Annotated in this window: 43 protein-coding genes, 2 tRNA genes and 2 pseudogenes (1 of these 47 only partly in view); 20 read left to right on the top strand and 27 right to left on the bottom strand. The window is 49.5% G+C overall.

Annotated features, from left to right (window positions below):
• Positions 1-329: 329 nt before the first annotated feature.
• The 3 genes from F1593_RS04100 (at position 330) to F1593_RS04090 (ending at position 3,025) form a co-directional block, all read left to right on the top strand.
• The gene (locus F1593_RS04100; protein ID WP_149400277.1) at positions 330-665 is read left to right on the top strand and encodes a hypothetical protein; all 336 of its coding nucleotides are present in this window, start codon (positions 330-332) and stop codon (positions 663-665) included.
• 604 nt (positions 666-1,269) lie between these two features.
• Positions 1,270-1,749, top strand: coding sequence for a hypothetical protein (locus tag F1593_RS04095; RefSeq protein ID WP_149400276.1), 480 nt, complete (start codon positions 1,270-1,272; stop codon positions 1,747-1,749).
• Positions 1,750-2,149: 400 nt separating this feature from the next.
• Complete coding sequence (locus F1593_RS04090) at positions 2,150-3,025, top strand: hypothetical protein (protein WP_149400275.1); 876 nt, start codon at positions 2,150-2,152, stop codon at positions 3,023-3,025.
• A 157-nt stretch (positions 3,026-3,182) separates the two neighbouring features.
• Here F1593_RS04090 and F1593_RS04085 read toward each other — a convergent pair whose 3' ends face one another.
• Positions 3,183-3,581 carry a hypothetical protein gene (locus tag F1593_RS04085; RefSeq protein WP_149400274.1) on the bottom strand — a complete coding sequence of 133 codons (399 nt, stop codon included), beginning with the start codon at positions 3,579-3,581 and terminating at the stop codon, positions 3,183-3,185.
• Between the two features lie 752 nt (positions 3,582-4,333).
• Here F1593_RS04085 and F1593_RS04080 point away from each other — a divergent pair.
• Positions 4,334-4,804, top strand: a complete 471-nt coding sequence (locus F1593_RS04080; protein WP_172631844.1) for an Hsp20/alpha crystallin family protein — start codon at positions 4,334-4,336, stop codon at positions 4,802-4,804.
• Positions 4,805-4,831: 27 nt separating this feature from the next.
• The gene (gene lon, locus F1593_RS04075) at positions 4,832-7,768 is read left to right on the top strand and encodes an endopeptidase La (protein ID WP_235932483.1); all 2,937 of its coding nucleotides are present in this window, start codon (positions 4,832-4,834) and stop codon (positions 7,766-7,768) included.
• 197 nt (positions 7,769-7,965) lie between these two features.
• Here lon and radC read toward each other — a convergent pair whose 3' ends face one another.
• Positions 7,966-8,625, bottom strand: coding sequence for a RadC family protein (gene radC / locus F1593_RS04070; protein WP_371873790.1), 660 nt, complete (start codon positions 8,623-8,625; stop codon positions 7,966-7,968).
• Positions 8,626-9,032: 407 nt separating this feature from the next.
• On the opposite strand from radC, the gene F1593_RS04065 reads away from it, so the two are divergent.
• The 5 genes and pseudogenes from F1593_RS04065 to F1593_RS29570 all read left to right on the top strand — a co-directional run.
• Positions 9,033-9,989 carry an acetamidase/formamidase family protein gene (locus tag F1593_RS04065; protein WP_149400272.1) on the top strand — a complete coding sequence of 319 codons (957 nt, stop codon included), beginning with the start codon at positions 9,033-9,035 and terminating at the stop codon, positions 9,987-9,989.
• 477 nt (positions 9,990-10,466) lie between these two features.
• On the top strand, positions 10,467-11,900 hold the full coding sequence (locus F1593_RS04060) for an APC family permease (protein WP_149400271.1): 1,434 nt from the start codon (positions 10,467-10,469) through the stop codon (positions 11,898-11,900).
• Positions 11,901-12,357: 457 nt separating this feature from the next.
• On the top strand, positions 12,358-12,669 hold the full coding sequence (locus tag F1593_RS04055) for a hypothetical protein (protein ID WP_149400270.1): 312 nt from the start codon (positions 12,358-12,360) through the stop codon (positions 12,667-12,669).
• 75 nt (positions 12,670-12,744) lie between these two features.
• Positions 12,745-13,731: pseudogene (locus tag F1593_RS29705) on the top strand (chorismate-binding protein); the annotation flags it as partial.
• 16 nt (positions 13,732-13,747) lie between these two features.
• A pseudogene (locus F1593_RS29570) lies at positions 13,748-13,843 on the top strand (1,4-dihydroxy-2-naphthoyl-CoA synthase); the annotation flags it as partial.
• Between the two features lie 141 nt (positions 13,844-13,984).
• On the opposite strand, the gene F1593_RS04040 reads toward F1593_RS29570, so the two are convergent.
• The 7 genes from F1593_RS04040 to F1593_RS04010 form a co-directional block, all read right to left on the bottom strand.
• A complete protein-coding gene (locus tag F1593_RS04040; RefSeq protein WP_149400268.1) occupies positions 13,985-15,175 on the bottom strand; it encodes a hypothetical protein in 1,191 nt (396 codons plus the stop codon).
• A 182-nt stretch (positions 15,176-15,357) separates the two neighbouring features.
• The gene (gene cysS, locus F1593_RS04035; protein WP_149400267.1) at positions 15,358-16,542 is read right to left on the bottom strand and encodes a cysteine--tRNA ligase; all 1,185 of its coding nucleotides are present in this window, start codon (positions 16,540-16,542) and stop codon (positions 15,358-15,360) included.
• Positions 16,539-17,318 (bottom strand): TatD family hydrolase, encoded by a 780-nt coding sequence (locus F1593_RS04030; RefSeq protein ID WP_149400266.1) that lies wholly within the window; start codon positions 17,316-17,318, stop codon positions 16,539-16,541. The genes cysS and F1593_RS04030 overlap by 4 nt, the downstream gene beginning before the upstream one ends.
• 310 nt (positions 17,319-17,628) lie before the next feature.
• Positions 17,629-19,392, bottom strand: coding sequence for a 1,4-dihydroxy-2-naphthoate octaprenyltransferase (menA, locus tag F1593_RS04025; protein WP_149400265.1), 1,764 nt, complete (start codon positions 19,390-19,392; stop codon positions 17,629-17,631).
• Positions 19,393-19,662: 270 nt separating this feature from the next.
• Entirely contained in the window at positions 19,663-20,316 is a 654-nt protein-coding gene (locus F1593_RS04020) for a translin family protein (protein WP_149400264.1), read from the bottom strand.
• Between the two features lie 462 nt (positions 20,317-20,778).
• On the bottom strand, positions 20,779-21,267 hold the full coding sequence (locus F1593_RS04015) for a hypothetical protein (protein ID WP_149400263.1): 489 nt from the start codon (positions 21,265-21,267) through the stop codon (positions 20,779-20,781).
• A gap of 239 nt (positions 21,268-21,506) precedes the next feature.
• Entirely contained in the window at positions 21,507-21,863 is a 357-nt protein-coding gene (locus F1593_RS04010) for a translation initiation factor Sui1 (RefSeq protein ID WP_149400262.1), read from the bottom strand.
• A gap of 315 nt (positions 21,864-22,178) precedes the next feature.
• Here F1593_RS04010 and F1593_RS04005 point away from each other — a divergent pair, with 315 nt between their 5' ends.
• The 3 genes from F1593_RS04005 to hemH all read left to right on the top strand — a co-directional run bounded on the left by F1593_RS04005 (position 22,179) and on the right by hemH (position 25,833).
• Complete coding sequence (locus F1593_RS04005; protein ID WP_172631843.1) at positions 22,179-23,468, top strand: serine/threonine protein kinase; 1,290 nt, start codon at positions 22,179-22,181, stop codon at positions 23,466-23,468.
• Positions 23,469-23,802: 334 nt separating this feature from the next.
• On the top strand, positions 23,803-24,879 hold the full coding sequence (hemE, locus tag F1593_RS04000) for a uroporphyrinogen decarboxylase (RefSeq protein ID WP_149400260.1): 1,077 nt from the start codon (positions 23,803-23,805) through the stop codon (positions 24,877-24,879).
• A gap of 12 nt (positions 24,880-24,891) precedes the next feature.
• A complete protein-coding gene (gene hemH, locus F1593_RS03995; RefSeq protein WP_149400259.1) occupies positions 24,892-25,833 on the top strand; it encodes a ferrochelatase in 942 nt (313 codons plus the stop codon).
• A gap of 531 nt (positions 25,834-26,364) precedes the next feature.
• Here hemH and F1593_RS03990 read toward each other — a convergent pair.
• A complete protein-coding gene (locus F1593_RS03990; protein WP_149400258.1) occupies positions 26,365-27,576 on the bottom strand; it encodes a LolA family protein in 1,212 nt (403 codons plus the stop codon).
• A 1,023-nt stretch (positions 27,577-28,599) separates the two neighbouring features.
• On the opposite strand from F1593_RS03990, the gene F1593_RS03985 reads away from it, so the two are divergent.
• A complete protein-coding gene (locus F1593_RS03985) occupies positions 28,600-28,926 on the top strand; it encodes a hypothetical protein (protein ID WP_149400257.1) in 327 nt (108 codons plus the stop codon).
• Between the two features lie 80 nt (positions 28,927-29,006).
• On the opposite strand, the gene F1593_RS03980 is transcribed toward F1593_RS03985, so the two are convergent.
• The 5 genes from F1593_RS03980 to sdhC form a co-directional block, all read right to left on the bottom strand.
• Positions 29,007-30,740 carry a tetratricopeptide repeat protein gene (locus tag F1593_RS03980; RefSeq protein WP_149400256.1) on the bottom strand — a complete coding sequence of 578 codons (1,734 nt, stop codon included), beginning with the start codon at positions 30,738-30,740 and terminating at the stop codon, positions 29,007-29,009.
• A gap of 460 nt (positions 30,741-31,200) precedes the next feature.
• Positions 31,201-31,908, bottom strand: coding sequence for a succinate dehydrogenase iron-sulfur subunit (locus F1593_RS03975; protein WP_149400255.1), 708 nt, complete (start codon positions 31,906-31,908; stop codon positions 31,201-31,203).
• 11 nt (positions 31,909-31,919) lie between these two features.
• Positions 31,920-33,656: a succinate dehydrogenase flavoprotein subunit gene (sdhA, locus tag F1593_RS03970; protein WP_149400254.1), complete on the bottom strand. Its 1,737-nt coding sequence runs from the start codon at positions 33,654-33,656 to the stop codon at positions 31,920-31,922.
• Positions 33,657-33,679: 23 nt separating this feature from the next.
• A complete protein-coding gene (locus tag F1593_RS03965) occupies positions 33,680-34,099 on the bottom strand; it encodes a succinate dehydrogenase hydrophobic membrane anchor subunit (protein WP_149400253.1) in 420 nt (139 codons plus the stop codon).
• A 96-nt stretch (positions 34,100-34,195) separates the two neighbouring features.
• On the bottom strand, positions 34,196-34,582 hold the full coding sequence (sdhC, locus tag F1593_RS03960; RefSeq protein WP_149400252.1) for a succinate dehydrogenase, cytochrome b556 subunit: 387 nt from the start codon (positions 34,580-34,582) through the stop codon (positions 34,196-34,198).
• A gap of 570 nt (positions 34,583-35,152) precedes the next feature.
• On the opposite strand from sdhC, the gene F1593_RS03955 reads away from it, so the two are divergent.
• Positions 35,153-35,593: a FixH family protein gene (locus F1593_RS03955; protein WP_149400251.1), complete on the top strand. Its 441-nt coding sequence runs from the start codon at positions 35,153-35,155 to the stop codon at positions 35,591-35,593.
• A 64-nt stretch (positions 35,594-35,657) separates the two neighbouring features.
• Here the strand turns inward: F1593_RS03955 and F1593_RS03950 are convergent, their stop codons facing one another.
• The 3 genes from F1593_RS03950 to F1593_RS03940 form a co-directional block, all read right to left on the bottom strand.
• Positions 35,658-37,370 (bottom strand): molybdopterin-dependent oxidoreductase, encoded by a 1,713-nt coding sequence (locus F1593_RS03950; protein ID WP_149400250.1) that lies wholly within the window; start codon positions 37,368-37,370, stop codon positions 35,658-35,660.
• A gap of 285 nt (positions 37,371-37,655) precedes the next feature.
• Positions 37,656-39,503 carry an ABC transporter ATP-binding protein gene (locus F1593_RS03945; RefSeq protein WP_149400249.1) on the bottom strand — a complete coding sequence of 616 codons (1,848 nt, stop codon included), beginning with the start codon at positions 39,501-39,503 and terminating at the stop codon, positions 37,656-37,658.
• 23 nt (positions 39,504-39,526) lie between these two features.
• A complete protein-coding gene (locus tag F1593_RS03940; RefSeq protein WP_235932481.1) occupies positions 39,527-41,326 on the bottom strand; it encodes an ABC transporter ATP-binding protein in 1,800 nt (599 codons plus the stop codon).
• A 729-nt stretch (positions 41,327-42,055) separates the two neighbouring features.
• On the opposite strand from F1593_RS03940, the gene F1593_RS03935 reads away from it, so the two are divergent.
• The gene (locus F1593_RS03935) at positions 42,056-43,474 is read left to right on the top strand and encodes a DUF512 domain-containing protein (RefSeq protein WP_149400248.1); all 1,419 of its coding nucleotides are present in this window, start codon (positions 42,056-42,058) and stop codon (positions 43,472-43,474) included.
• Positions 43,475-43,641: 167 nt separating this feature from the next.
• On the opposite strand, the gene F1593_RS03930 is transcribed toward F1593_RS03935, so the two are convergent.
• A complete protein-coding gene (locus tag F1593_RS03930) occupies positions 43,642-44,259 on the bottom strand; it encodes a biotin transporter BioY (RefSeq protein ID WP_149400247.1) in 618 nt (205 codons plus the stop codon).
• 121 nt (positions 44,260-44,380) lie between these two features.
• Positions 44,381-45,049: an SOS response-associated peptidase gene (locus tag F1593_RS03925; RefSeq protein WP_149400246.1), complete on the bottom strand. Its 669-nt coding sequence runs from the start codon at positions 45,047-45,049 to the stop codon at positions 44,381-44,383.
• A gap of 397 nt (positions 45,050-45,446) precedes the next feature.
• Here F1593_RS03925 and F1593_RS03920 point away from each other — a divergent pair, with 397 nt between their 5' ends.
• A complete protein-coding gene (locus tag F1593_RS03920) occupies positions 45,447-46,508 on the top strand; it encodes a PLP-dependent cysteine synthase family protein (protein ID WP_149400245.1) in 1,062 nt (353 codons plus the stop codon).
• 95 nt (positions 46,509-46,603) lie between these two features.
• Here F1593_RS03920 and F1593_RS03915 read toward each other — a convergent pair.
• Positions 46,604-46,675, bottom strand: a tRNA-Thr gene (locus F1593_RS03915).
• 210 nt (positions 46,676-46,885) lie between these two features.
• Between F1593_RS03915 and F1593_RS03910 the strand changes: the two genes are divergently transcribed.
• Positions 46,886-49,258, top strand: a complete 2,373-nt coding sequence (locus F1593_RS03910) for a polysaccharide lyase (protein ID WP_149400244.1) — start codon at positions 46,886-46,888, stop codon at positions 49,256-49,258.
• A 270-nt stretch (positions 49,259-49,528) separates the two neighbouring features.
• Here F1593_RS03910 and F1593_RS03905 read toward each other — a convergent pair whose 3' ends face one another.
• Positions 49,529-50,629 carry a WD40 repeat domain-containing protein gene (locus tag F1593_RS03905; RefSeq protein ID WP_172631842.1) on the bottom strand — a complete coding sequence of 367 codons (1,101 nt, stop codon included), beginning with the start codon at positions 50,627-50,629 and terminating at the stop codon, positions 49,529-49,531.
• A gap of 375 nt (positions 50,630-51,004) precedes the next feature.
• Positions 51,005-51,076 (bottom strand) — tRNA-Thr (locus F1593_RS03900).
• Positions 51,077-51,314: 238 nt separating this feature from the next.
• On the opposite strand from F1593_RS03900, the gene F1593_RS03895 reads away from it, so the two are divergent.
• Complete coding sequence (locus tag F1593_RS03895; RefSeq protein ID WP_149400242.1) at positions 51,315-51,713, top strand: response regulator; 399 nt, start codon at positions 51,315-51,317, stop codon at positions 51,711-51,713.
• A 113-nt stretch (positions 51,714-51,826) separates the two neighbouring features.
• On the opposite strand, the gene F1593_RS03890 is transcribed toward F1593_RS03895, so the two are convergent.
• The 4 genes from F1593_RS03890 to F1593_RS03875 all read right to left on the bottom strand — a co-directional run bounded on the left by F1593_RS03890 (position 51,827) and on the right by F1593_RS03875 (position 57,016).
• On the bottom strand, positions 51,827-52,684 hold the full coding sequence (locus F1593_RS03890; protein ID WP_149400241.1) for a DUF2785 domain-containing protein: 858 nt from the start codon (positions 52,682-52,684) through the stop codon (positions 51,827-51,829).
• A gap of 140 nt (positions 52,685-52,824) precedes the next feature.
• A complete protein-coding gene (locus F1593_RS03885; RefSeq protein WP_149400240.1) occupies positions 52,825-54,249 on the bottom strand; it encodes an amidase in 1,425 nt (474 codons plus the stop codon).
• 311 nt (positions 54,250-54,560) lie between these two features.
• The gene (locus F1593_RS03880; RefSeq protein WP_149400239.1) at positions 54,561-56,075 is read right to left on the bottom strand and encodes a sensor histidine kinase; all 1,515 of its coding nucleotides are present in this window, start codon (positions 56,073-56,075) and stop codon (positions 54,561-54,563) included.
• 167 nt (positions 56,076-56,242) lie between these two features.
• A complete protein-coding gene (locus F1593_RS03875; RefSeq protein ID WP_172631841.1) occupies positions 56,243-57,016 on the bottom strand; it encodes a pentapeptide repeat-containing protein in 774 nt (257 codons plus the stop codon).
• Between the two features lie 456 nt (positions 57,017-57,472).
• On the opposite strand from F1593_RS03875, the gene F1593_RS03870 reads away from it, so the two are divergent.
• Positions 57,473-57,671, top strand: the 5' end (the start) of a protein-coding gene (locus F1593_RS03870) for a serine/threonine protein kinase (RefSeq protein WP_149400237.1). Its footprint extends 1,118 nt past the window's final position; the window shows 199 of its 1,317 coding nt (coding positions 1-199); it begins with the start codon at positions 57,473-57,475; its stop codon lies off the right edge, out of view.

The following is a 57,671-nucleotide window of genomic DNA, read 5'->3' as shown; positions in this document are numbered from 1 at the left end:
GAGAGTTTCCATTGCCTGACTGTCTCCTTTCTCTGTTGAATAGGTGATGTATGCATTGTATGACTGAAGGGAAGCTGCTTTTTCCCTCTCATTTTCCCCTTCCTGTTCTTTCTGGTTGTACTGACATGCTACCAGTTGTTTTTTCGCTCACTTCATTATCCACAAATAGAGTATACAAAGCTGCTGTTTACATGGAATCTTCTGGTTTTGGATCGAGAAGTCGCTAGCTGGCGTATAAAACACAAGAGGACAATTTTTAGCACGCTATCATTCGTTTCATTCAGTCCTCTCCACAAATCTATTGTATACAATAAGAAAGAGGTTCCATTATGGCAGAGCCAGATCCTAACCTGGTGGAAGAGACTGAGATATTAGATCGTGCCGTCTCGCGCAAGTGGAATAAATATACCTGGAGCGGTTTACTGATTATTGGTATTGGCTGCATTCTGATAGTGATTGGCCGAATGCTGGATGAAGGAGCGTATTCAACGGAAGGCTTATTGATTGGTTTTGGAGCGATTGTCGTTTTGATCGGCCTGATTCGCGTCTGCATTGGCCTGATTAATCCTATGTTGCCCAGTGACTTACGGCGCGCCCGCTATGAGAGGCGCAAGCAGAATACCGAAGAACTCATTTTAAACACCTTACAGGATGAAGAATCTTAGTTGCAGCCAGATTGTGCTACCATCTCTCCTGTATTGACAATGTGATCATAAATATGCAACAGTTTATCAATGTTATAGGGTCCCTATGGGCGAGAAGTGCGAAGATACTTCTCGCCCGGCGAACGAGCGTCTACGCTGTTGCATAAACGTCGCTACAAGCGGTAATATGCCAGTAATTGTAAAATAATTACCAGCATATAGTGTGGGGAATGCAGGGAGATGCTGCCGAGGGTTTATGAAGTAGTCTACTTCCTCGCGCTTCTCAATACCTGTTCCCTTGTTACCATTCAGGCAGTGAATCTTGTTGATGGTTGTAGTGTAGCAGAGATATATTAAACTTGTGTTATTCAAAAGTTAAACATTCTTATTTATCGTCTGTGCGGGTGCGCAAAAGTCCTACCGTTAGCAGCATCTTCTCAAACCATTTGGGTTATTTACATTGCTGGAACACTGTGCTACACTTCCGTTGAGGTTTCGACGTCTGAGAGGATTGGCGCTATTTAGAAGCACTATGCTGTATTACAGACTTCTAGTGTATGCTGTCTTGTAGCTCTGATGTTCTTGTTCAGATCACTGTCCACGGTGTTTTACAAGGAGGTGCTCTATGGCTAGCTGGGAAGATGAATTGTTTACACTATTGAACGAGCTAGGCGTAAAGCAGGAAGGGCCACAAGCTCACCTACAACAGTCGTGTAAACCTATGCGTAGCGATGCCAGTCATCAGCAGTTTAGCGATTCACTCTTGTGGGATGATGATGACGAGGGCCCCTGGGTTGAGGATGTAGAGACAATGCGGCTGCACGATACCGAAGGAGATGATGGTCTCTGGGTCGAAGATCTAGAAATGATGCATCATGAAGTTGATACGATTGTGAGTCAGGTTGTGCTTTTGATGCAACGCGGTGATCTGGATGCCGCTGTGAAAGAAGATGTGATGGTTGTACTGCGTGCCTTGCGTCAGCGTCTTCCTACCCCCCAGCAACCCGATACGAATGATGAGGCCTATCTCGAATCCGCTTCAGCGATTCTGCACTTCTGTCGCCTGGTTTTGCAATTAAGCGATTTTACCACTGAAGATTTCTAGTTCATTACGCCTTATTTTAATAAAAAACTGAGGCTTTGTGCTTTCTGCTTATTTCCTATGCTTTTTTGGCTTTTATTATCTCGGATGATTGCTTATAACACTCGTTTTTGCACTTCTATTCGTTGCCCCTTTTTTATGTTTTTTCTCTCCCGTTGATTACCAGCGCTGTTAATGAAATACCTTTTTTTGTGCTTGACATACTTCAATACAAACTGACATACTTATGCGTAAGCTTTGCCACGGTAGTTGTGTATTGCCTGTCAGGTGGAGTGATGAGAATGCTGAGTGCTGAAGGTTATTTTTGAGTATGCGCTTTTCTGTTCTTGCTGTCGCTACATCGAGAATGGGTATTGAATCGTGTACCTCTACATAGTAGCTTTGCTCTGCATAAGGAGGTTCTATGAGTTCTAGCCAGAAAAAAATAACCACTGAAACCGGACGTTGGGTCCGTGTTAGTGTGTTATCTGCAAGTACCATCTTGCCAGTCATAAATGCTATTCGGGAACGCATGCAAGCTCAGCAGCAGGCTGAAGTAGCGCCCGTTTCGGCACGTAGCCAGGAATATAAAGAAAAGGTTGCTGCCTTCGCCACCGATGTACAGGCGGATTGGCAGGAGCGTGTCCAGTCTGTCGGCACGACTCTTTCTGATGTGTTGACTGAGCTACGGGCTCGTTCTAATAATCAGGATTTGATCAGCCGGACCAGTGAGTTACGCGACGATTTGAAAGATCGTAGTAGTAAGCTTTCACAGGCGTTTGCTGAGCGTGGTAGTGCCGTTACCAATCAATGGGCGAAGAAGGGCCGCAAAGCACAGCAGAGTATTGCAGAACAGGATCGTCGCTTCTGGATTGCTCTGGGCTTCGGTTTTGGTTTGACCGCTGCTGGCATCGTCACGTTTGTGTTAATCCGGCGTCGCCTGCAACATCCAGCCGAAACGGAAGAGCAAGCGATTGAATTGCCTCTGGATGCTGCCTACACAGAGCCTGTTGCCTCTCAGCCGAGGGGAGAGATTTATAGCCTCCGCTCCTCTCAGGAACGTGAAGAAGCGTATGAGGATGCGCAATCCGTGCCTGAAGAGATAGATGCGTTTGAGCCGAGTGCTTCTTCTGTACCTGCGGATACCAGCTTTGTGGGTGTCGCCTACACAAAGCAATATTATCCTGTTTCGACACCATTGGATCAACTGGCCGACGCCAGTGAGCAGCCCATCGATGTCATCTACTTTGCTTCTGAACAGGAGGCGCAGGCTCAGGGTTTTACCCCGGCCAGAGTATAAATAGCTGCATAATGTAGCAAACGAGCACAAAAATATGGAGTGTTAGCAAGCCAGCTCCATATTTTTTTATGCCTTGTTCCTATGAAGAATGTGTCGGCCTCTCATTCCCGGAGAGATCCTGCTACATCCTATGTGTCTCTGCTAGCTGTTGCTTTGTTTATTTCTTCAGGTCGTCGTTAAAGGTACCACGCTGTACAAGAAAACGGAGAAATTGTAAATGGCGTTCAGTGTTAGTGGCTGGATCAAGATTGAGTTGGGCTAATGGTCGCAGGTGGGATGGTTGCTTTTGAATTGCTCTGGTTGGCTGGTTGGCATGTGGGATTGAGCCATCAGAAATAATATGGTCCATTTGTTGTTCAAGCGCGATAGCAGAAATAGTGCCAGATTGTGGAATCACAGGCTCCACGCTATGAGCGCCCAGGCGCCAATTTGCTTCTGGCGAAATGTTTCGGCTTGCGCTGCTGGTGAGTAGCGGAGTATTTACCCTGGCACTTTGCCTCCAGGGCCACCATGCGAACAGCTTGTTCAGCCAATGTGCGAGCGTTTGCGTGAGCATAGTATTTTTTGCCCTCATTATTGTCGAGATAACTGACAGTATATGACAAAAGTTCTTATGTCGCGCTACAAGGAAAATACTCGATGGTACACAGAGGAATATAGAAACATAGTAGCATATCAATGTGGACTCGTCAAACGCACTTGCAATTTTATATAGGGCATGCCATAATCAAGGGTGTTAGGCCTTATAGACGGGCCTTTTGATGTGTTCTCTGGCAAAGGTTCCATTATCGACTATTATGGAACAATTTGAAACATTACACGCTGAAATCCTTTTCTGAAATAGTAGAGAAAGACAGGTGTCGGTCATGCAGGAAGACGTTCTTGGTACCCGACGAACTGCCGTCACGGAAACGTATGTCACTTGCGCGAGATGCAGCAAAGCAACACGTCTTCGTTACGCGCGCGTCATTCAAAGTGATGTACTTTCAGATAGCAATTCCGAGTATGAATATCTCTGCCCAGAATGCCAGGAAGCCCTTGCCGCAGGAGAAAAAGATCTCACGCTCGGGTAAAACATTCTATTCTTTTCTAGCGCGTCGTTGATGGCAAAAGGTAGTAGACTTACATTATCCAGTCAGTGGAAGCTCTATTCCTTTTGCCATTTTCTATAGAATGCACGTTCTCTCCTTTCGTTCGCTGTGCTTGTCGTGATATTGTATACAAGCAAGTTCTTTGTTGCCAGACAAAGGTGAGGAGAGACTGTGCGCCATCCTTTTTTGTGTATGATAGGGGTAATGAGCTATGCGCATGCGCTATCGATATGTAACTTATCGCTATCGCGAGAATTCGCAGAAGCAACTGGAACAGCATTATCGTCAGTTTTTCAATGACGCACTTCGCCAGGGCCAGCAATCGATCTTATATCAATCGACCATCTGGCGTCCTCTGGCTGACATTCTGGAATCCCCAGAAGTCATCCGAGTGAAGATTGAGCTTGCTGGAATGAATGAAGAAGATATAGATGTTACCCTTTACGAAGACGCATTGGTAGTAAGTGGCGAGCGCCGCGACGATTATGAGCACCAACAAGGGTTGAGTTATCAAGAGGCGCAAATTCGCTATGGCCCTTTTCGGGTTGAGGTCTTTATCCTGACGCCCGTGGCCCGTGATGCTGTTACTGCCCGCTACGAACAGGGCATACTCTCTGTTGATCTCCCTAAATTGCCTGTGAGCAATGTGGAACAAGTGCATATACAGGGAGTTGCCAAACCAGAGTAAGAAAATTCGCAACGTAGAGAAGATTTTATGGAGAAAATTACAAATCATCAAAAGGCAGAGCCGCAAGAGGACGTGATACAAAAGGAACGCGTTGAAGCTACGAATGAATTCCAACAGGAGATTTTGCCAGTTGTCGTTGAGTCTGAACTCGCCGATGCTGCGCAGCCTGCTGATGAGACACATTCCGCTACCGATGTTGATCCTGTATCGACACCCTCTTCTGAGGATACATCATCCCCGGATACGGAATCTGCACCTCAGGAACCACAGGATGAGCCTGCAAGTTCCTTTGCTGTATCAAGCAGCACCAGTGATGAATCAGATTCTGATGCGTCAGGCACAGCTCCCGTAACTGTAACTGAGGACGCTAAAGAATCATCTGAATCATCTGATACTCAGCCACGGGCTGAGGATGAGGAGCCTTTAAATATTCCTGAGGTCCTGCCCATTTTGCCGTTAAAGGATACCGTCATTTATCCTTTCTCTGTACAACCCTTCTCGGTTGGACAAGAGCGCTATATTCGTTTGATTGATGATGTTATGCGTGGCAATCGCCTGGTGGTGCTGGTCGCCCAGAAGTCGCCAGATATTGACCATGCTGGTCCCGATGATATTTATCGGGTGGGTACGGTCTCACGTGTTGGTCGCATGTTCCGCATGCCTGATGGAACGGTTCAGATCGCTGTTCAGGGTCTGGAGCGTGTGACGATTGATGAGTTTACGCAGGAAAAGCCTTATCTTATGGCTCGCGTGACTTCCAAGCCGGATACACAGGAGAACGATACCGAGACCGAGGCGATTAAGCGCAATGTGATCAGTTACTTCCAGCGCCTCGTTGCCCTGGTGCAGAATGTGCCTGAGGGTGTGGCGGCGGCAACGCTGAACCTTGAGGAGCCGCGCCAGGTTGTCTATGTAATCGCGACTTTTGTGCAGATGGAGATGGAACTGCGCCAGAAGCTGCTGGAGATCGATTCAGTTCACGAGAAGTTGAACCGCTTGAGCGATTTCCTGACCCATGAACTGGAGATTCTTGAGCTGGGCAAGAAAATCCAGAATAGCGCTCAGGAAGAGATGGGCAAGGTGCAGCGGGAATATCTGTTGCGCGAACAGCTTAAAGCGATCCAGCGTGAACTGGGTGAGGAGAGCGAAGAGCAGGCAACCGTGAATGAGCTGCGCCGCAAGCTTGAGGATGCGAAAATGCCTGATGAGGCTTATAAAGAAGCCAATCGCGAGCTATCGCGTCTGGAGAAGCTGCCCACGGTCTCGCCTGAGTACAGCATTATTCGCACGTATGTCGAGTTACTGGTTTCGTTGCCCTGGAATAAAGGAACCGCAACGCAGATCGACGTGCCACATGCTCGTGAAGTATTGGATCAAGATCATTACGATCTGCAAAAGATTAAAGAGCGCATCCTTGAGTATCTGGCGGTACGCCGCTTGAAAGAGGATCGTTTGTCCGAGGAGAAGGAGCGTGCTCGCGCTGAGGTTGAGATTGAGGGTGGTGTGGAGGTGGAAAATATTATCCCGACACAGCCGTTGATCAATCAAGAGGCGGGCCGTCCTATCAATCGTGAGCCTATTCTATGCTTTGTGGGACCTCCGGGCGTGGGTAAAACATCCCTGGGACAGTCGATTGCTCGCGCGCTTGGTCGCAAGTTTGCACGCATGTCGCTGGGCGGTATTCGTGATGAAGCTGAGATTCGTGGTCATCGTCGTACCTATATTGGCGCTATGCCGGGCAGAATCATTCAGACGTTACGTCGTCTCGAGGCGAACGATCCCGTGATCATGCTTGACGAGGTGGACAAGGTCGGTGCAGACTGGCGTGGAGACCCTTCTTCGGCGCTGCTAGAGGTTCTGGACCCCGAGCAGAACTATAACTTCCGCGATAACTATCTGGACTTGCCCTTTGATCTGTCCAAAGTCATGTTTATTGCCACCGCCAATTCCTTAGAGCCAATTCCTGCTCCATTGCGGGATCGCATGGAGATTCTGGAGCTCTCGGGTTATACAGAGGAGCAGAAGCTCCATATAGCGCTTAACTATCTGTTGCCCAAGCAGCGTGAGTCTAATGGTTTGAAGGAAAATGAATTGACGATTGACGATGATGCTATTCGCCGCGTGGCACGTGATTATACACGTGAGGCCGGGGTGCGTAATCTTGAGCGTCAGATTGGCTCTCTTAGCCGAAAGGTGGCTCGTCAGATCTCCGAAGGTTTGCAGGCTCCAATCCATATTGCTGTCGATCAGGTTCCTGAATATCTTGGTCGCCAGCGTTTCTTCGATGAGGTGGCTGAGCGTATCGACCGTCCCGGCATTGCCACTGGCCTGGCATGGACCGCTGTCGGCGGCGAGATCATGTTCATCGAAGTCGCGACTATGCCCGGAAAAGAAGAGCGTTTGATTCTGACCGGTCAGCTTGGTGATGTGATGAAAGAATCGGCGATGGCAGCTCTGAGCTATGTACGTTCCAATGCAACCGCACTGGGCTTGCCTAAGAACGTCTTTGAGGGCCAGAATATCCATATTCACGTCCCTGCAGGAGGTATCCCTAAGGATGGACCGTCAGCTGGCGTTACCATGACAACGGTACTGGTTTCGCTTGCGACTGGTCGCAAGGTGCGCTCGGATGTGGCAATGACTGGTGAGATTACCCTGCGTGGCAAGGTCATGCCGATTGGTGGTATCAAGGAGAAGACCCTGGCCGCCTATCGCTCAGGTATTCGGACCGTGATCCTGCCTGAGAAGAACAAGGCTGACCTGCTCGAAGATATTCCCGTTGAGCTACGCGACCAGATGTCCTTTGTCTATGTCAGCGATATCCGAGAGGTGCTCGATGCCGCCCTTGAACCAGAGGATGAGCAAGAGCATGACCATAAAGGTTCTTCGGATGGCGACGGCCGTTCCCGCAAACATAAAGGCTCAAAAAACGAGAAAAGCGAAAAGGCTGTCGCAAAAGCCTAACTGATTGTTTTTCAGTATGTGTTAGATGCCTATGGCCTTCGCGATTTTTACGTATGATTTTTTTGCACCCAGGGTGCTCAAATAGGTATATATATTGCAGGAAAAGTTCTTTACACTTTTCCTGCAATATATATATAAGGATGCTGGCGCGTGAGCACCTGCCGCAGATAAGCATCTGGGAGTTTGATGCCTATCGATTACCAGTGCAGTTTTTCTTTGAGGCTGATATAGCGGGGATTGCCGATAATGATATGGTCAAGGATGTCGATATCCAGGAGCTTGGCTGCCTCTACCAGTTGCTGCGTGACTTCGATGTCTTCGGGTGAGGGGGATGGATCGCCGCTGGGATGATTGTGGCAGACGATCATACGTGGGCTGTTGCGCGTGATCGCCGGTCGCATAACTTCGGCAATACGCAGTACAGAGCTATTGACGGTCCCCTTATAGCGTTTGATACATTCGATAACCTGGTTTTTGGTGTCGAGCAGAATGATATGCATCTCCTCATGGTCCAGATACATCATCTCCATGCGTACCAGACGTGCAGCGTCGTCGGCGGAGGTGATTTGATAGCGTTTCTTGCTCGAAAGCATGCTCAGGCGTTTGCCAATCTCTAAGGATGCCTTTAACTGGGCTGATTTGGCGGCACCGATGCCATGCTCATTCCCGAGTTCATAAAAATCGGCACTCATCAGACCTGATAAACCACCATATTTGGCAAGTAGCTTGGTTGCCAGTTCAACCACGTTTTCCCGCTGGGTGCCTGTGCGTAGAATGATCGCCAGCAGATCCGCTGTCGAGAGGGTATCGGCTCCGAATTTCTGAAGACGCTCACGGGGACGATCATCAATTGGCATATCATGGACCGTCGCGTGATATTCAGGCTCCGCTGGCGGCAACGGGACCGTTGGCGGAGCATCGGTAGCTACAAGTTGTGTCAATAAGTCGGGGACAATATCCAGCATCTCATCATTTGGAGGAGTCATTTTTTGTATCATTTTTAGGGCTCCTTGTCGCTAGAACTAGAGCTATTTGATCTGCCTGTATATCAATACATACATCAACACACCTATCACCCTCCTGACAATATCCTACTTTCCCTCTGGCTGTAAATAGGCATTATAGGAAGTGAACGGCATGTTGCTATGTGGCAAGTATTCGACTGCCTTGTCTTTTGGCGCGAAATCGGCTACCCTAGAATCAAGCGACTGGTATATATTTTTATAAGGCAAGGATTGCGTGGAAAGGATGTTTGTGAAACGGTATGACGAATATACAAAAGAGCGGAAGAACTATCCATGTACACCGCAATCAGCGGCACGCGTTTTGGGATCATAGTGTCGAACCAATTGATACTATTCAATCCGGTGAGATTGTAGAGTTTGATCTGTTCGATTCTGCTGGCGGCCAGTTTGGTCCTACGAGCACGGTTGAGGATGTGGCGAAGCTTGATTTTGCGCTGGTTGATCACGTGAATGGTCCTATCTATGTGGAAGGGGCTGAGCCAGGGGATACGCTGGAGGTTGAGATAGTGGATTTACAGCCGGCTACCTGGGGCTGGACGGCGGTGATTCCTGGCTTTGGTCTGCTTGCTGATGAGTTTACCGAGCCAGCTTTGAAGATCTGGCAGCTTGAGGACGGAGCTGATGGCTGGGCCGAGTTTGCTCCTGGCATTCGTATTCCGCTGGCACCTTTCTGCGGCGAGATTGGACTGGCTCCAGCAGCTCCAGGTCCCCATTCCACTATTCCACCCTATCGCCACGGCGGCAATATGGATACCAAACATTTGACGAAAGGTGCGCATCTCTATTTGCCGATTGAGGTACAGGGAGCTCTGTACTCGATGGGCGATGGGCACGCCGCCCAGGGAGATGGTGAGGTGTGTGGTACCGCAATTGAGGCACCTATGCATGCTACAGTCCGACTGACGGTGCGTAAAGACATACAGGTACAGGAGCCGCAGTTCCTGACCAGCGGCCCGTTGACCGTGCGTACCAATACCGCCCCGTATTATGGCACTGATGGTATTGGACCCGATCCAGCTGAGGCGACGCGCAATGCGGTACGCCATATGATCGATCATCTTGTACGTACTTATGGACTATCGCGCAACGATGCTTATATGTTATGTAGCGTGGTGGTAGATTTAAAGCTGTGTGAAGTAGTCGATATGCCTAACTGGCTGGTTGCGGCACTCTTGCCGCTCAGCATCTTCTCATAGAGCGTGCTCGTTTCCCAGGTTCTTCCCATATGATTTTTCTCACCTGAGGTGCTTAGAATTATTTACTCTGTGGTGTAGAAAATGTTCAAAGTACATTTTCTACACCACAGAGTAAATAGGGTGCAGGCGTTTGTGTGCCTGTCTATTTAATAGCGCTTGCTTGATGTGTTGGATTGGTTTATACTGGAGTTTATATTCCCCATCCGGATGGAACTGGTGTATTGTATTCGATGCTGATGCATACGATCTACTGAATAGCCATGAACTTGCCTCTTTTATAGGTTCGGCGTTCTCTCAAAAGTAGTTGTGGTCAGGGATGTTTGATAGCTTTGTGCTGTAAAGTTCCATCAGAAGAATAGGCCAGATATCGTCATTCTGGCGCTCAGCAACGTTCGTTTTCTATTCTTTCCATGTGATACGTGAGCAGCCTTGAGTCGTAAATGTTCCGTTTTCAAGTGTTTAGTGAAGGAGACTGGTATGTCCGTTGAAACTTCTTCCCCACCCGAGCAAGGCCAGTTACGTGCCAACACAATTGGTTTGCCCGGTGTCTTATTCCAATCTATTACGACGATGGCGCCAGCCTCGGCTGTTTCTTTCAGCCTGGGTGCTGCGATTCCCTTTACGGGAGGTGCCCTCCCTCTCGCTGTTCTGATTGCTTTAATTGTCTGTTGTTTTATCGCCCTGAACATCGGTGCCCTGGCGCGACATCTCCCTTCCGCCGGTGGTTACTTCACCTATGTCAGCGAATCATTAGGATTTCGTATTGGCTGGTTGACTGGTTGGATGTTCGATCTGGCATATTTATTGATTGTACCCTTCCAGCTATTGGTATTAGGACCAGTTGCTGACTCATTTGTGAGCAATGTGTTTCATATTTCACTGGGCTGGGCAGTCTGGGCACTGATTTTCGCCGTTATCGTCTTTGCTTTGACCTTCTTTGGTATCAAACTGTCAGCCGATACTGGTATCGTACTGGGCGTAATCGAAATTATCGTCTTTGGCGTATTATCAATCTGGTTGATTGCCACCTCGGGACATAATACCTGGGCGGTCTTTAATCCAGCATCCAGCCTGCAAAGTGGCCTGGGTGGCTGGCAGGGTGTATTCTTCGGCATGGTCTTCGTGCTACTCGCCTTTTCAGGCTTTGAATCTTCAGCGCAACTAGCGGAAGAAGCGAAGAATCCACGCCGCACCGTACCACGTGCTATCTTCCTGGCAGCCGTATTGATCGGTATCTTCTATGTCTTTTGTTCCTATGCTGGCGTCGTTGGCTGGGGCATTGATAAGCTTTCTGCCTACACAGGTGATCCTGATCCCTGGGGAACAATGGCAACCCGTGTCTGGGGTCCCTTTCATATTATCGTGATCCTGGCGATCTTGAATAGCGCGCTGGGGAACGCAAATGCTGGTGTCAATGCAGCCTCGCGTATGCTCTATGCCATGGGCCGTACCCGCTCCCTACCGCATGTATTGGCGCATTTGAATAAAGATAGCGTACCGGATGTTGCTATCATCTTCACCATGATCATCGCCGTTGTCTTCTCATTGCTACCGGGTGTCATCTATGGAACAACTCTGGGCTTCGCCTTCCTGGGCACCGTGCTCACGCTACCCATCATCCTCGTCTACATGGCTACCTGTGCCTCCGTACCAATTTTCTACCTGCGCAAACATCGGGATGAATTCAATGTTCTCCGGCACATCATTGCGCCAGTGATCCCATTCATCATCCTACTGTTTGTGCTGTACTTCCAATTCTCGCCTCTTCCGGCTGCTCCGCTTAATCTGGCAGGCCCAATTGTCGCGCTCTGGCTTGTCGTAGGTATCATCATCACCATCATACTCCAAAAACGCTCTCCCGACTCTCTCAAAGAGAGCGGAAAGATCTACGCCGAAGACGTTTCGGCCTGACATCCCACAACGTCAATACTATGAAAGATAGTGCCAGCATCAATTAAATCGTTGAGTCTGGCACTATCTTTCATATCTTCAATCTGAAAACTCTATGGTCTTCACCATCCTGGTGCATGAGTTTTCGCACCAATGGTGCTCAAACCACTTTTTATTGTATGTTGCTGTAAATGAGCTATGCTCATTTACAGCAACATACAATAAAAAGGGCGCAGGCGCGCCTGCGCCTGCCAGCAGGTGAGCAGCAAGATCCCGCTGGTGATGGGAATCAAACACTTTGTTCAAGCAACAAACTGCTATTGCTTTTACCGATCATATTTGGACTGCCAGGCAGCTTTTGACTTCTCTATTTCTTCTTTTTACCACCAACACGTAACAGGAAGATAGAGCATCGAAAATCCTGATCCCAAACAAGTTCTCAGCATTCCGCTTTATCGTTTTAATGCCCGGAGGAGATATGATCAATAATCTTGACCTGATCAATAACCTTGACCAGATCGATTGGAATAAACTTGACGGAGGTGCAGGTACGGCCTATGCCATTCCTGGGTTGTTTCGTGATTTGATTTCAACTGATGAAGCAAAGGTTAGTGCTTCGTTTGATAGTTTGGCCAAAACAGTCTTGAACCAGGATACCCACATTGAGATCATACTAGCAACAATTCCGTTTCTGATTGATATCATGCATCTACCAGTGATTAAGCTGCACGCAAGGCTTGCGCTTCTTCTTGGTGCTCTTGCTGAGTCATCACCGAATGGTTCTTTTTAACTCTGTATTAGTGGAAAAAGTGCGCCTTGGAATGCCCGTTTACCTTAAATTGGCAGAAGGAAGCCGTTCGAACTTTTGTATTGTTTACAGAAAGCTGTTGCTCAGGCAGTACTCGCTGATCATGATGTTCTTTTTAGTATCTCCTATCCACTTTTATCTGTTGAACCTTTGCGTGTTTTTCGTGCATTCCATGCGCTTGGATTAGGAGACAGCTTCTACTGGGCGCGCCCATCCGAGGGGCGCATCTTAACTGGTGTTGGTGCGACCATCACTATTGAAACGAACGGATCAGAGGGTGTCACGACGGCTGCGGCTGCCTGGCGTACGCTTCAGCAGCACACCCTGATGCATGCTACATCTACTGAAGTGCCAACGCACACGAGTGGACCAATCCTCTTTGGCGGTTTCACTTTTGATACACTTAATCCGGCGACAGATCTCTGGCAAGGTTTTCCTGCTGGCTTATTGATCCTGCCTACGCTCCTTTTCCATTGTGATGATGAATGTGCTGCGCTTACCCTCAACACTCTTGTCTCTGTCACCACCGATGCTACTCAGCGTGCCACCGAACTGGCAGCTTATCTTGATCATCTTACTTCTCTGATCCAACGCTCTCCTATCCCAATAGAGCGCCCGCCCGCGCCAAACATGTTTTTATCCCGTGATATCTTGGAGCCGGAGCTCTGGAAAGGGCAAGTTGGGGAAGCCATCCATCGTATCAAGCAGGGGGACTTTCAAAAAGTTGTGTTGGCGCGAGCCGTTCAGCTCACAAGCCAGGGTGAGCCATTCGATATTGATGCCACGTTGCGGCGTCTGAGCCGGAGTTATCCGCAAGCGTATATTTTCGCTATCCAGAGGGGGAAGCGTTATTTTGTTGGTGCGACTCCTGAACAGCTCGTGTGCAGTGCTGATGGTCAGATTCAAACGATGGCCTTAGCGGGCTCTGCGCCACGAGGCAATACTCTCGAAGAGGATCAGCGTTTAGAGCGCGAACTGCTCCACAGCGCCAAAAACCAGGACGAGCATAGTTTTGTTTCTGAAATGATCCGCAACGCCTTATCCAGCTTATGCTCTCGTGTTGCTTTATTACATGACAGAAGAGGGCCGCGAAGGCAAAAACTCTTTCTTGGAAAAGCGCAAACCTGACTTCTCCAAATTCCCACGCTTACCATAACTGCCCGGTGCTTTCTCCCTATCCCTATTGGTATCCTGTACTAAATAGGGGTAGGGAGAAAGCCGTTATTTTATTATATGATACCTCTAAACACAGGCATGTTTGAAAGACGAGCTATTCCTTGTCTCTCAAACATGCCTTTTAGTTAATAGTGGTTGTGCCAGTGAGGATCATGCTATCTGTAGCGGCACAGGGGAGATGTGGATCAGGACCGAGCTTGACGGCGCTGACGTTGAATTTGCCATTGAGGACATTGCCTACCTGTTGACTGAGCATCTGCTGGATCTGCTGATTGTAACTATCTTCGGGAAAGCTGAAGATGAGGACGTTAAGGGTGGTTTTAGCGACATGCAGCGCCAGCTTGCCGTTGAGGGCCTGAGGATCGATAAGCGTGGTGGTGGTGCCCAGTTTAAGGGTTGGTTTTCCAAAGACCAGGGCCACAATATCCGCTGTAACAGCTAGCTGATTATTCTGTATGCCAAGCTGGATATTGTTGACCTCCAGGCTGCTGTTGAGCTTGATTGTGCCGATGCCCGCAGCCAGGGATGACAATGAGCTGAATGGAATTTCAACACCGGCTGGTAGTGCTGTCTGGCTAGCCAGATTGTTGCGTCTACTTGTCTGCATACTGAGCGTGGCGTAGCGAGGACGGGTCTGACTATCCTGTATGGTCTGTATGGTCTGTATATATTGTGGATGGGTGCTGTTGAGCATGCCCTGTGTTTGGCTATGCTGTAGTGGAAGTTGTAAACCTAGTTTTAGATTGGCATCGCCGCAATTGGGTGTGGTTTGAATGGTGGTCAGCGTGCCTATGGGAACCTGTAGCGTGGTAATCGGACCGGTTATCAATGCCTGACTTCCTGGCAGGGCCTGACTGCTCACCTGGATGTTTGATCCATTGAGAATATGGAAGGTAATCAACATGTGTGAGGTGGTTGGTGTGCTATCGCCGGGATAAAGGCTGAGGGTTAAGCCAGCGTTCAGGCCGTTACTCTCAGGCGTGAGTGTGCTCAGGGTGACTGAGGGATCTATCAGCGCATTGACTAGTTGTCCCTCCCAGCCCTGAGAGCTGGCGGATGCACCTCCAGTTACATTGTTGATGGCATTCTTTTTGAGCTGTGGAAGCTGCCGATTAATTTCTTGCTGGAAGCGTTGTACTAGCGCGTCGTGGGTAAGATAGATTCTGGCTGCAAGGGTGTTTGCCGCCTTAACGTTGCCAATTCTGGCAAGCGTGCTCTGCTCGGTATAGGCTGATGTCCCGATGCCGAGTAGTACTAATACCAGTATCAGGACACAAATAATGGCGAACATACCTGGGAAGCGTCGTTTCATAGTAGTATCCTTGCTTGCGCATAGACGATTTGTTATTTGAGCAGCTTATTAAGATCCAGTGTATCATTAAAACAGATCGGCGAAGGTAAGGATTGTGCTGAGATACCATGGGTTGATCATGGAGAGACAGGAAGACCCGATGCGTGAAGAATCGGGTCTTCTATGCGATGTTGTAGACTTATTTAAGCGGTGAGACCAAGAATGCCGGTCAGACGCAGGACTTCGGCACCGAGATTCTTATCGCGTGTGTCGAGTGCCTCGCGTGCGCTTTGTTTGAGCAGTTGTAGGGCTTCGGGTGTATTGAGATCATTCTCCATGGCCGCAATGAAGCGGTTGTGGAGCATGGTATTTTCACCATCCAGGCGAGGGCCTATTAGCTCGCGCACCTGTTTGAAGAGTTGCGCTGTATCCGCCGCAATTTTCAAATCCTCGGGGAAGCATTCCCAGGGATAGCGGTAGTGATGGTTCTGTAAGACAATGCGGATCGCGTCGGCGCTATATTCTTTCAATAAATTTCTGACCAACGTCAGATTGCCTAACGACTTGCTCATCTTCTCGCCATCCTGATAGACCATGCCGACGTGCATCCAGGTTCGTACAAACGGAGCTTTGCCGCTGTAGTGTTCGGACTGCGCGATTTCACAGGTATGGTGTGGAAAGGTAAGATCGGCCCCACCGCCATGGATGTCGATTTGCTGACCCAGATAATGCATCGACATACTGCTGCACTCTACATGCCAGCCGGGGCGTCCTGCTCCCCAGGGGCTCTCCCAGGCGGGCTCACCGGGTGCCTGCGCCTGCCAGAGTACGAAATCCAGGGGATCGCGTTTGCGTTTATCCTCAGGGAAATTGCCGCGCTCGTTGGCGATAGCGAGCATGGATTGATAATCATTCAGACCAATCGATTGGGCCAGCGCACCGAACTCGGTATCATGTTTCACATCATAGAAAACGCAGCCCTCGTTGACATAGGCATAGCCACGTTCTACCAGAGCCTGCGCCAGCTCAATAATGCGTTCAATCTCATCTGTCGCGCGTGCATAGACATCTGGTCGGCGAATATTGAGAGAATCCGTATCATCCAGGAAGCGCTCAATCTCGCGGTTGCCCAGCTCATCCCATTGCATACCCAGTTCACGCGCTTTGCGAATGACATCATCATCAATATCGGTTACATTCTGTACATATTTAACTTTATGGCCGGTATATTCTAAATAGCGCATTAATGTATCGAAGGTAAGATAAGTAAAGGCGTGTCCGAGGTGAGTTGTGTCGTAAGGGGTTACGCCACAAACATAGATCTTCACCGTATCGTCAAGCGGGACAAACTCCTGCAAGGATTGGGTGAGTGTATTGAACAGTTTCATGCTTGCTTTTCTCCTAGGCGGAACAAACGAATTGCGTTTGTGGTAGTAACCTGAGCTATCTCTTCCAGAGTCATACCACGTATTTCTGCCAGTTTCTCTGCGGTCTGTCTGACAAAGAGTGGCTCATTCCGTCTGGTCTTCAGGGGTTTAGGGACCAGATAGGGGCTATCCGTCTCAACCAGTATGCGGTCAAGAGGAGCCATACGAGCCACATCAGGGAGCGCATTTCCTTGTTTTGTCAGCGGACCTGCAAATGAGAGCATAAAACCCTCAAAGCCCAGGCATTCTTCTGCCTGCGCGACATCTCCCGAGAAACAATGGAAGACACCACGTAAGCCCTGACCATGGGCACGTAAGAGTTCCATGACATCATCATGAGCATCACGTACATGGATAATACAAGGAAGATTGCACTCGCGAGCCAGTTTCAAATGAGCACAGAAGACCGTGCGTTGTACTTCGCGTGGCGTGAGCATACGGAAGTAGTCAAGACCGAATTCACCAATTGCCACTACTTCAGGTTCGGCAGCCATGGCACGCAATTGATGCTCAACCTCTTCCGTATAGGTCGTAGCTTCATGCGGATGAACTCCCACTCCGGCGAATATCACTCCGGGATGGCTCCTGGCTAACTCGAGCGCGGCCTGGCTGGAGGCCAGATCGCACCCTGGATCTACCATACGCGTGACTCCACCGGCTAACGCGGCCTGGATTACCGCTTCGCGGTCGTTGTCAAAGCGTTCGGTATCTACATGGGTGTGGCTGTCGATGAGCACCCTCTTGATCCTTTCTCATTAGAAGTTGGCATAAGAAAGGGAGAGTTAAAGCGGACTGGCTTTCTCTCTCCCAGGTTACTTTATTTACTTGTAGTATAGATGAAGATTTGGAATAGTGTCAAATTGTGAGTTCCATCGCTTCTTTAGTCGCTTGTTCATATTTTGCTTTTTGTGCGATGTCCTGTGTCTCGGATAGAGTAATTGGATCATCAGGACGAATAGTTCCTTATTAACAAATTCATTCCCATCCAAAGAAGGCCCGATGCGCGCGCATCGGGCCTTCTTTGGATGGGAATGAATTTGGAGTATATCAGGGAAGTTTGAGCAGGTTGGCTGGTATTTTAGGGATGACCGGGATTGCGTAGGCGATGATCAGGCCAATCGCGAGTAGGATGGTGAATTGTACGTAGATTTTTAATGTCTGACGCATGACATTATCAAAGCCGGTTGAAATCTCTGTACGCAGGACACCACTGATCGCGACTACCAGTCCGGGCAGCGTCCACAGTGCGATCAGGACATAGTGAGGGCGAGTATGTGGCACACCGAGCAGCACGACGACCAGATACGCTGCGAGCATCAAAATGATATATGCGATCCGACTCCAGCGCAGTCCAAGGAGTGTTGCCAGGGTTCGCTTGTTAACGTGAGCATCTCCCTCAATATCTCGCATATTATTGGCGTAAATGGTGGCCGCGGCCAGGAAACCAAGTGGCAAGCTATAGTGAAAGGCTGCAACGGATAACTGTCCATGTGTCTGGATCATGTATGCGCCCATGACGCTTAATAATCCAAAGGTTATAAAGCCGACCAGTTCGCTCAGGCCCAGGGTTGAGAGCGCTTTGGGGCTGGCACTAAAGAAGTACGCGCATAAGACAATGATCAGACCGAACAGACAGACCAATGGACCACCGGCCAGGGATGCCAGCAGACCAACAACACCTCCCAGGCCCAGGAGACCTAAGCCAATGTATAACATACGTGGTGCCTTGACCAGTCCTTGCTGGATCAGGCCACCGGGACCCATAGTATTACTGGCATCAACACCGCGTTGATAATCATAGTAATCATTAATCAAGTGTGCGCCAGATTGGAGAATGATTGCTGAGATAAGTGCGAGCGCAAAGTTGATTATGTTGAAGTGTCCAAATGGATGTTGAGCTGTCAGGCTCTGGGTCCAGGCCAGGACGCTACCGAGAATGATTGGCATCAGCGAGAGGGGTAAATAACCCGGGCGCATGCCATCACGCCAGATTTCAATCCATTCACTCAGCCCACGGCGATATTCTACTGGCTGAGCCACCAATGGCGTGTGTACTCCGACGGCACGCATTGATGCAACAGAATGTACTGACACGGCTGGTTTGAGCGTACTAATTGATTGAAGTGAACCGATGGGTACTGTTGGGACCTCTTCCGCTGGTACTGTTTCAGCCCGGACAACCTGCGAAGACTGCTGTTTCTTTTTGTCCCGCTTCTTATCTTTGCCCTTTTTATGGGACAGAGAGTGGTCCTGATCTTGCTTTTGCTCTATCCCATCTTCTTTATCCATTTCGCTTACAGCAGGCTGGATCGTAAATTTTACGGTAGAATCAGCATCCTGGGACGCTGATTTGTTTTGCGGATTGGCGTCAACGATCTTAGACTCGGAAGTAGTATCCAGGCTGGCGTCAACGATCTTAGACTCGGAAGTAGTATCCAGGCTAGTATCAACGATCTTAGACTCGGAAGTGGTATCCAGGCGAGCATCAATAGTCTGGGACTCCGAGGTAGTGTCCGGGTTGGCGTCAACAATCTGGGGCTCTGAATTGCTATCCGGGTTGGCATCAACAACCTGGTGCATATATAGCTCCTTTTCATGTGTGGACGAGGCATCTTCGATTTGAGCCAGAGCGGGCACGTCGCCAGTATCCGGAATAGCATCCAGCGCTGGAGTAGCATTGGAGGTAGCACCACTATCCGGTGTGGCATCGATGACCTGCGTGGCCTGCGATGATGTGCCTGAGAACTCCTCTCTGAGCTCTTTGTCATGGATTATTTCTTGAGTAGCATTCTTTTTTTCTGTATTTTCCATACGCCCCCCTCTTGGCGTAGTGATCGACTATAGCGTTTTTATAAGTGCATCTATGCATCTACAGAGTGAGAGATTGTATACATTAATATGTTGGTTTGCCATGAAGATCACTGGATGGGTAATTACGCATGTGTACACATTCCTGGGATCTTTTTTCTGTATACACAATGAGAGTGCAGCTATTCTCTTGATTTTATCATCTGTCAGCTTACTTGGGTTCGTATATAAAGTCAAGGAAGCGGACTTTTTTCTGTGTATAACTCCTATTCTTTATTCATCGACTGATAGGCGTTCTTGTAAACTCTCTTGTAGTTCGCGCATTGAGCGTTGTAATTGAAGCTGGATAGCCGCCGCTGTCAGGTCACCACGCGTCTTCTCCAGGATTCCACGTGCGGAATCGGTAGTACGTCGTAGGCCGCTGGTGATTGCATCGGGAAAATCAACGCTGATGAGGACCGCATAAATATCATCCATATAGGAGAGAAAGGCTTCGCAGCTTTCAAAGTTACTGCGACGTAATTGATCAAGGACATAGCGCCGTAGTTCTCCAATAGCTTCAGCGATGCCATTGAGATAGGCCGCATGGCCGATGGAGAGTTCCGCGGGCGTTGGCAATGGATGATGTTGGGTGAGGGCCGCGAAGGTAACGGCTTCCGCGAATTCTTTCTGGGCATCCTGTACAAAACCCGCGAAATAAATATCTTGATGGTCCTGTAAATCGGCATTCATTTCTGCCAGCAAGGCTCCCGCCTGGGTGATGAGTTTGTTGGCGTTCTCTATTTCGTGACGATGGGTTGCTCGGATACTATTGGCACAGTAGCGAATTGCGGTACGAGATTTCGGTAATGCACGCTCACGGGCGCTATGTTTCAGCGTAAAGTATGCGATAGCCTCACGCCCTATCGTGTCGATGCGTTCAGGCATAATAGTTTGGTTCCTTTCTGTGGTTCTTGTAAAAGATAGCATGATAACGCAGCATATTACCTGTGGATATCAAGCATCACCTGTATCGCGACATGCTAAATGAATTTTAACGTAATAGCCCGACGTAATGTTTCTGCCAGATTTTAATTTACCGATGCTGGTTCAATTGTACTCGGATCAACACTAAATATTCAATGGGGATCTGTCTACAGAATATTACATGCTACTCTCTATAACGTTTTAGACGGTAGAGATGACTCTCCAGATTTTTCTTCAACCCAATAATCCTGTTTTCTCGGCATTCTCTTTCGCAAAGGTGGCTGTGCAGAAAAAAGCGGTCAGAATAAGTACTATCCTGACCGCTTTGCGCGCGCTAAATCTTGCTAGCAGGGGGAATTAAATACGTTTGTTGGCATGTGTGAATGCAGGCTGGCGCTACATTGATGAGATCCAAAGCTGTCCTTAAAGGGTTTGATCGTGTTGCGACTTTTTCTTACCACTATACTGTCCATCCTGGACGAGAATGGGGTGTACCTCGATTTCAGAGGGAAAGATTAAGCGCTGGATATCACCAGCCCAGAACAATTGCTTCATCATCTCAGCCATCGCGTACAGCAGGTGCTGCAATGTAGCTTCCCGACCCTGTTCATAAATCTCACTGCCTTCATACGCTGACATCTTACGCATACTCTCGTTGAGTGCGGTACGCTCGCTCAAGCGGACCAGATAGATATCCATCTTTGCCTCACCCTTATCGACCGGCACCATAACACGCAGTTCGGGTCGTTGATTGATCACATCCAGGCGATAAAAGACACCGTAATGATCACGTGAGGCTTGAAAAATGGAGATCTCTGGAAGAGGGTCATCCTCATATGGTCGATCCTCTGCACGTTCCATTTCTACTCCTAAACCAGCCAGAAAATGCTCAAATTGTTCATTGATGTTCATCTTGTTCCTCTCCATGCAATGCCTTTTGTCTTTGTAACGCCAATAAACCTTCCCTTATCTATAGTATTCCCTTCCACATATAGCAAAGCGGAAAAAAAAGATGAGCAATGCCAAAATATACTATATGCGCTGAAATTTCTTGAGGATGAAGAACGTGATAAGCCAATCTGAGGTGATCATTCTATGTGGAATTGCTAAGAGCTTGCTGCCAGCAGGAGCTAAATGGAGTCTGGCCCCATTTAGCCGCCTGCTCGCTTTACTTTATAGCCGAGGGTGGTGAGTTTGTCCTGGATTTTGTCGCAGTGGTCGCCTTGAATCTCGATGTTTCCATCTTTGACGGTGCCACCGGTGCCACAGAGTTTTTTGAGTTGTTGGGCCAATGCGGCAAGTTCGTTACTATTGACCAGTATGCCTGTGATGACGGTGACGGTCTTCCCCCCGCGCTGTTTACGGTCCCGCATGATGCGTACAATCCCATCACTTTTCTTTTTTGGGACCGATGGTTGATCACAACGACATGTTTTATAGGGCTGACCGCAATCGGGACAGGTTGCGATCTTTCCATTATCGGTTGAATATACAAGGCGGTCTGACATAACACATACTTTCCTCTCGTGCTAGATGCGCATATACGCCCCTATTATAACAGACTCTGATCCTTTTCAGCAGAGCCGCGTTCAACCGGATTCTTTGTTCGCTCGTGGGGTTGGTCCGCAGTATATGGGCTATCTGGTCGATGATGTTGATGCTTCCGCAACTGAGCTCTGTCGCAGCAATTGTTGTTTTGTCTAACTATGGCGATATTACCACATCTTGACACCAATGGAGCTATAGAGCCGTGTACGTATATGTGTAGTCGAGTGGTAGGTTTGTTTATGGGCAGCGATATTTTTTAACGCATGGGGATTGTAATGCAACAGCTAGAACAAGTTACGATGGGACGTTATCACATCCTGAGGAGATTGGCGCGTGGCGGTATGGCGGACATTTATCTCGCACGCGATGTTGAAACTGATCAGGTTGTGGCTGTAAAATTAGTAAACGTGGGAGCGGGTGAGTACTATGAGCGTTTCCGTAGTGAAGTGAAGGCACAGGCTGCACTCAAACATGAGCATATCTTGCCCGTCCTGGATGATGGCGAATTCGATTCATGGTACTACCTTGTCATGCCTTACATTGAGCACGGTACGCTGAGTGAACGGATCAAGAAAGGGACGTTTTCGCTGGATGAGGCCGATCAGGTATTGGCCCAGTTGGCGCAGGCGCTACAATATGCCCACGATAAAGGCATTGTTCATCGGGATATTAAACCTTCTAATGTGTTGATGCAGGATGGAACTCATGCCTATCTGGCGGACTTTGGTCTGGTGAAGCGAGTAGGAGAAGATAATGGTTTAACATTGACTGGCTTCTTGATTGGTACACCCGAATACATGGCTCCAGAATTGGCGGAACAGGAGGCAACACCCTGTAGCGATGTCTATGCGCTCGGGGTCTTATTGTATCAGATGTTGACTGGCCGGGTCCCTTTCAAAGGCAATACCCCCATAGCTGTCTATCTCCGCCATATTCGGGATATCCCTGAGCCACCATCGTTGCTCAATCCTTTGATTCCATCTGAGGTTGAACAGGTGATTATTCGTGCTCTGGAGAAAGATCCACAAAAGCGTTTTCAGTCCGCATCGGACCTGTATCAGGCTTATGCCCGGGCGCTGGCCCTAGCGGATGAGCGGCGGCGTGGCCTGGAATCGATAGTGACACAGGCTGTTCATCTTTCATATGGACGCCCGCGAGTCGCGATTGTGCAACAAAAACATCGTGTCTTTCGTGGGCGCTTTTTGTTTACCATGTTCTTATTACCCTTTCTCTTAGTCACCATCCCGATTTTGTTCTACTTTTGTTTCAACAGCAATGGGTGGAATAGCACCATAAAGGGAGCCAACGCGGCTCCCCCCTCTATCCACTTGCAGCATGTATCTTCATCCCCGGCATCTATAAAACCGACTGTGCTTCATCATCCATCTCCTACTCCCACTGCGCCACCCAAAAAGAGAGTATCTGCCCACGCCACATCACCACTGAAGACCAGTCATTATAATCCACCTGTAAATATTGTCCCGACCACTGGAAGAGCCACCGGGGATGAGGGGGGGAATCATAATGGGAATGACAAGGGATACGGGCATAAGAAAGACAAATAATTCATTTTCTATGCAGCCCATGCTCGCTCGCAGGCCGCTTACCCGCCTGCGAGCGAGTAGTAAGATCCCAATAGCAAGGGACCGGTCATTAAAAATTAGCACATCAAGGATTCTAACCTTGCTATTGCCAGCTTTACCCACTTCAAGCTCTCTCAAATTGCCGCTTAGTATGATTGATTTTTTATCTCTATAAAAAAAGAAAATTCTGTAGGAAAATTGAGATTTCTACAGATTCTTTGTAGATTTGCCGTTGCCAGGATTGATTTGGTCGCGCTATGATATGTAAGACATTCTGGTTGATTGAAGGGCGAGAATAATTTTAGAAGGAACATCTATGCAACAAGATAGCGCGTCGTCTGTTCCAATGTCTACCCGGCCAGCTACTGGTGTAGCGCGTTTCCTGGCGGCATGTCGGCATGAGCAACCTGATGCAACCCCCATCTGGTTTATGCGTCAGGCGGGACGCAGTTCTCAGGGCTATCAGGCGTTACGCGATAAATACGATGTGCTGACGCTGACCAAGACGCCTGAGTTGTGTACTCAGATGACATTGATGCCTGTTCAAAGCTTTCACGTGGATGGTGCGGTTCTCTACGCCGATATCATGTTACCGCTTGAGGGGATGGGCATTGATTTTGAGCTCCGTACCGAAGGACCGGTAATTCACAATCCTGTCCGTTCCGCACGGGATGTTGAGGCCTTGCGTATCATGGATATCGAGGAGTCGGTGCCTTACATTCTCTCTGCGATTCGTCTGGTACGGCATGAGTTAGAGGGAAAACAGGCTGTGATTGGTGTCTCTGGTGGGCCTTTTACGCTGGCCTGCTATCTGATTGAGGGCAAGCCTTCGCGCGATTATGCCACGGCCAAGGCATTGATGTATAGTCAGCCCGCACTCTGGCAGCGTTTGATGGAGAAAATCTCGACCGTTGTCACAAATTATCTGCTGGCGCAGATTGCCGCCGGTGCTCAGGTGATCCAGGTCTTTGAGAGCTGGATCGGCATGCTGAGTCCTGCTATGTACCGCCAATTTGTTTTACCCTATACACAGCGTATCTTTGCCGCCGTCAAACAGGCTGGCGCTCCAGCAATCCATTTTGGAACTGGCACGGCGGCGTTACTCGAAGTATTGGTTGAGGCCGGCGGCGATGTGATTAGCGTGGATTGGCGCGTCGAGCTGGATCAAGCCTGGGAGCGTATTGGACTCGAACGTGGTATTCAGGGCAATCTGGACCCCACCTTGCTCCTGACCTCCTGGCCTGTCCTGGAAGCTGGTATGCACGATGTATTACGCCGCGCTGCCAATCGCTCGGGCCATATATTTAACCTGGGACATGGAATTCCCGCTGCCGCTGATCCCGGTCTATTGCGGCAGTTGGTCGATGCTGTACATGAAACAACACAAAGATAAAGGGATAGATTGATGACAAATAAACATGTTGGTGTCATGTTAATGACATATGGTTCGCCTGCTACCCTGGATGATATTCCTGCTTATATTACCAATGTCTATGGTGGTCGTCCACCAACCGAAGAGGTCCTGACCGAATTCCGACGGCGCTATTCCTTGATTGGTGGTTCCCCATTGATCCGCATCACGCGTGAGCAGGCTCAGGCACTTGAGGAAGAATTGAATAGCAGCAGTGCCGATGGCACGACCTATCATGTCACAGCTGGCATGCGCTTTTCGCCTCCCTTTATTCCTGATATGGTGGCGGAAACGGCTACTGGAGCGCAGACGCTCGTTGGCATTATTATGTCACCCCAATACTCGCCTATCATCATGAGTGGCTATATTAAGACATTACAGAAAGCCTATAGCAACCTGCAGCAGGACGGTTTAGCGCTCAAGATTTCGACCGATTGGCATTTGCAGCCCTTCTTCTTGCAGGCTGTTGCTGAGCGCGTACTGGAGGCTCTGGAACGCTTCCCGGCCGATGTACGTGCCAATGTGCCTGTACTCCTGACCGCCCATAGCATGCCAAAGCGTGTGATCGAAAACGAACCAGATTATATCAACCATCTTAAAGAGACCGCCGCAGAGATTGCCAGACGTGCTGGCCTGTCTGATGAGCGCTGGATGTTCTGTTATCAGAGCGCCGGACATACTCCCGAAGAATGGTTGAAGCCGGACTTCGCGGATGTCATGCCGGAACTCCAGGCAGCAGGCAAGGGGCATGTCTTAATTGCTCCCGTCCAATTTCTGGCCGACCATCTAGAAATTCTCTATGATATTGAGGTTGGCGCCCGCGAACAGGCCGAGGAGCATGGTATCCAATTTGCCCGTATCGAATCCCTGAATACCAGTCCTTTATTCATCAAAGCGCTAGCAGCCGTGGTGCACGATACCCTGGCCCAAAACTAAGGTCTTCTCACCCAATTATTTGCAATGCCAGGGATGAATGCCAATGTAGGACCCGTAGCAGCCACCTTTCACGGGCAATGCCGCTTCAATAACGAGGAATGAATGGAAAGAGGGAGCATGGGGAACGCCGATGCATCCGTAGGAGCCACCCTTCACGGGTGGAGGGGCATTGCCATTGCGCCCCAAAGCCGCCCCAGAGCAGGCGGGAAGGCGGGCCAGTGCGAGAGGGTCGTGGCCCTCCACCCGTGAAGGGTGGCTCCTACGGATGGCTCCACTCGCCTTCATTCCTCTTCATGAAGCGGTATGGTCGTGCACCCAAAAAAACGCTTGCAAGCACGCCAGGATCCGTACCCAGACTCCGTCAGCAGGCAGGGAGTTCTTGCTTCACCTCCATTTGTTGGAGTAGGTGCGGCCTTGGTCGCACCTACGTTTTTCTTCCACATTCACGCTCTTGAAGCGGTATTGCCCTAAATGGGTGGATCGGCAAAACCAACCGTAACCGCCCTCATTCCTCCTCTTGAAGTGGTATTGCTAATTGAGCAACTGAGCGATCTGGAGCGCCTCATCATTGGTGAGCGTACCGGTCAGATGCAATCCCAGACCGTTTTCAGTCCAGGCAAGGGTAAGTAGACCGTTACGGGTGGAAATAGCTCCCTGTGTTCCACGCACCGACGTTGCCTGTCCCTGGCCGGGAAGATTCGCCAGCGTTTTACCTTCCGCAAGCGTGAATGTCTGGTTGCCCTTCATATAGTTGAGAGTAAAGGTTTGCAGGCCGGGTGAACCCAGTGCCATGACCCCATTCAACGTGTACTCACTGTGATCCCCGGGAATGCTTAGCAGATGATAGCCGGCCTGTCTTTGCGCCTGGACCAGCGTGAGTGTGCCTGTTGTATTTGCGTTCTGGCTATTCGTGCTATCCGTAAGCGGACGCGTACTGGTGCCCGCAGGAGCACTAAAGCTAAAGAGATGGGCATCCAGGGGAGGATTGAGATCTAACTGTGGAATCGTCACGGTGACGGTGCCCAGGTTGTTGATGTTCAGTACGACCTTGAGGGGTAACTGGTTGTGAGTGTCAATGTAGACCTCTCCACTATAATTAAAGTTGGTCGCACCGCTACTGGCAGCATCCGCCTGAGGTACAACATGAATATCGGCAGCGTTTTTGCCGTTAATTGATGTGGATGGTGAGCGCAATGTGCCGTTACTATGATCAAAAATGGTTTGGATGATATTTAATAACGTCTGACTCTCACCACCCGCAGCCCCGGCAATCCCTTTGCTTTGTGTATCAGGTGTGGACGCATTATTTGTGACCAGACTGGTATAGACAATTTTTTTAGCGGCATCATACTGCCAGATATGTTTTCCATCGGTGACCGCGATTGAACCTGTGCTGACACGATTCAGCGTTGATTGCAGGACTTCAGTACGGCTCTGGTTGGGAGCGTTTTTCCATAGCTCGGTCTCAACGGTGCCATTCATCGTTGCTACCGAACTGTTGAGACTGAAACGTCCATGCAACGTTCTGGCGGCGTCGAGTCGCTGGGCCATCGTATTTAGAATATGTTGTCCTGGCCCCACGTTTGTGGAAGCCGTGGTGGGGGGCGCTGCTGTAGGGATTGGAGTTGCCTGGCTTTTATCCGTAGTGTGAGCGCTACTACCACAGCCTGTGAGTAAGAGCAGGCTGAGAAGCAAGCTACACAGTGACATTGGCATACCAGACTTCCAAGGGATACGACTCATAAAAAACTCCTTTGGGTGTTGCGCTACTCGCTATATCCCCTGATGATACTTGGATACCTGGAGATGCTGTGAGACATGTATATTGTTGAATAGTATAGCACACAATGCGTGTTAAATATGCTTGTTCTCAAGTTATACAAATCCTATAAATGTTGCTTCCTCTGGAGATTTAATAGACAGGAGATCTATGATAGCATTTGTAGGATAGAATCAAAGCTTTATTGAGGATGATTCAATTTATTAGGATTTAATTAATATTATATGCTGCTTACTTGTTTTGGTGTGACAAATGCACTGATACTTCGTCTATTCAATTAACACATACTCTAAATTAAAAATCTCGCCCGTTTCTTTATGTGCTGCCACGCGTATGTTTCGTTTCTTGTGCAGGTAGATGTTTTGCGAAGAAGCAGCAAATTCGTGTAGGAATCGTCCATAAATGGCTGCGAATTGATTATAATAGATAGGGGAAACTGATCATTTGACGTTTCTATTCCGTCTGTGCGAAAGCTATTATTGATGGCTTGCTATACAGATAAGCTTTCCAGAAGCGAAATAGTGCATGTGCTATTGTTCATGTTAGCGTATGAGTGTTTGCAAGTGCATCAATACTCTGCCTGCTAGAGCACGTCCACATGAAATGAAGACTGACAGCGTACAGGATCGGCAAATGGATTATTGGAGGATGGAAGTGAATATATGGTGTACTACTACAGGTTTATACGTGCCATAGCAAATCTCATGTACCATTGCTCTTGCCTCATCAGGTTGAGTGATTTCGTGCTGCCAATTTAATGTTTGAAATGAGCTGTCCCCTGGATGTTGGCTGTGGAGAGGTGAATAATACGTAATGCAATCAATGTTGAAACGAAAAAGAAATAGTATTCAGAAGCTTTTGCTGTCCCTGAGAACTGGAAGAGGGACAGGCGTTTTGTTAAACCTATCTCTATCAATTTTTATACTGCCGTTAATGACTCCTTTTTTCAAGGAGATACCTGCTGTGTTGAGAAAGGATGTGGATGTATGGTGCGTCAATGTGCCTGGTGTCTGCGCTTGATTAATGGTGTAGGAGAGCGTGTCTCTCTTCAACCACTACCCAAGCTCTACGAGGCAAGCCATGGGATATGTGGTATCTGTGGCATACAATGGATGGAGCAGGTTATTGAAGCAGAAGGACCCCTGGGCACGCTCCGGCGACAGGAGATTGAAGCGAGCGCCCATGAGAGTGTCTATGCGGAAGTAGAACGACACGAGTCCATTACCCAGATGGTTTTACAATTACAGGAACAGACTCCTGATATAAAAGCTAGCCCACGGCCACGACGGTTCGCAAAGCTACCGATAAGATAATGAGAGTGTAGTGCAGACAAGGTGTCTGGCATCTTATCTGCACTACAGGAATCTGACTCTGGCATGGAGCGGGATGTTGTTTAACTCACAGCAATATGTTCTGGAATATCACCAAAGTCGAAGGGACATAATGGGCCAACCTGAGCTACGTAGATTGGTTTAAATGAGTCTTTTTTGTAATAGAAACTATAGAACTGGCTACCATCGCTCTTGCTAACACCCCAGGCCAGATCGTACGTTCCTTGTGCGACCCCTTTAAAGGTAAAGTTTCCATCGTTCGCAATGGTTGCCGTAGGGCTGGTGGCCAGTTGTTGATAGAAAGCAGCTTGACCCATGGTGCCGACAAGATTCTGCATGAGTGCAGCATTCACCTCAACATAGCCATCGCTCGCCTGAGGAATGGGTCCTTCAAAATGGCCGGTGACAGTTTGTGGAGCATTCAATGCCGTTTTCGCTTCTTGCCCTGCCGCCGTATCCGAAAAATCCTTGGCCAGTTGCTGGTAAATAGGCACTGCCGTCGCGCATGTGCCCACAATATTCTCTTTGCCCTGACCCAGCAGCGCTTTACTCATATCGACATGCTGTAGATCTGCTTCCTTCGATTGAGGAAAGCGTGTTTGCACGACGCCGAAAGCCGTCGCTGCATCAGCATAGTTAGACTGTTTGAGGGACGCTTCGGCGGTATTATAATAGGCTGTTGCGTCTAGCTGGCTTATTTGCTTCTGGCAATCGCTGGTACAATAGCTCAGGCTTAACGCCATATCAAAATGGTCTGAGGCGTCAGCATAACGGCGCTGCTGAAAAGCCTGTTTGCCCCAGTTCATATAACTATTGACCTCATCCGTTTGTGCGCGCATTACCTCATTAGTTGCATTCGTAAACTGATTGATCACGGTATCAAATTTGTTGCTTGCCGATTCATACTTCCCCTGTTGACTGAGATCCTCACCCCATTCATCATAGGTACGTGCGAGATCCAGGCTCGAAGGAGCTTTATCGCCATTCAATTGATATTCCTGAAGCGCCTGTGCCCATTGTTGCTGACCTTCCAGATAGTGCGCCTGCACATCATGAAGCGAGGAATGAGCGATCAGACCTGATCCACTACTGACACATAAGATCAAGATCACCATGACGCTACTGACCAATTGTCGCAAGCGCATTGGATTATACGGGGATGCCAGCCCAAAGACTGCACGTATCCCCAGTACGATTGCCAGGAAGCCAGCGAGCCCTAACGCGACGAAAGAGGTGGTCAGATCACCATCAGCCCAGTCACCAGTAGTCAAGAAGACAATTACCAGACCAATGATAATAACCAGAATGCCAATCACAAATGCCCATATTGGCAAGGGTCGTGCAATACCAGGGACCTGTTTTTGGGCTGGCGTACTGGCTTGCTGAGTTGCATAAAAGACCGGTTGTTCCAGCGGTGGATAGTAGTTCGATCCCTGATAGGGCATTCCTGTTGAGGGTATGCCAGGAGGCGGAGGTGGGATAACAACATTCATATTTTCTGATGCTATTGGCCTGACCACCGTTTGATCCAGGGATGTAGCAGCATCCGGCGTGCTTAATGTTGATGAAGATAGTGTGACGGCATCCGTGTCCGCTATTGGGAAAGCCTCTTGTTGACTGGGAGAGGGCTGCGTTGAGGTAGGATGTGTATCCTGATCTGCTACAGTTTTCTCTGCTTGAGAAGCGAAGGCGGCTTCTGATGGTACTGTTACTTCTGTCTCTGCTGAGGAAAAATGAGCTGTTCTTTCTTCTGCATTGGGAAGTGATGGCGTAGATTCAGATGATGGTGTTTGCATTATTTTTTCAGAGATAACAAGCCTCTCTGGCGGGCTTTAACTATAGATGTTTTTACAAATGTATAAAAAATAAATATGTATGTATCTCTATCTTTTATTTTACATAAAAAGCTCGGCAATAGCAATACTATAATATTTTGTCTCTTGGCAGAAATAGAGAGTTATTGCAGGCAAAATCTGAATTGAAGTATCAAAATACATGAACAATTTGGGGGTGATGGAGCGTACTTGAGCGTGCGAGCAACAGAGCCCGACCACAAGGGATCGGGCCCTTCTCTGCTTGGGAAGAAAGGGGCCCAGACCGCGAAGGATGAGGCCCTGGGAGGGATGGCTTACCTTTGCTGTTGTACGATAGCAAAGAGTTACAGAACCAATCTTTGTCATAATTTATTGCTATTACGCCACCAAAAACATAGCCCTCGCCGAAATGGCGAGGGCTATGTTTTTGGTGGCGTAATAATTAAGCTTCTTCGGGGCCGCCGTAGACGATGGCGCGTTTGACCTGTTCGATCAGGTCGGTGACCGGGATGTTGCGTGGGCAGGCGTCGGCACAGTTGAAGATGGTGCGGCAGCGCCAGACGCCGTCTTTGTTGCTGAGCAGGTTCAGGCGTTCAGCTCCTCCCTGGTCGCGGCTGTCGAAAATGAAGCGGTGCGCGTTGACGATGGAGGCCGGTCCTACCCAGTCGGGATTTCCCCAGATGGAGGGACATGATCCTGTGCAGGCTCCGCAGAGGATGCATTTGGTGCCTTCGTCGTAGATGGCGCGTTGCTCGGGGGATTGTAGCCGCTCGGTCCCCGGTTCGTTATCGTGCGTGATCAGGTAGGGTTTGATGGAGCGATACTTATCAAAGAAGCGATCCATGTCGATGACAAGGTCCTTGATGACGGAATAACCGAGCATGGGCTCGATGGTGACCTTTTTGCCTACGTCACGCATCAGTACTTTGCAGGCCAGGCGGTTGCGCCCGTTGATGCGCATTGCATCCGAGCCGCAGACTCCATGCGCGCAGGAACGGCGATACGTCAGCGTGCCATCCATGGTCCATTTGATGGTATTGAGGGTGTCTAATAAGCGGTCGATAGGTTCGACGTCGACACGGAACTCATCCCAATATGGCTTGGCATCGCGTTCAGGATCGTAACGCTTAATACGTACCAGTATGTTCATGACAAACTCCTCTAGTATTTGCGTTCCTTAGGCTTGAAGATCGGATCTTCGATAAGGATCACGTCTTTATAATCCAGGCGGACATCGTGGGCTTGAGTGCCTCGGTAGGCCAGCGTGTGCTTGAGCCAGTTGACGTCGTCGCGTTTCTCATAATCCAGTCGGAAGTGGGCTCCACGACTCTCGGTACGCGCCAGGGCACCGTGGATGGTGGCCTCTGAACAATCGAGTAAGAAGCGCAGTTCGACGGCTTCCACTAACTCGGTATTGAATGTTTTGCCCTTATCCTGGAGTTGTACGTTTTGATAAGCTTCTTGTAAGCCAGCAATCTCATCCAGCGCGTGGCGCAGTCCTTTGTCCGTGCGCTCGACGAAGACATTATCGATCATTTCATTCTGGAGTTCAGAGCGGATACGTGCCGCTGATTCACCACCGGTTGAGCTGTAAAGATGATCGATGTATTCGCGGGAAGCGTCTTCGGGATGCTCTGGCAGGGGAGCAAAGTCGTTTTCCTGGATAAATTGGGCCATATGTTTGCCGGCACGGCGTCCAAAGACGATCAGATCTACCAGGGAGTTGGTACCCAGGCGGTTCGCGCCGTGGACGGAGACACAGGCAACCTCACCAGCAGCATAGAAGCCTGGCATGGGGGTCCACTGTGAATCGATTACAACACGCGCATCGGTATCGGTAGGAATGCCTCCCATGGCGTAGTGGGCCGTCGGCTGGATCGGCACAGGCTCGGTGATTGGCTCAACACCCAGATAGTTACGCGCAAAGTCAGTAATATCCGGTAACTTCTCGGCGATCTTCTCCGCTCCCAGATGGCGCACATCCAGATAGACATAATCCTTACCATCCACGCCATTACCATCTTTGATTTCCTGGACAATACAGCGTGACACGATATCACGAGGAGCCAGATCCTTCAGCGTCGGCATGTAGCGTTCCATGAAGTATTCGCCCTTGCCGTTGAGGAGTTTGCCACCCTCACCGCGTGCCGCCTCGCTGAGCAGTACGCCCACTTTATAGATGCCGGTGGGATGGAACTGATACATCTCCATGTCCTGCAAAGGGACACCACGGCGGTAAGCAATCGACATCCCATCGCCCATACAGGCGAAGGCATTGCTGGTGACGCGCCATGCCCGTCCATAGCCTCCAGTTGCAAAGAGAATGGCTTTGGCGTGGAAGGTATGGATCTCGCCAGTGCGAATCTCCAGTGCGACCACTCCACAGGCCTGTCCATCATTGACCAGCAGGTCCAGGACCAGGAATTCATTGAAGAAACGAACTTCATTTTTAATGGCGTTCTGATACATGGTCTGAAGGATCATATGGCCGGTGCGGTCGGCTGCATAGCAGGAACGGCGCACTGGACCTTCACCATAGTTGCGCGTATGACCGCCGAAGCGGCGCTGATCGATCCGACCATCTTCCGTGCGATTAAAGGGTAGGCCGCGATGCTCCAACTCGTAGACCGCATCGATAGCTTCGCGGGTCAGGATCTCTGCCGCAGGCTGATCGACCAGATAGTCGCCGCCTTTGACGGTATCGTACATATGCCACTTCCAGTGATCTTCTTCCTGATTTCCCAGCGCCGCGGCGACGCCTCCTTGAGCGGCCCCCGTATGTGAGCGGGTAGGATAGACCTTGGTCAGGACCGCCACGCTAGCATTTGGCAATTGCATTGCTGCCATTAATCCAGCGCCGCCGGAACCAACAATCACCACATCAAATTTCTGATACATAATTTATCCTCATTCACACTTTTTTACCGGGGAAGACATTGTGCTCCAAGCGCGCTGGTAACGGGCTGGAAGGTTATCAAGGTAATCGTTCCAAGCATAAAGAATACCAGCAGCAGCAGGGCAGCGATTGACATCAACCACATGCGTGCCCCGGGTTTGCGGACATAATCATCAATGAAGATGCGCAGGCCATTCATCCCATGGGTGAGAGCCAGGGTTAGCAATAACCAGTCGAAAACACGCCAGAAGATATTGCTGTAGCGAGCAGCGACAAATGCATAGGTTGTGCAGGATACATCATTGGAGACGTGCATGATAAAAAGATGCACAAGCACCATAATCAGTAGCACTGCACCAGAAACGCGGAAATAATACCAGGAAAAAGTTTCAAAATTACTTCCCATGGCAGGTCGCGGTCCACGGCCAGTTGAAATACGCAGCATAAAGACTTTTCTCCTTATCGTGAGCAATACAATCATAGCACCAGCATTTTTGATCACGAGTACCCGGCGTAATGGCATCCCGGGTGGGATGTTTCATTAATGACCAGCCGTTGAGTGTGGCATCTGTGTGAGCCAGTGAAGGGCGGGTAGCATAATAATATACGCAACAGGAATGAAGACGACCAGGGTCAGAACCAGTACCGCGCCAAACATGGCGCGCTGATAGCGTGATCCCTTACGCCAGAAGTCGATAGCCATAATGCGCACGCCGTTAAATGCATGATAGAGGACTGCTACTACTAAGGACAGCGATAGCAAGCGTACAATCCAGTAGTCGAATAGCGTCACACTCTGGTTATACACATCGGGTCCGAAGCTCAGCATAGAGACATCGACGATGTGAATAAACAGAAAGAGTAAGATACCGAGTCCTGAGATGCGGTGAAACAGCCAGGACCACATTCCAGATTGACCTTTGTACATTTCTTCCTCGATTCTGGAGGCGGGAGGTGAGGCTTGAGGCAATGGAGATGAGTTCCTGCACACCTATGGCAATTGGGGACCATATGGTTGGCATTCCGTTGGCCCTGATCTGTCTTTTGCCTCCTGGCTCTTGCTCTCGCCATTTGGACATCCATCTGAAGGTGCTATCGATTGGACTAGCAAATAAGCTGTTCTACACGTTCCTATTATCAAACCTGCTCGCAATCTTTTTGCGATAGAAACGCACAGCACATCCTTAGAGAATTACTATATTCAGGATCCTTAGCTGCACTGTCTTTGTGTCTAGCACCTCTTCGTACCTTTCTGGGAGTTGACGGTGTTATTGCTATTATACTTCAGCAGGCTGGAGTGCGCCACCAGCAAACGCTCTACTTTTGTCAGCAAAAATCCCCCCTGTTCGTTTTTGGTCCAAAAGAGCCGTGCCGCTATCCATTATAGTTGTAGAGAGCCTGGCACATCGCTTATAATACACGTGCGTTACAATGATCCTTAATAAGGCAACCTGTGGATTAGTAGATTGTTAGTCAATGATCCTCTAATAAAGATTATATGAAAAGACGACAACTTTTAATACTCATGCTGGGCATTGCCCTGCTGATATTATTCACCGTGCTGGCGACCTCGCTGGATTCGTTATTCCCGCCGCCTACCAGCGCCACGGTACAGGTTGCGCAGGCGGGCCCGTATCAAATCTCGTTTAGCGTTAATCCTAATCCGCCCCATGTCGCGCAAGTAGCCGCACTCACAGTACATATCATTAACAAAGAGACGCAGCAATCCATCGATAACGCCCACGTCACCCTGGCTATCTCTATGCTCACGATGGACATGGGCACAGACACAGTGACCGCCCAATCCCAAGCATCTGGTATGTATCGAGGAACATACCAGTTTTCGATGAGTGGGTCCTGGGCGGTTCATATTGCTATTGCTATGCCGGGTCAGCCAGTACAATCAACTTCCTTCGATGTCACCGTTGCCAACTCGTAGTTGCAAAGGCGTAACACAACCTATCCCATACAGACCGATCAACGGGTGGTCATTGGATGGGATGTTAATTGGCGGTGACCTTGATGGTGTGATAGCCCGACGAGCCATTCGGCAAGGGGGCGGCGGAGAGTGGAGATTGTACATTGCCCTGCAAATCGATGGCACGCACGACGATCTGATGGCTACCTGCTTTAGGCTGCCAGGGTACTTCCCATAAGACCCAGGTGAGATCAGAAAGTGGTTTTTTGAGCAACGCTTTTTGCCAGTGTTGACCGCTATCCATGCTGACATCTACCTGACTGATGCCTTTATTGCTGGCGAAGGCAATGCCTGCGATATAGGTTGGCTGATTAGCGCTGATCTGTGCTCCATTAGCGGGTGTGTCGATGCGCGAGGTCATTTTGATAGGAGCGGGATCGCTCCAACCGTTTTGTTGCCAGTAGCCCTGATAATCGGTGTTGACGACCTCTATACGCTCAATCCATTTGACGTGTTTCATGCCATAGATGCCAGGCACAAGCAGGCGTGCGGGATAACCATGATTGTTAGGTAAGGTGACGCCGTTCATACGGAGCGCGACCATGGTGGTTGGCTCCAGGGCTTTGGAGAGATGGATACTGTCACTATAGCCATCCGCGGCATAGAGGACAACCTTGGTGGCTCCTGGCTTGATGCTGCCAGCGCGCTGTAGCAAATCTTTCAGCGCAATGCCATCCCACTTTGCGTTGCTCATATAGTTGCCGCCAACCTCGTTACTGATGCACATCATCGTCTCGGTTTGGGAATGCATCGGCATGGCCGCGATCTCGTTATAGGTCATGGTAAAAGGTTGGGTGATCTGCCCATCCACCGTTAGTTTCCAGGTTTGCCCATTGACCGTTGGATCGGAGACGAAGTTTTTCGAGACAGTATAAAAGTTGGTATTGGCTGTGACTTCGGGTGTAAGCCCCTTCACCGTTGAGAGGGTGCCATATTCGGGTACGGGCGGTGGCGATATTTTTGCCTGATAGTTTTGGATTAATGTACCCTGTAGCTGTGGATCAGCGGCGCTGCTCCCGCTTCCCAGGCCGCTGGAACTTACGATAAAGCGCCAGGCGGCGACCCCAAAGGTTCCCAGACCGAGTACCACTAATCCATTACGAATCAGTGAGCGACGCTGCGCCTGTTTCTCCGCCAGCATGGCCGCTGTTTCGCTATCCCCTGCTGCGTTATTGAGCCGCAGGGAGCGCCAGACCAGCCAGTTATGGATCAGGATAAAGATCAGGCCGAAGGCGATGCCGGTGAGTGCCAGGGATGCCATGGTGCTGGATACGCCTGTGGGGAGTTGCGAGCCAAAGACACCAGAACCGGTCAATGGTAGAAAGATCAGTCCACTGAAGAGCCAGAGAATGCCCGATAATGTCAGGCCGGTGCTGTATGAAAGATCTCCCTGCTCGTCGCGCCACTGTCCAAACTTCAGGCGATCTACGAAAAGGTTGCAGAGTCCTCCAAAGAGGGCGAAGACCAGACATTGTCCAATCAGGATAATGGCGAATAAATAACGCTTGGCATCGACGCCTAAAAGATCGTGGAGATAGCTAAAGATAGGGAGTGGCAATGTTTGCGCGATGCTCGATCCCAGGGCTTCCGGTAGCGATGTGCTGCCGATAGTCAGACTGAGCAAGAGCATGATCAAGGATGCCAGAATGCCCGCTAGCAGGCCAGCCAGCGCACCACGCTTAAAGCGCTCCCCGCCTGAAGGTAATGGTGATAGTGATGGTGTTGATGGTGTTCCCATGAAGGACCCCTTTGTGCCAATTGTATCGTAGTGATGGTAGAGAAGAATAGCTATAAATGCTTTAACGCGCTAAAGCTGCAAATCCGTGACACAATGCTTCTTTGTTATGACTATTCACACGTCTGATTGAGGTCATTTTTACCATAAATGTCCATCAATACAATTTTCATTTTTCCATTAGCAGGCTTGCAGGGTGCCCTGTTTATAATGGGATGCAGAGAACGTGCCAGGCACATTCTCTGCATCCCATTATAAACCCTTTGGAGCGGCATTGGTGCGGAAATCCTATCTGGTCGAGGGGGCCTGCATGTTGGGATCACGCACAGGGATAAAGCCTTCGCCCGGTTTATAGTCCGGCGATTGATGCCGGAAGTAGGTATTGTAGAGGTCCGAATAATGTCCTCCGCGACGCATCAAATCCTCATGGCTTCCTTCTTCGGCGATGCGTCCGCCGTCGAGCACGATGATGCGGTTGGCGTGCTTGATGGTGGACAGGCGGTGCGCGATCACAATAGCGGTGCGCTGTTTCAGAATAACATCCAATCCTTCTTGAATTTGTGCCTCGGTCAGTGGATCAACGCTGGCTGTAGCCTCATCCATGATCAGAATAGCGGGATCTTGCAGGAGGACGCGGGCCAGCGCTACCAACTGGCGTTGTCCCATAGAAAGGGAGCGTCCAGTTTCGCCTACCAGCGTCTCTAATCCCTCAGGGAGTGCTTCAATCCAGTCTCCGTTACCGATCTGCTGCGCGATAGCATAGACCTCGGCATCCGTGGCTGTGGGCCGGGCATAGCGAATATTGTCTGCTACGGTTCCTGAGAAGAGGAAGGGCGATTGTGGCACAATGCCGAGACGGGCATGATATTGCGCCAGATCTAACGTGCGGATATCGCGGCCATCGATCAAAATCTTGCCGCCCTGGAACTCGTAGAAGCGCGAGATCAGTTTCCCGATACTCGATTTTCCCGCACCTGTATGACCGACAAAGGCGATAGTCTCACCGGCCTTGATAGTCAGGCTAAAGTCTTTCAGCACCGTTTGACGCTGATCATAGCTGAATAAAAGCTGCTTGAAGGTGATCTCGCCCTTGATCTGTCCGACCGTTTCGTGTCCGGTCTGTTGGATGCGTGGCTCGGCATCCAGCAGGGCAAAGACACGCTCGCTGGCGGCCAGGCCTAACTGGAACTGACTCCAGAAGGATGCGATGCTGGTGAGTGGTTGCCAGAGCAAGCTTAAACTTTGCACAAACAGGAACCATTCGCCCGCCGAAATCACGCCTCCCAGCACGCTATGGCCGCCGAAGTAGACTATAATCGTGGTACCAATATTAGCGATAAAGACCAGGACAGGAAAGATACCATTGTAGAGGAAGCCTGAGCGCAGGTTGACGTAGTATGATTGAGCATTGATCTGTTTGAACTCATCATACATATTTTGTTCCTGGCGGAAGTTCTTGGCAATGGTAATGCCGCTCACAATCTCCTGTACATTGGAATTCACGCGGGCCAGCGAGCGTTGAGCCCGGCGTGTAAAGCGTCTGGCAACGACCCGGAAGCCGAGCGCGACCCCAATGATCGCTGGCATGATTGTCAGTGTCATCAAGGCCAACTGATAGTTACGGAAGAAGAGCACCACTACAATCAGGACATAGAGTAGGACCTGGCTGAGCAGGTTCAGCGTCAAGGTGACCACGGTCGCGAAACTCTCGGTATCCGATGTTACCCGACTGACAATCTTGCCCGAAGAGAACTCATCAAAGAAGGACATATCTCTGGACATGACAGCAGTAAAGGCATCCTTGCGCAAATGGAGCACTACATCACCGACCGAGCGGGCGGTAAAGCGTTGCCGAAAGAGATTACAGGTCCAGGATAGCACGCTGGAACAAAGAATAAAGCCAACGATGATCACCGCCGTCTGAAAGGCGTGTGTACTGGATAGTGTATCGATACTGTTGGAGACCAGAAGCGGGAATGCCGTATCCAGGCCTGCATTGAACACAATCAGGATCGTAATCGTAATCATCAAGGGTAACTTGGGCTTAAAGTAGCCAATAATGCGCTTGATCAAATGACCATCGGAATACGTACGGTCGTAGGCCTCCGCGTCCAGGCCCTCCATGATAAAACCCATGCTGAAATTCCTTTCTCCAATGCCTAATCGTGCTCTACGCCGCCAACGGACGCGGGAAGGGCTGCATCATAGTGTGAGAAGATCCGGCGATAGGTCTCACAGCGTGCCAGAAGCTCTTCATGCGAGCCCTGATCAATCAATTCACCTTTACGCAATACCAGGATGCTATCGGCCCAGCGGATCTGTGAGATACGTGGTGTGATCAGCAGTGTTGTGCGTCCCTCCAGGATACGGTGAATGGCCTTCTGGATCTCATCTTCCGTGGCGCTATCGATGGCGCTGGTCGAATCATCCAATACCAGAATACGTGGATCGGTCAGCAGAGCGCGGGCAATAGCCAGACGCTGACGCTGACCACCGGAAAGTGTCACGCCACGTTCACCAATCTCTGTCTCATAGCCCTGTGGGAAGCTCTGGATAAACTCATCGGCCTGCGCATCGCGTGCCGCCACCTCGATGGCCGACTGATCCGCTTTTGAGCCCAGGCCATAGCTAATATTCTCAGCGATTGTACGCGAAAATAGAAAGACATCCTGTTCTATCGTCGAGATTTGTGAGCGCAAAGCATCCATATCCCAATCCCGTACATCGACGCCATCGATCAGCACACGCCCGGTATCCACATCATAAATGCGATTCACCAGTTTAGTCAGGGTACTCTTGCCCGCGCCCGTCTGTCCCACGATCGCAATTGTCTGACCTGGACGTGCATGGAACGAGATATCCTTAAGGATCGGTGTCGAGCCATAGCTAAAGGTCACATGCTCAAAAACCACATCTCCCCGCATCTCTTCCTTATGACCGCCCATATTCGCATCCAGTTCAGTCTCCTCTTTAAGCAGGCTGATAATGCGTTCCGCGCCAGCCACGCCCAGGCGTAGCAGGCTAAAGCTCCAGGTAGACATATAGGTAACGTAACGCAAATAGGTCATCAGGCTCATAAACGTCACCAGCATACCCAGAGAAATCTCATGATGCGAGTACAGATATAGTCCATGCAAGAAGGCCAGCGCCAGCGCGATACCAAGTAATAAGGTTGGCAGATAACGCCCATGGATCTTACCGTTTTGTACATAGAAGTCGCGGTAACGGCTGGCACGGGTCACAAACTTATGTATCTCCTGTGGCTCCTGTGCTGTAGCCTTCACAACCTCAATACCATTCACCGACTCCGTAAGTACTGCATTGGTTTGTCCAAACTCCTCACGTAGATTAACTGCCACGGGACCAAGTTGGCGTGCATAAAAGCGCAGCGCAACCAGAAACACGATCACATACAGGATCGGAACCAGGAGCAACTGTGGATTCAGCAGGCCAATGAAAAGAACACTCATGAACAGGCTCGAAAAGGAATCCATGATCGTATCAATGCCCGGCGACATCATATCGCTGAGCTGAGTCATATCATTTGAAGCGCGGGCCATAATATCCCCGACGCGCTGCCGATTATGGAACGTCTGGCTCTTGCCCAGCAGATTGGTATACAGTTCTTCGCGTGCGTCACGTGCAAAACGCTTGCTCAGCATCTCAGCCGTCAGGCGTGCGCCCAGATCGCAGCAACCCTGCATCGTAATGACGATCAGCATCGCAAGCGTAATCATCCCTAATTGCTGTAGTGCTGTATTTTTTTGAAGTACAGCATCAAAAGCTCTACCTATGAATAATGAGGTTGATGCAGCAAAGATATTATTGACAATACAGAGCAAAGCGAAACCAAGGAAAAGAAAGCGATATTGTAATAAATGAGAGATAATCCAGCGCATCGGACTGGACCAGTTGTAGTGGTATGTGTTGGCAACAGTGAACTCGCGTTTAGCTAACAAAGGAAACCTCCAGCTGGAGTTAGTGTAATGCACTACATAGAAGCTGCCAGACAGGCAGAATGATCCCAGGGTGATTGCATACAATCCCTATCATGCACATAGTTGTAAGGCTGTTTGCTATCTGGCGGATTGAAGCACAAAACTAGTCTTCAATAAAGTTGCTTCGTATCAACTGTCTTCATTATCCGAGACGATAATTGACATCTTATGACGTGTTTCCATGCCGTCTTGCGGATGGATATGGGGTTAATTATGTTAGGTAGGAAATGTCTTAGTTACTCATAATAAGTTGCAATCCTGAATCTCTTTACTAATTTACTCTACAAAGCATACCATAAAACACCAGACATTTGTAAAGAGGTAAAGCGACGAGTTTTGAAAATCTCACGCAGGGAGCGCAGGGGGAACGCAGTCCCCAAATACCTCTTTTTCTTCTTTTCTTCGCCACCGCACGCGGCGGCGAGAGGGAGGTGAGAGACCGGGGCACAGCCCCGGGCCCCAGGTTAAGGGTTGCACCCTTAACAATCCCGCTTCTGTTCGCACCTATGGAACGCAGTCCCCATCCCCTCCTCTTCTCGCAGCTGCCGCCGCGGGAGGCAATGGTTTAAATCCCCAAAATTTGACGTTCAGCGGCTAAGAAGCTATAATTGCGGGATAGCTAGAAGTTTATCGGATAGCAAACCACAGGCTGTCCCTTTTTCCCCTCTCTTTTTTTAAGGATATGAACCAATGCCAAAAATGTATGGATGGGTGCGTGAGGTAGTGCCCGAAAGCCCTGCTGATCGTGCAGGCTTACAACCAGGGGATTTGATTCGCTCCATCAATGGGAATGTGATCCGAGATTTGGTGGATTATCGCTTCTACGTCGCAGACGAGGAGCTGTTAATTGGCTATGATCGACAGCAAGATCAGCATGAAGTACGTGTCAAAAAAGGCATTGATGAAAATCTTGGCGTACTCTTTGGCGATGAGCCAAGCCCCTTTATTCGTATCTGTGCAAACAAATGCGTGTTCTGCTTTATCAAAGGCTTGCCTGAGCGCTTCGCTCCGCAGCACGGTTTGCCCCATGGGATGCGCTCTTCACTCTATGTAAAAGATGACGATTATCGCTATTCCTTCCTCTTCGGTAATTTTGTGACGCTGACGAATTTGAAAGAACAGGATTGGCAGCGTCTCGATGAGCAGAAATTAACTCCTCTCTACGTTTCTGTTCATGTTACTGATCCCGATATGCGGCGCAAGATGGTTGATGGACCGCGCGCCGGTGAGATTCTTGAGCATATTGAGCACCTGGGAAGCATCGGCCTGACCTGTCATACGCAGATGGTGCTTTGTCCCGACTATAACGATGGCGAATATCTGGATCGCAGTATTCGTGATCTAACTGCCCTGCGTCCGATTGTAGAGTCGATCTCGGCAGTGCCAGTAGGACTGACAAAATATAATAACATGCTCCCGGTCGAGAATCTGCCATCCATGCGCCGTCATACGCGTGAGGAGGCCGAGGCCATTGTCGATAAGCTTGAAGCCTATCAGCGTGAATTTGAAGCCAGCGATCCCGACGGTAATCCCTTTGTCTATCTCTCGGATGAATGGTACTTTATCACGGAGCGTGAGTTTCCACCTGCCAAACATTATGGCTTGTATGCTCAGATCGAGAATGGTGTCGGGATGACACGTTTCTTGATTGACCAATGGGCCCGCACCAAACGCCGTTTGCCAGCTCAGATGCCTGAGCACAAGCATGTCACGATTGTCACGAGCACCATGGCCGAGCCAGTGATTGCTAAATTTGTGCAAGACATGGAAAAGATCGAGAATCTGGATGTGCAACTCTTGCCTGTGGTCAATAAGTTCTGGGGTGAAGGCATCACCGTCGCCGGTCTGCTCTGCGGACAGGACGTACTGGATGCCATTTTCGAGTCTAGCGAGCGCTCTGATCTGATCCTGCTGCCACGGGTGATGTTGGATAACGATGGCGTACGCTTCCTGGACGATATCACGGTTGAAGAATTCAAAGCAAAGCTATCTCCAGCGCGTGTCGAGTTCGTGCGCAACGCACCGGAGACCATCGACGCCATTCGTGCTCTCGCCGGTATTACCAGGGGTGGTGAGCGCAAACTGGTGCGTGTTCAATCCCGCTTGTAGGCCTCCAAATCAAAGAAGGCCCGAACCCTTGCGGTCGGGCTTTCTTTGATTTGGAGGGTCATCGATCACGCATCTTGCGCCACAGCTCTACATCCACCTCTGTGAACAGGCGCATATGGAGCTGTAGGGGAGATAGCGTATAACGGATTTACATGGGTTTATGAATGTTATACGTGCTTTTCTGGCTGCAACCAGCGTACAATCTGCCAGGCTGCAGGCATGAGCAGAGCTGCCACTACAATCTTCAACAGATCACCAGGGATGAAGGGCAGCATACCGGCAACGATGGCCTGTCCCAGGCTCATATGCGTGATGAACGCCAGCCAGGAAACGCCAATGGCATAGAAGATACATGTGCCGGGCAGCATGGCGAGTACGGATGTCAGGAAGCTGCGATCCAGGCCGCGCTCACATAAATAACCAACGACCAGGGCAGCAATTGGGCAGGCCCAGAGATAGCCTGCGCTGGGAGCAAGTGCCAGATACAGCCATCCACCGCTGCCGCCGGCGAAAACTGGTAAGCCAAGTGCACCTTCCGCCAGATAGAGTAGCAGAGCAAGCGCACCGCGTCGACTTCCCAGGGTCGCGCCAATCAGCATCACCATCAATGTTTGCAGTGTCAATGGAATCGGGGTGAAGAACAGCGAAATTTGGGGCTGGGCAGCTAACGCCATCAAAAGGCTGGCTCCGACGACTAATATGCCATCTTTGACCAGGGTCTGGCTGCGCGATGTGCGAGCTGATCCAATATAATCTACAATAGTCGTGCCCGGGGCAATAGCCATAAAAATAATACTCCTTCTTAACGTGACTATGACATGGACGCAATTGTCCCAGGAGTATTATACACTCAAATTGATCACTCTGCAGACATTTACCTGCTATGAATGCCAGTATAGAACGCGCTCAGGCAATTAAATCTGCTTGATCATAGCGGACATCATTGACGCGCCGTGAGACCGGACGCGCCTCCATCTCTTGCGCTGGATACGCTCCCAGCAGATGTAAAAGCGCCTGCTCATCGCGTTCAGCGGCATCAAGCCAGATGTCACGGGCATCCGCTCCCAGCAGTGCTGGCATGCGGGTATGAATGGATTCCATCAAGCTATTGGGCTGTGTGGTAATAATTGTGCAGGTCCGAATAGCCTCTCCCTCAGGATTTTTCCAGCTATCCCACAGACCGGCAAAGGCGAAGGGTTGTTGATTCTTCAGCGTGATATACATGGGAGTCTTTACTTTTGAGCCCGGCTCCTGCATCCACTCATAGAAACCATCCGCCACGATCAGGCAGCGCTTCGCATGCAGGAGGCGCTTAAAGCTTGGTTTCTCTGCCAGCGTCTCTGCGCGTGCATTAATCATCCTACTCCCGATACTCTCCTCTTTTGCCCACGAGGGAATCAGACCCCAGCGGAGTAGCGCCAATTGAGGCTGGTCATTGGTATGCATGATCGTCACGACATCCTGTGTTGGTGCAACGTTATAACGTGGCGTGATCTGCATCGAAACTGGCACCGGCACATTGAACGTGCTGGCGATATCCTGAATAGAATGAAAGAGCGTATAGCGACCACACATAACATTTCTCTCCTGCTCGCTTGCTATGCTAAGACACCTGCTTGCATTAGACCCCTATTGGTATCCGCATGACTATTCTTATTTAATACGAGAGAAACGGTCATCTTGTAGACCGCACCTGCCAGCCAAAATTCCTGGCATTCTCGAAAAAACGGAATAGTACTGTTTTCCATTGGGAGCGTTGGGGCGAGATGGTGGTACGAGTAAGGGAGCATCGACCTACGCTTGCGCTTCGTGCGATGCTTACGTTTTTCATCAGGATGGCAAAGCCGAAATAGTTATCGCTGAGCAACGCTTACATGCTTAAATGATTGACCTGTATTGAAAATATAGTGTAAAATCTGAACCATATTGGTAAACTTAAAATCCTGGTGTTCGCGTGTTGAGGAGAATATTTATGTCTGATCTATGGGTTCGTGAGGCTATTGCGACCATTAATGCTGATTTTACCCGCTCTGCTGATACTCATCTTATCCTGGTTCCTCTGCCATTTCTACCCCGTATCCGGCTCTATATCAAAGATGAGTCAACCCATATCACGGGTAGTTTGAAACATCGTCTGGCGCGTTCGCTCTTTCTTTACGCGCTCTGCAATGGTTGGATCAGGCATGATACCCCGATTATTGAGGCTTCATCAGGTAGCACGGCTATCTCTGAAGCTTATTATGCCCGCTTGTTGGGACTGCGTTTTATTGCAGTGATGTCTCGTAGTACCTCGCCTGAAAAGATTCGGCGTATCACCAGATATGGCGGCGAGTGTGTGCTGGTGGATGAGCCCAGTCAGGATCGTGCGCGAGCACATGAGCTGGCCGCCGAGCTAAATGGTCATTTTATGGATCAGTTTACCTTTGCTGAACGCGCCACCGATTGGCGTGGCAATAATAATATCGCTGAATCTATCTTTAAGCAAATGATCAATGAACCGTATCCTGTTCCCCATTGGATTGTTTGTGGGGCTGGCACGGGCGGTACTGCGGCTACAATGGGACGCTATATTCGCTATCAGGGATATGAAACCCAGGTGTGTGTCGTCGATCCAGAACATTCGGCCTATTATAATTACTATCAAACGCGCAGTACTTGCCCTACTATTCAGGGCGGTTCTGGTATTGAAGGGATTGGGCGGCCTCAGATTGAATCTTCTTTTCTGCCTGAGATTATCGACCATATGATATCTGTGCCTAATGTGAGCTCATATGCAGCTATTCATCTCCTTGACGATCTGCTAGGCAAGCGCTACGGCGGTTCAACTGGCACCAATTTTTATGGAGCCTGTATCTTGATGGCTGATATGGTTCGCCATAACATCAGTGGCTCCCTGGTCATGTTAGGCTGTGATTCCGGGGAACTCTATCGCGATACCTATTACAATCCTCAATGGTTGATGGATCAGCATATGGAGATTGAGCTGCACCTTGTCCAGATGCGTCGCTTTATCCAGAGCGGCATCTGGGAATAACACTCGATCTTGCGATCTCTATGTCGTAAAGATGTCCACGCCGCAAGGATGCGAGCGATGGGAACTGGAGGGTGCTGAAAAAAGGCAAAAAGAAGAGCCGAAGGTCAGGATTGAACTGACGACCGACGGTTTACAAAACCGTTGCTCTACCACTGAGCTACTTCGGCTGGTTGTTGGCACATGGATATTGCTAACAGTACCGATTATACCGTGCTATGCTCCCGGCTGTCAAGCTTTTTTGTCCCTCTTTTTCCCTCGCTATTCTGTGCTATTTTGTTTACTATAGAATCGGTTTTATGTATTTTGTTTGGAAAAGACTGTACAAATAATACACAATGAACAATATGTATGTGTGAAGCAAGAGGAATTAGATTACTATGCGTAAGCAACGTACTCATCTCCGCGCTGTTTTAACGGTTGTCTGTGCTTTGGCGGCGATTGCGATGCTGACTATCGCATCGACTGCTAATCCGCTGACGGCGTTGGCGGCCACTCCAGCAACCACCCACAAATATGTGAAGGCTGAGAATGGCAATCCCCAATTTGTCTCTACCGTGGTGACATGGTATGGCTATGATGACAATTCTGGTCAGACGGAGAGTCAGCTCGCCTCGTCCCTTATCGCCTACGGCAAATCTGATGGTTTTCCAACCCTGCATAATCAGACGACCGAGGGTAAGGGAACCTATGATGACCCTGTCACCTTCGCTGCCCCGGATCGTAATGTGAAGACCTACTTCCCGGTTGGCAGTATTATTTATGTCCCATTCGTCAAAAAGTATTTCATTATGGAAGACCAATGCGCCGGCTGTCAGGATGGTATCGGCCATGCCGATCTATTTATGGGGCCAGCCCGCAAAGTTGGTGGAGATGTGCAGGGCTGTGAGAATAATGTTACGCCGAACAATGCTGTGAATGTCATCATCAATCCAGGTCCCGGTTTTGAAGTGAACACCACCCCGATGTTTACCAGCAGTGGCGTTTGCAACATTAAAAACAATCTCTTCTATAATTACAAGCCCGCACTCACGGATGGCAATAACAGTAGTAATAACAGCAATGGTAGTGGGAGTGGTGCAACATCAACACCGACAGCAACATCACCTATCAGAAAAGCAGCCACGCGCCATTCCAAAGCAACACCCACACCAGAGGTGACGGCCGCCTCAACCCCTGACACAACGAGCAATTCCCAGGAGACGACGACCTGTGCCAGTAGCGGTTCCAGCTCGTCCCCCCTCTGGTCCAGCGATTTCAGTAGCGCGGACTGGCAAAAGTCATGGGGTATCCAGAGTACGAGCAAAGAAACCGTGGGATTGAGTAACCTGAGCGTCGTAGATGATCCTTCCGGTCAGCTGAAGCAAAAGGTCTTGCAGGTGGCTTACTCGAGTACTGCCACCAGTAAGCAGATCAATGGAGCGAAGTTTCTGGGGACCCTCACAGGGAAATCCTCTAATTGTCTCTATCTGAGCTACGATGTGTATTTCCCCAAAGGATTTGTCTTTGCCAATGGTGGGAAGTTGCCTGGCCTCTATGGAGGAACAGCGGTTGAAGGTAATACGTCGCCAATCGCCGGGCAGGGATTCTCCACCCGTCTCATGTGGACGCGCCAGAATGGCGGCGGCATCTGTGCCTATCTTCCCGTTGGTTCGGCCCTGAACACGGCCCGGTACGCCTATGATGGCCGCAATACCTCGATTGGACAGAATGCCTGGAAGTATAGTGGGGATGGTCAGTGGCACCAGATCCAGCAATTCGTCAAGCTCAATACCAATCCCGCTGATCAGCTTCCCAATGGCGAGGTAGACATGTGGTATGACAATCAGCAGGTGATTCAGGCCAGCGGTGTCAACTACCGTCCTTCGGATAGCTCAACGTTAGGCATCAACGGCATTTTCTTCGATTCCTCGATGAATGGAGCCGCCAAAGGCGCCACGCCTCTACCGACCACTGCGACAATGGATTATGCAAATTTCGTGGTAAGCGATCACCTGATCACCTCATCTGTGCCTACCACTTCAGCGACCGGTACGCCAACAGACACGACAGGCACGCCAGGGGTTACGCCAACAGACACGACAGGCACGCCAGAGGTTACGCCAACAGACACGACAGGCACGCCAGAGGTTACGCCAACAGACACGACAGGCACGCCAGAGGTTACGCCAACAGACACGACAGGCACGCCAGAGGTTACGCCAACGAACACCTCAACCGATACCCCAACCGATCCAGCCGTTGGAGGCAAGCCAACCCCGACCCCGACCCCAACCGTTCCAACCGTTGGGGGGCCAACGCCAACGCCGGGTGCACCCATGATCCCGCTGACCACAGTCAATCCAGATGGTCAGTACGATCTATCGGTGCAGCTTGTCAGTGCCACCCAGACTGGTAATACCCATACGTATCAGATCAAGGTGCATAACACAACAGGAGCAGTGAAAAGCTCTATTCTGCTGGGCTTATCGGTCGTGGGCAATAGTTCACGATTACAACTGGCAAATACCTCAGGAAAGAATAGTGGCTGGACCGTAGTGAATACATCGGACAGTGCCTCACCGCATCTGTTAGCAACCTATACAGGTATCAAGCCTGGTTATCCAGTGGGGGCCAATAGCGATCTTCCGGTGCTCACGCTGACCGTGACTGGTCCTACCAGCCCGAACGCCTACCTGGATCTCTGGACCGACGTCTCTGGCAATTCAAGGGACGCCAATTCTAATGACAACCTATTGACCCAGCAATTCTAAGCTTTCTCTATTGTATCCCTTATTTGCAAGTGATTAGTGTCGGAACCCCTAATAGGCGTTCCGACACTTTTTTGGTTTATTTTGCTCTCCCGCATGTTTGAAACGTCATGCGCTTGCAAGCGCATGACGTTTCAAAATCGAGGTAACTCCTGATAACATGCGATGGTTTACCAGCGATGTAGGTAAGGGATGCCAATTATCGATAACCATCTATGTATAGGAGTCAATGATGAACATCACTTGCCTGTGAGTGAGAGAAAGTAGCGTAATCTAGCGGGCTTGCCAGACATTTACAACTTGATCCAGTGAAACGCTGGCAATCCGTGTGCTATCCGGTGACCAGGAAAGGTGCATCACCGCCATTTTTTGTCCGGTATAGTGAAGTGTCTTACCAGTAGCAAGCACACTCACATTAACATATCCATCGAACATAACAGACTGAGTGCTACCACCGCTGTAAGCAAGCCGTGTGCCATCAGGTGACCAGCCTACAGCGACGACCTGATTATTAACGACCGCTGGCAAAGTAGTGTGAATTGCGCCGCTCTGTAACGAGCGGATTTTTACTGTATTGTTATCAGCATGAGCAAAAAAGTGGTCATCTGGTGAGATAGAAATGGCAGTGGCCCAACCATTCTTTTTATAAAGCAGTGCGCCTGTATCACTATTCCACGTATAGATTTGAGGATTGATAATGCCAGAGCCTAATGCATCGTGCCCGGCCACAATGTAGCGACTGGTATGTGACCAGGCTACTCTTGAAATATTGCCATTAGGATTAAGCGTATGCAGTATTTTGCCAGTTGAAGCTTCCCATACATACACCACATTGAGATACACTGCAGCCACATATTTTCCATCAGGAGACCAGGCTATATCTAAAGCCGCTGCTAGTGGATTAACGACAGGTGGATTTTTAAAGTTTAGCACGCGTTGACCGGTCGCAGTATTCCAAACAGTTGCTATCGGGGGTGGAGTGGTGCCTGAGGCAGTACTATTATTCGCAGTGACCAGATGTTTACCATCAGGGGAAACAGCAAATGGGCTATTATTGATCGAACTGTAGTTAATACTACTTGAACGCGCTCCAGTGGTAGCATCCCATATATCAATGGATGATGTTTTCCCTCCGGAGGCAATCTGATGACCATTAGAGAGCCAGGTTACAGGGACGGATGGGTGGATATCCGAACGAACAAGCAACGTTTTTCCAGCCGGGGGTTGTGCAATCTGTGTAGCCGCGACACGGGATACATTTTCTGACAATCCAGTGGTCGCTAATGCAATTCCTGCTAATCCAGCAATTATTACAGAACGACGTGACAATTGGCTTGAAAGGATGTTTTTTGAGTTATTGATAGTTTTGTTCATGATGTAATTTCCTTTTATTCTACAAATATGGAGGATCATAAGCATGAATAAAGTATAATTTGTAATACATTGATTTACTGTGAAGTGTTACACAATTTATTTGTGAAGTAGTTCACTATATTTTACTAGATTACTTATTAGATTGTGGTCCAACCTGCAATATTTAGTACTGCGTTTTGGGCGATACCACCTGCACCATCTGCCGCAATAACTCTGGGTTGACCGCCACCAAGTGAGCCAACGAAGAGTTTGTCATATCCTGTGGCCTGAAGGCTAGCCGTCCTGAAGGCATAGTTTTTGCCATTTCTAGAAACTGCTAAAAATATGGATGGGGTGAGGAAGGAAGGGAGGTTGTTGAAAAAAGGCAAAAAAAAGAGCCGAAGGTCAGGATTGAACTGACGACCGACGGTTTACAAAACCGTTGCTCTACCACTGAGCTACTTCGGCAAACAGGTAGCTTTTCGACTACACGCTAGATTATACAGGGAACTTTTCTCACTGTCAAGCTTTTTTTCAGGATGTTTTATGATAGCTTTGCTTTTATCTTTCTTATTATATTTCAGTTAATTACTCAGTAAAAATTAATGTAAAATAGACCTTTTTGCGAAACTGTGTTCTCTCCTGGGCCGTATTTTATCCTATAGGTAGTTTATGATGGTGTAAATTCATAAAGAGGGAGCATGTTATGCAGCAGTTAGAGGAGCAATCCCAACAGGGAAACACTCCATTAGATAAAACAATTCTGGTGGTTGAGGACGATGATAGCATTGGCTCTTTGCTGATCTATGCACTCTCCCAGGAAACTTCATATCATACTATGCTGGTAACCGATGGCATTCAGGCATTGGATATTATCGAGGCTTTGAAACCTTGTCTGGTGATTACTGATTATCGCTTGCCGCATATCAATGGCATTGAATTGTGTGACCGGATGCATTCTATGGAGCATACTTCAGATGTACCGGCTATTATTATGAGTGCTTTCCTGCCAGAAGACGAAGTCCGTAAGCGCCAGCTTGCAGCTCTACATAAGCCATTTGAATTAGATGAGTTGTTAGATAAAATTGAAGACTTACTCCAATAGAAGGTCATGCAGTTATGAGTATCTATATATTTGCGACAGATATATCTACTCATCCATGAAAGAGTATTCCAATTTGCTGGAATACTCTTTTTTATGGCTATCACGCTGGTTTGCTAATCGGAGATCAGCTTTTCCAGATAGATCTCATCTTGCTTACGTAATGCTTGCGATATTTGTTCCACGACAAGGGGCGCGATATTGTCCCATTGTAGCAAGAAGTAGAGGCTACGTAAGACATTTTTGGCATTGGTAATGCGCGTCCACGCAATAACATCCGGATCGCGTTCTACTGAGCACATTTTCAGCCATTCGGCAATAAAGGCTTCGTTAACCTGATGTCCTAAAATGACATGGTAGGCTATTTTTGCCAGCCGTATATCTTCCTCATGATAGAGCGGCTCGGAGAGGGGGATGAGCTGGCTGATGACCGTCAGAATTTCTTGTCGATCCTCGGATGTCATATATGGATGTTGTGCGCATTGGTCTAACGCATCGGCGAGATGGGCCATGGCATGCGCCCAGCCTTTTCCTTCCACGAAACCGCGCCAATCCTTCTCCTCCTGGGCATAGCGTAACAACTTTTCTTTGCTCTGTTGTACTAACGAAGTTTTGAATAGCGGCGAACGTGCATCGTTAAAGAGGATGGAGGCGATGATGAGGCAGGAGAAGCTACGCATAAAGACCGCGTCTGTCTCTTTTTCTCCGATATGATAAAACAGATGCTCTTGATCAATGGTCAATAAGAGCAGTTGTTCCAGTTGCTCGGTTGATAACCTCTGTTTGTCGATAATGCCTCCGGCCAGAATGAGACAGCTCAGCTCATCCCGCAATTCGGCATCCGGTGAGGCTAGATTGGCGAGCAATGCCTGTGCAAATGCAAAGGGATCTATATCTGCTGGTAATTCATAATCATTATTGGCGATTGAATTTAAAAATTCTTTATTGGTGGCTTGCACTGTTACATCTTGCATAAACTCTCCTTAATCAATACGATGCTTCCTCTTTAAATACGGGAGAATGCCAGTCGAGTGTGACAGAAAGGATCGGATTGCGGCATAGCATGCCGCAATCTTACTGTGGTAGATCTGTTATGGCTGCCTGTATCAGTTAGTTATGCCTGATCGGGCAGGTCGCGCCGGTGCCAGTCGGTTAGTTGCTGGTAGGCATGGGCAATGCGCAAGATGGTGGCTTCCTCAAATGGCTTGCCAGCGATTTGCAATCCAATCGGTAAGCCTGCTGCGTTAAAACCAGCCGGAAACGAGATGCTCGGAAGTCCGGTGATATTAAATGGCATGGTTAAACGCAAGTACGCGGTGGTGGCCTCTTCCTGCACACCATCTATCTTGATTATCTGGCCCGCTTGCGACGCCAGGATTGCCGGGGTGGGAATGGTAGGAAGAATAAAGGCATCGACACGTTGTAATGCTGCCCGGAAGTTGCTTGAAAGCTGACGGCGCTCATGCAGTGCCGCCAGATAGTTGATAGCGGGAATCTGCTGGCCTTCGCTGAGACGTGTGCGGACGAGATCTCCATAGGCGCTACTCCGCTCAGGAAACCAGCCCTTTTGCATATGTGCCAGTGCCGCTTCGGGTTTCTGGATCGTACGATAAAGATCCATATCCGGCCGTGGCAGATCTACATTGATAATTTCTATCCCCTCTTCTTGAAGGACTAATAAGGCCGCACGCCAGGCCCGGCGTACTTCTGGATCGAGTGGATTGACAAAATCGTCCTGCGGCACGCCGATTTTGAGCCCCTGTAATGACAGTGGACCACGGCCTTCAACACCTTCCAGGATGGTGGTATAGCGATTGGGTGTGGTTGGTGGACCAGAAACGCTATTGGGATCACGTGGATCGTATTTGGCGATGGCATCAAAGATAATGGCACAATCCTCGGCACTATGTCCAATGGGACCAACGTGATCGAGTGTCCAACTCAATGGGATCACGCCGTAGCAACTGACACGTCCATAGGTGGGCTTGAGACCTGTTACGCCACAGCAGGCAGCGGGGATGCGAATAGAGCCGCCTGTATCGGTGCCAATGGCTCCCAGACACATCCCGGCTGCGACCGCCGCCGCGGAACCCCCACTGGAACCTCCCGTCGTGCGGCTATAGTCCCAGGGATTGCGGGTGGGGGGCGCATAGGGACCATAGGCGAACTCAAAGGTGTTAGTTTTGCCGATGATAATAGCTCCATTGCGGCGGAGCTGTTCGATCACGGCGGCATCTTCCAATGCGATATTATCTGTCAATACCTGGGAGCTGGCGCTGGTATTGACCCCTTGTACGGCGATAAGATCCTTGATCGCTATCGGTACTCCATGGAGCTGGCTGCGATAAAGACCGGTACGCAACTCTCGCTCAGACTGTTCGGCATCCCGCATCGCCTGCTCACGTAGCAGCGTCGTAAAGGCCTGAACCTGTCCCTCTACTTCATCGATGCGTTCAAATAGCTCATAGACTAATTCGGTCGGAGTGATGATTCCTGCGTGTAATTCGTCAGCAATCTCACGAATGGATGTATATGGCATATATCGTTCTCTTCTTCACTCTAAAAATTTCGCGCATAAGCCGCTGGCATGTTAAGTTGATGGCTCTATTGTATCAGGTCACCGACAGGCAGGGTTTCCCTATTTTTTGATTTTCTCTTTGAGAGTGTCAGCCCCCCAATACCAGCGGGATCTTGCTGCTCCCTGGCTGGCAGGCGCGTGCGCGCCTGCGCCCTTTTTAGTGTGTGGTGCAGGAAAGGTGCTGTGCACCTTTCCTGCACCACACACTAAAAACTGTTTTGAGCACCGCAGGTGCGAAAACTCATGCACAGAGATGGTGGAGAGCATGGGAATCAAACACTTTGTTTGTGGTTGTCTCTGGAGATTTTGAGCAACTGTTTATTTGGTTCTGGAGCCAGTGGTAAGGTGATTGTGAAGGTACTTCCCTGTCCGAGTTGGCTGTCAACATTGATGGTCCCTCGATGTGCCTGAATGGTCCATTGTACGATAGCCAGTCCCAGGCCGCTACTGCCGCCACCATCATGGATGCGTGCCGGATCGATGCGATAAAAGCGTTCAAATATATGCGAGAGATGTTCAGGGGCGATACCAATGCCAGTATCCCGAATGGTCAGGATGGCCTGTTGGGCATTATGAGTGACCGATACGCTGATAGAGCCGCCAGCATTGGTATAAATAATGGCATTGTCGATTAGATTCATAATCATTTGGATCAGGCGTGTTTCATCGCCTTCCACGGTCGTTGCTTGCAGGTCTGTACACTGTAATGTAACCTGGCGTTCTTCCGCCAGAGTTTCCGCATGAGCCGTTACAACATCCGCCAGCTGATCCAGGCGGACAGCTTCGTGTTCCAGTTTGGTTTGTCCCTCATCCCCGCGTGCCAGGGCCAGCAAATCGTTGATGAGCCGTCCCAGGCGCTCGGCCTCAAGGTTCACATTGCGAATCACGGCAATATAGTCTTCTTGTGCGTTCCCATGCAGGAGAGCTACATCGGTTGTGCTTCTGATTACCGCTACCGGTGTGCGTAGTTCATGCGAGGCATCAGCTACAAAGCGTCGCTGACGCTCGAATACCAGATCCAGACTGGCAATCATCTCGTTGAGTGTAAGGGCCAGGAAACGGACCTCATCGCGTGCGGCGGGTACGGGCACGCGCTGCTTCAGGTCTCCCTCTTTGATCGAGCGTGCTGTCCGAATAAGATTATGGATGGGCGCGAAGGCCAGTGCCGCCAGCCAGTAACTCCCCAGAGCACTGAATAAGAGCACCACGACACCCAGAAAAATAAATTCTTTTGCCACATGATGGAGGGTATTTTGCAAATCCCCCATAAATTGTCCCACCTGGATAACGGCAATTAATTTCCCATCTTTCGTGACCGAGCGGCTATAGATACGTGCATCTTGCTTGCCATCTATCGTTTCGATGGTATCCTGCCAGGGATTGCCCTGGAGCGGTTGTGTGATGCTGCTCTCAGGTACGTGAATAGAACGAAAGGCGGTCGTCATACGAAATGGTTTGCCCTGCGCGTCCAGAATACGTACCAGAATATCATCATTGACATCACTATAGGAGAGAGGATGATTGTTGACACTATGCTCAAAGCCTGGCAGTTCGCCTACCGACTCATGCATCTGGATCGTTCCATGGTCGAGGTAGATTTCACCGGCAATCTGCTCGGCCCTGCTTTGCAATGCAGTATCCAGGCTGCCTGCCAGCGACGTTTGCAAATGTTTATAAAGAATAACGCCTGAGATAAAGAGGAGAACGGCGAAGACGCATGTATACCAGAGCATCAGTTGGAGCCGAACGCCTAGCGGCCATCCTTGTCGTTTCATGCGTGCAATCATGCTCGTCTCCTTCTCTGCTAATCATGCCTGTAGAGATTTATCAACCCTCTTTTTCGTAGGGGCATACTCAATGGAACTCTGTAGAATCTTCCTTACTATAGCAGAGCAAGATGAATCAGAGATGAAGTTTTTCGGCTTGATCTGGCATGTTTGCATGGTTGGTTATTTTAATTATGTACTGTCCCATCGGGCATGGTGGCTCCTTTGAGTGAACCTGCGCGATTGATCTGATCGGTTGTGAGTCCAGTGACATCCCGTAAATTGGCTCCTGAGAGATTGGTATTATGCATATCACAGGCGTGGAGATCCGCTTTCGCCAGATTGGCGTGGGAAAGATTGGTGAAGACAAGGATTGCATTGCTTAACGTGGCTCCATGTAGATCCGTTGCGCTCAGATTAGCTCCTGTGAGCGTCGTATCGCGGATATCGATCTGGCCCATATGTGCCTGACTGATATCGACATCCTGCAAATCGATGGCGTCACTATCATTGCTGATCAATCTGGTTTGAAACAGGAAACGCATCAGGATCGCCTTGCGGTCTGCATCCAGACGCGACAGCGTCTCGCGCGTCAGGGCATCGGCGGCTAATTTGGCGGAATCTGCCCGACTATGGTTTTTCAAAAGCTGGTTATTGATCATCAAGTCGGTCATCTTATTCATATAGTTTTGTAGAATGGTTTCACGCTGTTGTTCGGTGGCTATGCCACGCTGAGTCGCCTGCTCTTGCTGACTGGCGAGCAGGGCCGTCTGCCGCTGTTGCAGATTCAGCCAGAGAAAGCCGCCGGCCAGACAGATAACGAGCAAAATACTCCAGAGATGTGTCCACACATAAGGGTGAGCCGCTGGTGGTGGTGGTGGTGGTAGTGGGCCATAGATATTATCATATTCTTGAGAGGGCGTAGTAGAAGGTGTCGTCGCACCCATCTCCGTCTCTTCCATAATAGCTATCCTTTCTGCGCCAATAACAGGCCGCATTACAGATTTATCTTTTCTCTTATGCTTTATGTATACCATACGCCCCGTAGCAACCCCCTTCACGGGCAATACCACTTAAAGAAGAGGAATTATGACGAAAAACGTAGGTGCGGCCCAATACGGTTCAAACCGGCAGGCCATTCCTCCCCAACATCCGTGCCGGGGACATTATAGAGCGTTGGGGTGAGAGAGTCGTACGAGCAAGGGCGCATTGACCTGCGCTGCGCTCCATGCGATGTCTACGTTTTTGTTTATAAATCCTCTCATTTTAGCGGTATTACCTGTGAAGGATGGCCGCTATTAAATAGATCCAAAAGTATTATTATATAAGTGGATACATTGCTTGATAGTAAGAGGCGTGGTAGTATTTAAGAGGTATGGATAGTAGGGTCGTTCTCGATCATAGAGGGAGTGGTGTGCATGGAGCCGGGAGCAATGGTCGGTCAGTGTTTGGGTCATTATCGTATTACGCGTTTGATTGGTCGTGGGGGGATGGCAACTGTCTTTCTCGCCCATGATGCGTACCTGAACCGTGAGGTGGCGTTGAAGGTGTTTCAGGCCCACTCTGAGGATCAGGTTGCTTTTCTTCGTCGTTTCGAGCGTGAGGCTCAGGTGGTGG

The organism is Dictyobacter arantiisoli (assembly GCF_008326305.1).
Lineage (GTDB): Bacteria > Chloroflexota > Ktedonobacteria > Ktedonobacterales > Ktedonobacteraceae > Dictyobacter > Dictyobacter arantiisoli.
The sequence above is the reverse complement of the archived record's forward strand: the minus strand, read 5'-3'. Positions and strand labels throughout refer to the sequence as shown.

Bases quoted from the DNA above. Each gene is read 5' to 3' on its own strand.
- F1593_RS04100 (WP_149400277.1), top strand. From the start codon at position 330: ATGGCAGAGCCAGATCCTAACCTGGTGGAAGAGACTGAGATATTAGAT.
- F1593_RS04095 (WP_149400276.1), top strand. From the start codon at position 1,270: ATGGCTAGCTGGGAAGATGAATTGTTTACACTATTGAACGAGCTAGGC.
- F1593_RS04090 (WP_149400275.1), top strand. From the start codon at position 2,150: ATGAGTTCTAGCCAGAAAAAAATAACCACTGAAACCGGACGTTGGGTC.
- F1593_RS04085 (WP_149400274.1), bottom strand. From the start codon at position 3,581: ATGCTCACGCAAACGCTCGCACATTGGCTGAACAAGCTGTTCGCATGG.
- F1593_RS04080 (WP_172631844.1), top strand. From the start codon at position 4,334: ATGCGCTATCGATATGTAACTTATCGCTATCGCGAGAATTCGCAGAAG.
- lon (WP_235932483.1), top strand. From the start codon at position 4,832: ATGGAGAAAATTACAAATCATCAAAAGGCAGAGCCGCAAGAGGACGTG.
- radC (WP_371873790.1), bottom strand. From the start codon at position 8,625: ATGCCAATTGATGATCGTCCCCGTGAGCGTCTTCAGAAATTCGGAGCC.
- F1593_RS04065 (WP_149400272.1), top strand. From the start codon at position 9,033: ATGACGAATATACAAAAGAGCGGAAGAACTATCCATGTACACCGCAAT.
- F1593_RS04060 (WP_149400271.1), top strand. From the start codon at position 10,467: ATGTCCGTTGAAACTTCTTCCCCACCCGAGCAAGGCCAGTTACGTGCC.
- F1593_RS04055 (WP_149400270.1), top strand. From the start codon at position 12,358: ATGATCAATAATCTTGACCTGATCAATAACCTTGACCAGATCGATTGG.
- F1593_RS04040 (WP_149400268.1), bottom strand. From the start codon at position 15,175: ATGAAACGACGCTTCCCAGGTATGTTCGCCATTATTTGTGTCCTGATA.
- cysS (WP_149400267.1), bottom strand. From the start codon at position 16,542: ATGAAACTGTTCAATACACTCACCCAATCCTTGCAGGAGTTTGTCCCG.
- menA (WP_149400265.1), bottom strand. From the start codon at position 19,392: ATGGAAAATACAGAAAAAAAGAATGCTACTCAAGAAATAATCCATGAC.
- F1593_RS04020 (WP_149400264.1), bottom strand. From the start codon at position 20,316: ATGCCTGAACGCATCGACACGATAGGGCGTGAGGCTATCGCATACTTT.
- F1593_RS04015 (WP_149400263.1), bottom strand. From the start codon at position 21,267: ATGAACATCAATGAACAATTTGAGCATTTTCTGGCTGGTTTAGGAGTA.
- F1593_RS04010 (WP_149400262.1), bottom strand. From the start codon at position 21,863: ATGTCAGACCGCCTTGTATATTCAACCGATAATGGAAAGATCGCAACC.
- F1593_RS04005 (WP_172631843.1), top strand. From the start codon at position 22,179: ATGCAACAGCTAGAACAAGTTACGATGGGACGTTATCACATCCTGAGG.
- hemE (WP_149400260.1), top strand. From the start codon at position 23,803: ATGCAACAAGATAGCGCGTCGTCTGTTCCAATGTCTACCCGGCCAGCT.
- hemH (WP_149400259.1), top strand. From the start codon at position 24,892: ATGACAAATAAACATGTTGGTGTCATGTTAATGACATATGGTTCGCCT.
- F1593_RS03990 (WP_149400258.1), bottom strand. From the start codon at position 27,576: ATGAGTCGTATCCCTTGGAAGTCTGGTATGCCAATGTCACTGTGTAGC.
- F1593_RS03985 (WP_149400257.1), top strand. From the start codon at position 28,600: ATGGTGCGTCAATGTGCCTGGTGTCTGCGCTTGATTAATGGTGTAGGA.
- F1593_RS03980 (WP_149400256.1), bottom strand. From the start codon at position 30,740: ATGCAAACACCATCATCTGAATCTACGCCATCACTTCCCAATGCAGAA.
- F1593_RS03975 (WP_149400255.1), bottom strand. From the start codon at position 31,908: ATGAACATACTGGTACGTATTAAGCGTTACGATCCTGAACGCGATGCC.
- sdhA (WP_149400254.1), bottom strand. From the start codon at position 33,656: ATGTATCAGAAATTTGATGTGGTGATTGTTGGTTCCGGCGGCGCTGGA.
- F1593_RS03965 (WP_149400253.1), bottom strand. From the start codon at position 34,099: ATGCTGCGTATTTCAACTGGCCGTGGACCGCGACCTGCCATGGGAAGT.
- sdhC (WP_149400252.1), bottom strand. From the start codon at position 34,582: ATGTACAAAGGTCAATCTGGAATGTGGTCCTGGCTGTTTCACCGCATC.
- F1593_RS03955 (WP_149400251.1), top strand. From the start codon at position 35,153: ATGAAAAGACGACAACTTTTAATACTCATGCTGGGCATTGCCCTGCTG.
- F1593_RS03950 (WP_149400250.1), bottom strand. From the start codon at position 37,370: ATGGGAACACCATCAACACCATCACTATCACCATTACCTTCAGGCGGG.
- F1593_RS03945 (WP_149400249.1), bottom strand. From the start codon at position 39,503: ATGGGTTTTATCATGGAGGGCCTGGACGCGGAGGCCTACGACCGTACG.
- F1593_RS03935 (WP_149400248.1), top strand. From the start codon at position 42,056: ATGCCAAAAATGTATGGATGGGTGCGTGAGGTAGTGCCCGAAAGCCCT.
- F1593_RS03930 (WP_149400247.1), bottom strand. From the start codon at position 44,259: ATGGCTATTGCCCCGGGCACGACTATTGTAGATTATATTGGATCAGCT.
- F1593_RS03925 (WP_149400246.1), bottom strand. From the start codon at position 45,049: ATGTGTGGTCGCTATACGCTCTTTCATTCTATTCAGGATATCGCCAGC.
- F1593_RS03920 (WP_149400245.1), top strand. From the start codon at position 45,447: ATGTCTGATCTATGGGTTCGTGAGGCTATTGCGACCATTAATGCTGAT.
- F1593_RS03910 (WP_149400244.1), top strand. From the start codon at position 46,886: ATGCGTAAGCAACGTACTCATCTCCGCGCTGTTTTAACGGTTGTCTGT.
- F1593_RS03905 (WP_172631842.1), bottom strand. From the start codon at position 50,629: ATGAACAAAACTATCAATAACTCAAAAAACATCCTTTCAAGCCAATTG.
- F1593_RS03895 (WP_149400242.1), top strand. From the start codon at position 51,315: ATGCAGCAGTTAGAGGAGCAATCCCAACAGGGAAACACTCCATTAGAT.
- F1593_RS03890 (WP_149400241.1), bottom strand. From the start codon at position 52,684: ATGCAAGATGTAACAGTGCAAGCCACCAATAAAGAATTTTTAAATTCA.
- F1593_RS03885 (WP_149400240.1), bottom strand. From the start codon at position 54,249: ATGCCATATACATCCATTCGTGAGATTGCTGACGAATTACACGCAGGA.
- F1593_RS03880 (WP_149400239.1), bottom strand. From the start codon at position 56,075: ATGATTGCACGCATGAAACGACAAGGATGGCCGCTAGGCGTTCGGCTC.
- F1593_RS03875 (WP_172631841.1), bottom strand. From the start codon at position 57,016: ATGGAAGAGACGGAGATGGGTGCGACGACACCTTCTACTACGCCCTCT.